49 protein-coding genes and 3 pseudogenes (1 of these 52 only partly in view) are annotated in these 57,369 nt (G+C 63.9%); 26 read left to right on the top strand and 26 right to left on the bottom strand.

Annotated features, from left to right (window positions below):
* Positions 1-212, top strand: partial view of a TIGR02444 family protein gene (locus NTD88_RS00255; protein ID WP_262153630.1) — the end only. Its footprint begins 271 nt before the window's first position; only the last 212 of its 483 coding nucleotides appear in the window; its start codon lies beyond the left edge, outside the window; the stop codon is at positions 210-212.
* On the opposite strand, the gene NTD88_RS00250 is transcribed toward NTD88_RS00255, so the two are convergent.
* Complete coding sequence (locus NTD88_RS00250) at positions 188-1,258, bottom strand: AlgP family protein (protein ID WP_262153629.1); 1,071 nt, start codon at positions 1,256-1,258, stop codon at positions 188-190. The genes NTD88_RS00255 and NTD88_RS00250 overlap by 25 nt on opposite strands.
* A 241-nt stretch (positions 1,259-1,499) precedes the next feature.
* On the opposite strand from NTD88_RS00250, the gene NTD88_RS00245 reads away from it, so the two are divergent.
* A complete protein-coding gene (locus NTD88_RS00245; RefSeq protein ID WP_262153628.1) occupies positions 1,500-2,165 on the top strand; it encodes an FKBP-type peptidyl-prolyl cis-trans isomerase in 666 nt (221 codons plus the stop codon).
* Positions 2,166-2,192: 27 nt separating this feature from the next.
* Here the strand turns inward: NTD88_RS00245 and rsd are convergent, their stop codons facing one another.
* The 8 genes and pseudogenes from rsd to NTD88_RS00205 form a co-directional block, all read right to left on the bottom strand.
* Positions 2,193-2,663: a sigma D regulator gene (gene rsd / locus NTD88_RS00240; protein ID WP_095156461.1), complete on the bottom strand. Its 471-nt coding sequence runs from the start codon at positions 2,661-2,663 to the stop codon at positions 2,193-2,195.
* 229 nt (positions 2,664-2,892) lie between these two features.
* Complete coding sequence (locus NTD88_RS00235; RefSeq protein WP_095156462.1) at positions 2,893-3,414, bottom strand: disulfide bond formation protein B; 522 nt, start codon at positions 3,412-3,414, stop codon at positions 2,893-2,895.
* A 196-nt stretch (positions 3,415-3,610) separates the two neighbouring features.
* Positions 3,611-4,849 (bottom strand): heme biosynthesis protein HemY, encoded by a 1,239-nt coding sequence (locus NTD88_RS00230; RefSeq protein WP_095156463.1) that lies wholly within the window; start codon positions 4,847-4,849, stop codon positions 3,611-3,613.
* Positions 4,846-5,979 (bottom strand): uroporphyrinogen-III C-methyltransferase, encoded by a 1,134-nt coding sequence (locus NTD88_RS00225; protein WP_095156464.1) that lies wholly within the window; start codon positions 5,977-5,979, stop codon positions 4,846-4,848. Before NTD88_RS00225 ends, NTD88_RS00230 begins: the two co-directional genes overlap by 4 nt.
* A 44-nt stretch (positions 5,980-6,023) precedes the next feature.
* Positions 6,024-6,791: a uroporphyrinogen-III synthase gene (locus NTD88_RS00220; protein ID WP_262153627.1), complete on the bottom strand. Its 768-nt coding sequence runs from the start codon at positions 6,789-6,791 to the stop codon at positions 6,024-6,026.
* Positions 6,788-7,729, bottom strand: a complete 942-nt coding sequence (hemC, locus tag NTD88_RS00215) for a hydroxymethylbilane synthase (RefSeq protein ID WP_262153626.1) — start codon at positions 7,727-7,729, stop codon at positions 6,788-6,790. The genes NTD88_RS00220 and hemC overlap by 4 nt, the downstream gene beginning before the upstream one ends.
* A gap of 116 nt (positions 7,730-7,845) precedes the next feature.
* Positions 7,846-8,592, bottom strand: a complete 747-nt coding sequence (locus NTD88_RS00210) for a LytR/AlgR family response regulator transcription factor (protein ID WP_095156467.1) — start codon at positions 8,590-8,592, stop codon at positions 7,846-7,848.
* Positions 8,589-8,696: pseudogene (locus tag NTD88_RS00205) on the bottom strand (sensor histidine kinase); the annotation flags it as partial. The gene NTD88_RS00210 and the pseudogene NTD88_RS00205, both read right to left, overlap by 4 nt.
* Before the next feature lie 199 nt (positions 8,697-8,895).
* On the opposite strand from NTD88_RS00205, the gene argH reads away from it, so the two are divergent.
* A complete protein-coding gene (gene argH / locus NTD88_RS00200; RefSeq protein WP_175652589.1) occupies positions 8,896-10,290 on the top strand; it encodes an argininosuccinate lyase in 1,395 nt (464 codons plus the stop codon).
* 47 nt (positions 10,291-10,337) lie between these two features.
* On the opposite strand, the gene NTD88_RS00195 is transcribed toward argH, so the two are convergent.
* Positions 10,338-11,003 carry a glutathione S-transferase family protein gene (locus NTD88_RS00195; RefSeq protein ID WP_175652588.1) on the bottom strand — a complete coding sequence of 222 codons (666 nt, stop codon included), beginning with the start codon at positions 11,001-11,003 and terminating at the stop codon, positions 10,338-10,340.
* Between the two features lie 146 nt (positions 11,004-11,149).
* Between NTD88_RS00195 and NTD88_RS00190 the strand changes: the two genes are divergently transcribed.
* The 3 genes from NTD88_RS00190 to NTD88_RS00180 all read left to right on the top strand — a co-directional run bounded on the left by NTD88_RS00190 (position 11,150) and on the right by NTD88_RS00180 (position 14,795).
* Positions 11,150-11,434 (top strand): hypothetical protein, encoded by a 285-nt coding sequence (locus NTD88_RS00190; protein ID WP_095156470.1) that lies wholly within the window; start codon positions 11,150-11,152, stop codon positions 11,432-11,434.
* Between the two features lie 86 nt (positions 11,435-11,520).
* The gene (locus tag NTD88_RS00185; RefSeq protein WP_095156471.1) at positions 11,521-11,766 is read left to right on the top strand and encodes a TIGR02647 family protein; all 246 of its coding nucleotides are present in this window, start codon (positions 11,521-11,523) and stop codon (positions 11,764-11,766) included.
* A 173-nt stretch (positions 11,767-11,939) separates the two neighbouring features.
* On the top strand, positions 11,940-14,795 hold the full coding sequence (locus NTD88_RS00180) for a class I adenylate cyclase (protein WP_262130990.1): 2,856 nt from the start codon (positions 11,940-11,942) through the stop codon (positions 14,793-14,795).
* Here NTD88_RS00180 and rnk read toward each other — a convergent pair whose 3' ends face one another.
* The 3 genes from rnk to cyaY form a co-directional block, all read right to left on the bottom strand.
* Complete coding sequence (gene rnk / locus NTD88_RS00175; protein ID WP_095156473.1) at positions 14,796-15,206, bottom strand: nucleoside diphosphate kinase regulator; 411 nt, start codon at positions 15,204-15,206, stop codon at positions 14,796-14,798.
* Between the two features lie 217 nt (positions 15,207-15,423).
* On the bottom strand, positions 15,424-15,642 hold the full coding sequence (locus NTD88_RS00170) for a DUF1289 domain-containing protein (RefSeq protein WP_095156474.1): 219 nt from the start codon (positions 15,640-15,642) through the stop codon (positions 15,424-15,426).
* A 1-nt stretch (position 15,643) separates the two neighbouring features.
* A complete protein-coding gene (gene cyaY / locus NTD88_RS00165) occupies positions 15,644-15,976 on the bottom strand; it encodes an iron donor protein CyaY (protein WP_095156475.1) in 333 nt (110 codons plus the stop codon).
* A gap of 184 nt (positions 15,977-16,160) precedes the next feature.
* Between cyaY and lptM the strand changes: the two are divergent.
* The 6 genes and pseudogenes from lptM to NTD88_RS00135 form a co-directional block, all read left to right on the top strand.
* Positions 16,161-16,295, top strand: a pseudogene (gene lptM, locus NTD88_RS00160) (LPS translocon maturation chaperone LptM); the annotation flags it as partial.
* A gap of 12 nt (positions 16,296-16,307) precedes the next feature.
* The gene (gene lysA, locus NTD88_RS00155) at positions 16,308-17,555 is read left to right on the top strand and encodes a diaminopimelate decarboxylase (protein ID WP_175652583.1); all 1,248 of its coding nucleotides are present in this window, start codon (positions 16,308-16,310) and stop codon (positions 17,553-17,555) included.
* Positions 17,556-17,559: 4 nt separating this feature from the next.
* On the top strand, positions 17,560-18,390 hold the full coding sequence (gene dapF / locus NTD88_RS00150; protein WP_095156478.1) for a diaminopimelate epimerase: 831 nt from the start codon (positions 17,560-17,562) through the stop codon (positions 18,388-18,390).
* A 13-nt stretch (positions 18,391-18,403) separates the two neighbouring features.
* Entirely contained in the window at positions 18,404-19,138 is a 735-nt protein-coding gene (locus NTD88_RS00145; protein WP_262153625.1) for a DUF484 family protein, read from the top strand.
* Complete coding sequence (gene xerC / locus NTD88_RS00140) at positions 19,138-20,037, top strand: tyrosine recombinase XerC (protein WP_095156480.1); 900 nt, start codon at positions 19,138-19,140, stop codon at positions 20,035-20,037. The genes NTD88_RS00145 and xerC overlap by 1 nt, the downstream gene beginning before the upstream one ends.
* Entirely contained in the window at positions 20,034-20,729 is a 696-nt protein-coding gene (locus NTD88_RS00135; RefSeq protein WP_095156481.1) for an HAD family hydrolase, read from the top strand. The genes xerC and NTD88_RS00135 overlap by 4 nt, the downstream gene beginning before the upstream one ends.
* Before the next feature lie 54 nt (positions 20,730-20,783).
* On the opposite strand, the gene sutA is transcribed toward NTD88_RS00135, so the two are convergent.
* From sutA to glnK, 3 genes are all read right to left on the bottom strand, one after another.
* Positions 20,784-21,107 carry a transcriptional regulator SutA gene (gene sutA, locus NTD88_RS00130; protein WP_095156482.1) on the bottom strand — a complete coding sequence of 108 codons (324 nt, stop codon included), beginning with the start codon at positions 21,105-21,107 and terminating at the stop codon, positions 20,784-20,786.
* 477 nt (positions 21,108-21,584) lie between these two features.
* Complete coding sequence (locus NTD88_RS00125; RefSeq protein ID WP_262153624.1) at positions 21,585-22,922, bottom strand: ammonium transporter; 1,338 nt, start codon at positions 22,920-22,922, stop codon at positions 21,585-21,587.
* 40 nt (positions 22,923-22,962) lie between these two features.
* Positions 22,963-23,301: a P-II family nitrogen regulator gene (glnK, locus tag NTD88_RS00120; RefSeq protein WP_002555808.1), complete on the bottom strand. Its 339-nt coding sequence runs from the start codon at positions 23,299-23,301 to the stop codon at positions 22,963-22,965.
* 409 nt (positions 23,302-23,710) lie between these two features.
* Here glnK and NTD88_RS00115 point away from each other — a divergent pair, with 409 nt between their 5' ends.
* The 7 genes from NTD88_RS00115 (at position 23,711) to NTD88_RS00085 (ending at position 30,729) form a co-directional block, all read left to right on the top strand.
* The gene (locus NTD88_RS00115; protein ID WP_095156484.1) at positions 23,711-23,974 is read left to right on the top strand and encodes an accessory factor UbiK family protein; all 264 of its coding nucleotides are present in this window, start codon (positions 23,711-23,713) and stop codon (positions 23,972-23,974) included.
* 226 nt (positions 23,975-24,200) lie between these two features.
* A complete protein-coding gene (locus NTD88_RS00110; protein WP_262153623.1) occupies positions 24,201-25,874 on the top strand; it encodes an OmpA family protein in 1,674 nt (557 codons plus the stop codon).
* A gap of 15 nt (positions 25,875-25,889) precedes the next feature.
* Positions 25,890-27,575, top strand: coding sequence for a PXPV repeat protein (locus NTD88_RS00105; RefSeq protein WP_095156485.1), 1,686 nt, complete (start codon positions 25,890-25,892; stop codon positions 27,573-27,575).
* Positions 27,576-28,406, top strand: a complete 831-nt coding sequence (locus tag NTD88_RS00100) for a hypothetical protein (protein ID WP_262153622.1) — start codon at positions 27,576-27,578, stop codon at positions 28,404-28,406.
* A gap of 159 nt (positions 28,407-28,565) precedes the next feature.
* Positions 28,566-30,062 carry a YifB family Mg chelatase-like AAA ATPase gene (locus NTD88_RS00095; RefSeq protein WP_262153621.1) on the top strand — a complete coding sequence of 499 codons (1,497 nt, stop codon included), beginning with the start codon at positions 28,566-28,568 and terminating at the stop codon, positions 30,060-30,062.
* Between the two features lie 108 nt (positions 30,063-30,170).
* On the top strand, positions 30,171-30,440 hold the full coding sequence (locus NTD88_RS00090; RefSeq protein WP_095159874.1) for a type II toxin-antitoxin system Phd/YefM family antitoxin: 270 nt from the start codon (positions 30,171-30,173) through the stop codon (positions 30,438-30,440).
* Entirely contained in the window at positions 30,421-30,729 is a 309-nt protein-coding gene (locus NTD88_RS00085) for a Txe/YoeB family addiction module toxin (RefSeq protein WP_262153620.1), read from the top strand. Before NTD88_RS00090 ends, NTD88_RS00085 begins: the two co-directional genes overlap by 20 nt.
* On the opposite strand, the gene NTD88_RS00080 is transcribed toward NTD88_RS00085, so the two are convergent.
* The gene (locus NTD88_RS00080) at positions 30,698-31,015 is read right to left on the bottom strand and encodes a DUF6124 family protein (RefSeq protein ID WP_095159872.1); all 318 of its coding nucleotides are present in this window, start codon (positions 31,013-31,015) and stop codon (positions 30,698-30,700) included. The two genes, NTD88_RS00085 and NTD88_RS00080, sit on opposite strands and share 32 nt — an antisense overlap.
* 383 nt (positions 31,016-31,398) lie before the next feature.
* On the opposite strand from NTD88_RS00080, the gene NTD88_RS00075 reads away from it, so the two are divergent.
* Positions 31,399-32,829, top strand: a complete 1,431-nt coding sequence (locus tag NTD88_RS00075; protein ID WP_262153618.1) for a mechanosensitive ion channel family protein — start codon at positions 31,399-31,401, stop codon at positions 32,827-32,829.
* Here the strand turns inward: NTD88_RS00075 and NTD88_RS00070 are convergent.
* Together NTD88_RS00070 and NTD88_RS00065 are read right to left on the bottom strand one after the other, a co-directional pair.
* Positions 32,826-34,112, bottom strand: a complete 1,287-nt coding sequence (locus NTD88_RS00070; RefSeq protein WP_262153617.1) for an NAD(P)/FAD-dependent oxidoreductase — start codon at positions 34,110-34,112, stop codon at positions 32,826-32,828. The genes NTD88_RS00075 and NTD88_RS00070 overlap by 4 nt on opposite strands.
* A 101-nt stretch (positions 34,113-34,213) precedes the next feature.
* Positions 34,214-35,704, bottom strand: a complete 1,491-nt coding sequence (locus NTD88_RS00065) for an aldehyde dehydrogenase family protein (RefSeq protein ID WP_315975138.1) — start codon at positions 35,702-35,704, stop codon at positions 34,214-34,216.
* Between the two features lie 138 nt (positions 35,705-35,842).
* Here NTD88_RS00065 and NTD88_RS00060 point away from each other — a divergent pair, with 138 nt between their 5' ends.
* Together NTD88_RS00060 and NTD88_RS00055 are read left to right on the top strand one after the other, a co-directional pair.
* Positions 35,843-36,742 carry a LysR family transcriptional regulator gene (locus NTD88_RS00060; protein WP_262153616.1) on the top strand — a complete coding sequence of 300 codons (900 nt, stop codon included), beginning with the start codon at positions 35,843-35,845 and terminating at the stop codon, positions 36,740-36,742.
* A 98-nt stretch (positions 36,743-36,840) separates the two neighbouring features.
* A complete protein-coding gene (locus NTD88_RS00055) occupies positions 36,841-38,223 on the top strand; it encodes a VOC family protein (protein ID WP_262153615.1) in 1,383 nt (460 codons plus the stop codon).
* A gap of 109 nt (positions 38,224-38,332) precedes the next feature.
* Here the strand turns inward: NTD88_RS00055 and NTD88_RS29025 are convergent, their stop codons facing one another.
* The 3 genes and pseudogenes from NTD88_RS29025 to NTD88_RS00045 form a co-directional block, all read right to left on the bottom strand.
* Positions 38,333-39,064: a methyl-accepting chemotaxis protein gene (locus tag NTD88_RS29025; RefSeq protein WP_410017240.1), complete on the bottom strand. Its 732-nt coding sequence runs from the start codon at positions 39,062-39,064 to the stop codon at positions 38,333-38,335.
* Between the two features lie 135 nt (positions 39,065-39,199).
* Positions 39,200-40,312, bottom strand: a pseudogene (locus NTD88_RS29020) (Cache 3/Cache 2 fusion domain-containing protein); the annotation flags it as partial.
* A gap of 149 nt (positions 40,313-40,461) precedes the next feature.
* Positions 40,462-41,406, bottom strand: coding sequence for a LysR substrate-binding domain-containing protein (locus NTD88_RS00045; protein WP_262153612.1), 945 nt, complete (start codon positions 41,404-41,406; stop codon positions 40,462-40,464).
* 131 nt (positions 41,407-41,537) lie between these two features.
* On the opposite strand from NTD88_RS00045, the gene NTD88_RS00040 reads away from it, so the two are divergent.
* Positions 41,538-42,920, top strand: a complete 1,383-nt coding sequence (locus NTD88_RS00040; protein WP_262153611.1) for a NorM family multidrug efflux MATE transporter — start codon at positions 41,538-41,540, stop codon at positions 42,918-42,920.
* Between the two features lie 387 nt (positions 42,921-43,307).
* Here the strand turns inward: NTD88_RS00040 and NTD88_RS00035 are convergent, their stop codons facing one another.
* Positions 43,308-44,972, bottom strand: a complete 1,665-nt coding sequence (locus tag NTD88_RS00035) for a putative bifunctional diguanylate cyclase/phosphodiesterase (RefSeq protein WP_262130973.1) — start codon at positions 44,970-44,972, stop codon at positions 43,308-43,310.
* Positions 44,973-45,238: 266 nt separating this feature from the next.
* On the opposite strand from NTD88_RS00035, the gene rep reads away from it, so the two are divergent.
* Positions 45,239-47,248, top strand: a complete 2,010-nt coding sequence (gene rep, locus NTD88_RS00030) for a DNA helicase Rep (protein WP_095159862.1) — start codon at positions 45,239-45,241, stop codon at positions 47,246-47,248.
* A gap of 66 nt (positions 47,249-47,314) precedes the next feature.
* Positions 47,315-47,884 (top strand): xanthine phosphoribosyltransferase, encoded by a 570-nt coding sequence (gene xpt, locus NTD88_RS00025; protein ID WP_095159861.1) that lies wholly within the window; start codon positions 47,315-47,317, stop codon positions 47,882-47,884.
* 86 nt (positions 47,885-47,970) lie between these two features.
* Here xpt and NTD88_RS00020 read toward each other — a convergent pair whose 3' ends face one another.
* The 3 genes from NTD88_RS00020 to NTD88_RS00010 are packed head-to-tail and all read right to left on the bottom strand — an operon-like array spanning position 47,971 to position 52,874.
* Positions 47,971-49,344: an HlyD family type I secretion periplasmic adaptor subunit gene (locus tag NTD88_RS00020; protein WP_095159860.1), complete on the bottom strand. Its 1,374-nt coding sequence runs from the start codon at positions 49,342-49,344 to the stop codon at positions 47,971-47,973.
* Entirely contained in the window at positions 49,334-51,487 is a 2,154-nt protein-coding gene (locus NTD88_RS00015; RefSeq protein WP_095159859.1) for a type I secretion system permease/ATPase, read from the bottom strand. Before NTD88_RS00015 ends, NTD88_RS00020 begins: the two co-directional genes overlap by 11 nt.
* Positions 51,488-51,521: 34 nt before the next feature.
* A complete protein-coding gene (locus NTD88_RS00010) occupies positions 51,522-52,874 on the bottom strand; it encodes a TolC family outer membrane protein (protein WP_262153610.1) in 1,353 nt (450 codons plus the stop codon).
* Between the two features lie 346 nt (positions 52,875-53,220).
* On the opposite strand from NTD88_RS00010, the gene NTD88_RS00005 reads away from it, so the two are divergent.
* On the top strand, positions 53,221-57,369 hold a 4,149-nt coding region (locus NTD88_RS00005; RefSeq protein WP_262191699.1), incomplete at its 3' end, for a retention module-containing protein.

Here is a 57,369-nt window from a genome sequence, read left to right as displayed (position 1 = left end):
TGCGCGAGCGAATCAAGGGGCTGGAACTGGATGCGGAGCGCCTGCAACTGGAACGTTTACAGGGTATTTGTGCCGGCTGGCCGGACGGGGACAAAGCCCGGCCGGATAGCTGGCTGGCACGGCTGGCGCCGGCCATCTCTCGCCACCACGACGCGCTGCAAGTGCTGCGCGCCGCAGTGGTGACGACTCAGGAAGCCGTCGACGGAGATTGAGTGGTTGCTGCTGGAGCGCTGGCTGGAGCGGGCGCCGCAGGAGCCGGCGACGCTGCCGCTGCTGGTGTAGCGGCAGGGGTAGCGGGCTTGGCGGCAGGTTTCGCTGCTGCTGGCTTGGCAGGAGCCTTGGCGGCGGCGGGTTTGGCTGGCGCTTTGGCAGCAGCCGGTTTGGCTGGCGCCTTGGTGGCCGCTGGCTTGGCTGGAGCCTTCGCGGCTACCGGTTTGGCCGGTGCCTTGGCGGCGACGGGTTTGGCTGCTGGCTTGGCCGGGGCTTTGGCGGCGGCAGGCTTGGCAGGTGCTTTGGCTGCGGCGGGTTTGGCCGCCGGTTTGGCTGGGGCTTTGGCAGCTACCGGCTTGGCAGCAGGTTTGGCCGGCGCCTTGGCAGCAGCGGCTTTCGCGGCTGGCTTGGCTGGGGCTTTGGCCGCTACCGGTTTGGCGGCTGGCTTGGCCGGCGCCTTGGCGGCAGCAGCTTTTGCGGCTGGCTTGGCAGCGGCTTTGGCAGCTACCGGCTTGGCGGCAGGTTTGGCGGCAGGCTTGGCAGCAGCAGGCTTGGCGGCGGGTTTGGCCGGCGCCTTGGCAGCAGCGGCTTTTGCGGCTGGCTTGGCAGCGGTCTTGGCGGCTGGTTTCGCGGCAGGCTTGGCCGGTGCGCGAGTGGACAGTGTCTTGGACACGGCATCACGAACTTTGCCAACACCCTGGGCCAGCTTCAAGCTTTCCTGGACATCACGCTTGAGGCCAGAAATATAAGTGCGGGTTTGCGCTTGACGCTCTTGCAACGAATCGAGCAGTCCTTCCAACTCACTTACTACAGTTTTTGCCTTGTCCTGTGCCTTGGCTTTACCGGCGTTAGCGGCATCCTGAAGTTTGAGGCGAGACTTGTGCAGTTTTTCCTGAGCCTTGCCACGTTGTTTTTCCAACTTGGACAGGAGTTTTTCCGCATCAGCCAGCGCTTGCGAGCAGGCGTTCTCCAAATGCTCGAGCAGGCTGCCCGAGAGTTGTTGTAGCAGGTGCAAAGGCGTATTGACTGGCTTCTTGTTGGCCGACATGGCTTACCTCCTGGCTGACGAAATTGCGGCTCATACTAGACCTGTGCTGCTATCGCCGCTAGGGCATGTTGACCGCAAGGGAGACGCCGCGTTGCATGCCTGGGCAAAGTTGTTATCGCTGCAGCTCGAAAACAAGTGTAGATGCTGTATTTCCGACTGCCGATAATTAACTAATTGCTCCATGCCGACGGCATAATCAACACCGCTCGAAACTCTTCTTCGGTCTTTTCGGAGCCTGCCCGTGCCGCGCTATTTGTTGCTGTCATTAGTCCTCATGCTGCCGCCGGCTTTCGCGGAACAGACCACCCCCGCCACATCGGATCACGACCTCGCCTACAGCCTTGGCGCCAGCCTGGGTGAACGCCTGCGCCAGGAGGTTCCGGGGCTGCAACTCCAGGCGCTGATCGAGGGCCTGCAACAGGCTTATCAGAACAAGCCGCTGGCGCTGAGCCAGGCGCGTATCGATGCCGTCCTCGCCAGGCACGACGAGCAGGCCACTGCCGCCGCCGCGCAATCGCAGGTCGAGCAGGCGCTGGCAGCGGAAAAGCGTTTCATGGCCACCGAGCGCGGCCGCGCCGGTGTGCGTGAACTCAGTGACGGCGTGCTGATGACCGAGCTGCAGGCAGGCAACGGCGCCAAGCCGAAAGCGGGTGGCAGGGTGCAGGTTCGTTATGTAGGGAAATTGCCGGATGGCACAGTGTTCGATCAGAACAACCAACCGCAGTGGTTCAAACTGGGCAGTGTGATCGAAGGCTGGCAAACGGCGTTGCCGGAGATGGCGGCGGGTTCGAAATACCGCTTGGTGATCCCTTCGGCGCAAGCCTACGGAGCGGAGGGTGCGGGCGATTTGATCGCGCCGTACACGCCGCTGGTATTCGAGATTGAATTGCTCAACGTTGCCGACTGACAGGCCGGCAACGTCATCGCAGAAGGATCAGGCCTGAGTGGCGACCTCTTCCTTGTGCGCGGTGTGCAGCACCTCGATCAGGCAGTCTTCCAGTTCGAAGCGCTCGCGCAACTGACCACCGAGCTTGCTCAGCTCTTCGGCGAAACGCTCGGCGTCCTTGCATTCACCTTTGTGGCAATTGTCGTTGAAGGTCAACGCGAGCTGAGTGCTGTCGTTGATGCGCGGGTTGATCTGTTCGGCCAGTTTCAGCCCACCGTCATCGCCAAACGCCTTGGCTTCGCTGACCAGCTGTTCGCAGATTTCGAAGTGCCAGGCGGAAACATAATCCACGAGAATCTCGCAGAAGCGACCATTGGCTTTCTTGTCGGCAAATGCCTGCTTGGCATCGCGCAACTCGCGGAACGCAGTTACCAACTCTCCGCGCTCGTTCAGCCAGCGGTCAATGAGCTTGTGAACCCCACCCCAGCGTTCCTGAGCATTCTGACAACTATCTAACATGGCGGTCTCATCCCTAGTGGGTCGTGCCCCTGCGCCCCGTATCTCAAGGCTGAGATACAAAAAGGAATAACGGCAGAACGGCATTGAGCAGCAGTGTTTTCGGTATGCGTGCAGGGGAGATTATTCCCGCACGCCCTTGGCTTCAAGGTACGCAGGTGACTAGTTTCATACAAGTGTTTAAGCCTGCGACGCATCGCCACCGGTGATTCAAACGACCGGCGGCCCCCTTTCATGACCGCGCCGGGTTGGGCGGGTTCACCTCACGCCAAGGTAACAATCTCGACACCACCATCACGCCGAGCCCGAGAAACGCCAGCAGGCTCAACTCCGGCACACTCAGGTCCATGAAACTCCAGGTGATCGGCACGCATTCGGCCGCCCCCACCAGCATGCCTTGCAACCACTCGATGAGGCTTCCCTGCTCGACCAGATAGTCCATGGACTGCAGGCAAGGCGTGTCGTCGGTAGGAAAAAGCCCTTGCAGCCAAACATGCCGGGTTGCGAGCAGAGCACCCGCAATGGCCAGCGCCAGGCACAGCCAGAGATACCTGCGAGCGACCCGGCGGGACGGGCGATGAATCAGCCCACACAGGCAGACCAGCGAAAACGCCGCCAGCAACAGCCGCTGCCCCTGACACAGCGGACAGGCAATCTGCCCCAGGCCGAACTCGAGGTAGAACGCGCCGCAAAGCACCAGAAAGGAAGCCAGGAAAGCCGGGAGGAAGATTGAACGCAGACAGGCCAGCGGCATGGCAGAACCAAGGCAGGAAAGAGATTGCGCAACGGTAGAGGAAACGCCCCCGTTGTTTCAAGAAGCAACGAAGTAGACAAATCTCTGATTTTGTTAGAACTTTCGCCGAACAGGATAGGAAAAATCCTCAAACCTGCGCAGGAAACTCACACCGTCACCACCGCGGACCAAACCTGCCGTTCAGTCCGCGGCGTCATCACGCCCGCACCGGATCCGGCAGCGGCAACGCCAGGAGGCGTTCGTCGAGCAGGCCCAAGCCTTCCTGGAACAGCGCGTTGCTGCGCTCGTTGTCGCCCAGGCCGGCCAACAGGCGCGCCAGCTCGGCGCAGGTTTCCGGGTTGCGTTGCAGGCGCAGGCTGTCTTCCAGATAGTCGCGGGCTTTGCCCCACAGACGGTTCTGCAAGCTCAGACGGCCCAGGGTCAGCAACAGGCTCGGGTCGTCGGCGTGCGTCTTGAGCCAGCCTTCGGCGGTTTGCAGTTGCCGCGCCGGATCACTGCCACGCACCAGGCCGTAGAGGCGCGCCAGATGGCTTTCGTACTCACGCTTGAGCGCGGTGCGCAACACTTCCTCCGCCGTGCCCTCGGCGCCCAGTTGGCGCAGTTGCTCGGCGTAGGCCAGCACCAGTTGCGGCTCCTGGCGCTGGGCGTTGCTCAGTTGTTGCCAGGCACGCTCCAACGATTGCCGGGCCGCCTGACCATCGTCCTCGCGCTGCACCGCCAGGCTCAGGTTCTCGCCCCAGGCACGACGCTCGAGGTCCGCCAGTTCCTTCGCTGACAACACCTTGTCCTTGCGCAACTCCGGCATCAGCCGAATCAGCGCCGACCAGTCGCCACGCTGTTGATACAGACGCTGTAACTGACGCAGTACCTGCGCGTTGTGCGGATGACGCTCATGCATGGCCTGCAGGGTGACCAACGCAGCCTCGGTATCGCCGCGATCGACCTGTAGCTGTGCGTGTGTCAGAGCAATGGCCAGTTCCGCCTGAGGCTGACGCTCCAGCGCCCGCTCCAGCAGGTTGTCACTGTCTTCGGTACGGCCCAGCTCGTTGGCCGCGCGGGCCGCGCCGAGGTAGTACAGCAGTGGTTGGCGCTCGGCCTCGGCGGCTCGGTGCAGGTGTTTCTGTGCACTGGCCCAGCGACCTTCGGCGAGGTCCATCTGGCCTTGCTCGATAGCGATCCGGGTACGGCGGCTGCGGTTATGCCGCGACCATGGATTGACCAGCCCGGTAGAGGTGAACACCAGACCGATCACCACGCGCAGCAACCACAACGCCAGGATCACAGCCGCCACCAACGCGAGGGTCGCCCACAGGCTCGATTCGTAGCGGAAGGTGTCGTACGCGATCAGGACATAGCCGCTGTGCCGGGCCACGGCGATACCCAACAGGGTGGCGACGACGATCGCCACCACCACCAGCAGGTAGGCGCGCTTCATGGCTTGGCCTCCTGGGTTTTATCTTCGGCGGGCTGGCGCAGTGCCGCTTCCTCGGCCGGCATATGACGCCGCTCGAGGTACGCCTGCACGGCGCTGAGGCTTTCGGCCAGGTCCGGCGTCACCACCGTCACCGGCGCCTTCACCAGAGCGTTGAGCTGGTCGAGCATCAAGCGACCCTGCTCGTTGTCCCGATTGAAGTTGGCCAGCAGCACACCACGGGCCTCATCCAGCGCCTGGGTGTAGACCTTCGCCTCGCCATTGAGCGCGGCCCACTGCGCCTGCTCCAGCGCCAGGCTGAGGGCCAGGCGCACCTGGCTCAGCGCCTGCCCGGCGAGCAGTGGCTTGATGTTCTGATCGGCATTGAAGTCGATGCGGAAGTAGCGGGAGATCTGCTCCCACCATTGCGACCAGCGACTGGCACCATCGCCATCGGCGGTCAGGCCGGACGAGGATTCACCGTCAGCCTTGAACTCCGGCGCCTGCACATTGAGCTGCACCACCTGCTCACGCAGTGCGGCCAGCTTCAGGAACAAGCCGGTGCGGTCCGGCTGCTCCACACTGTTCAGCGCGGCCAGGCTGCGGGCCAGTTGCTCGCGGGCGGCGAACGAAGCGGGATCGCTCTGTTCGCGCAGAATCTGGTCCGCGCCCTCGACCAGCGCGCGGGCGCTGGCGATGTCCTGCAAGGCGGACAGGCGCAAGCTGGCCAGACGCAGCAGGTGCTCCGCCTCGGCCAGGCGCCAGTCCTTGCGGCTGGCGCCGAGCACGGTTTCGAGGCGCTGGCTCAGGCGTTGCTGGTCACCCTGCAGTTGCGCCACCAGACGGCGGCGGTCTTCCAGCTCGCTGGCCGGCGGCAGGCTGCTCAATTGCGCCGTGAGTTGCTGCTCGCGGGCCTGCAGGGCTTCGGTCTGTTCGTTCAGTTGGCGGACCTGGTCAACCTGGACCTGGCTCGACTGCTGCAAGTGACGAACCTGCCACAACCCCCAGCCACCGGCAGCCACACCGGCGGCGCCGAGCAGCAGGGCGAGAATCGCCAGACCATTGCCAGAGCGCCCGGATGACTCGGGCGCGGGTTTCGTCGAAGCCTCGGACGTCGTTTGCAGATCATCGTTGGGCAAGGCTGTTTCGCTCACGTATCCATCCTTTGCATTGGGGCGCGTCGCATCAGCTTAGCGCCTTAGAAAGCGGGTGCAGGGGTTTCCCGCAGCGCCGCCAGCAAAGCCGCGGCACTGGCGCCGCGACAATCCACCACGTTCTGCGCACCGGCCTGGCGGGCGATTTCAGCCACCCGCGGGCTCGGTACGAACAAGGGCAACCGCGCCAGACGCGGCCAATCCTGCGCAGCCAGCGCCCGCAGGTGTTCAAAACCCTGTCCACTGCTGACCACCAGGCCATTCAGGCGTTCCGCCGAAACCCGCTGCGCCAGCGTATTGGCAGGGTAGTTCGGCAAGCCACGGCGGTACAGCGGCAGATAGTCGACATGCGCACCGAGCGCGGTCAACTGCGAGGCCAACAGTTCACGACCGTCTTCGCCGCGCAGGATCAACACGCGCGGCGCCGGACCGGCCAGCGCCGCCTGCAATTGCGGCAAGCGCAACAGGGCTTCGCTGTCATCACCGTTGTCGGGGAAGTGCGCCGTCAGGCCATGGCTTTCGAGCACGCCGGCAGTGCCGGCACCGACACTGAACCAGGCCAGCTCAGGTAACTGCGGCCACTGCCTGGCAAGCAACTCGAGGCCAAGCCGGGCTGCCGGTTTGCTGACCACGATAACCGCGCAGTAGCGATCGAGGTTGTGTATCAGCGCCTGATACTGGTCCGGGACCGTCAGCGGCTCGATTTCCAGCAGGGGCATGCAACTGCCGTATGCACCCGCCTCGGCGAGGGTGGCGGCCAGCGCCGCGCAGTCCTCGGCGGGCCGGGTCAGCAGCAGCCGCCAGCGGGTCACGGGTGACCGGCCTCGCCGTACACCGCCTTGAGGATGTCGCCAGCGCCTTGCGCCAGCAGCGCCTCGGCGACCTGCACGCCCAGCGCCTCGGCCTGCGCACGCGGGGCGCGGGCATCGGCACTGAGCAGCGCGCCGCCACTGGGCTCGCCCACCAGGCCGCGCAGCCACAGTTGCTCGCCTTCAAGCACGGCGTAGCAGGCGATTGGCACCTGGCAGCCACCGTTGAGGTGTTTGTTCAGCGCACGTTCGGCGCTGACGCGGTCGGCGGTGTCAGCGTGATGCAGCGGCGCCAGCAGGGCGTGGATTTCGTGATCGGCACTGCGGCACTCGATGCCCACCGCGCCCTGGCCGCCCGCCGGGAGGCTGTCGTCGATGCTGATGGAGGCGGTGATACGGTCTTCGAAACCAAGGCGGATCAGGCCAGCGGCGGCGAGGATGATCGCGTCGTACTCGCCAGCATCCAGCTTGGCCAGGCGGGTATTGACGTTGCCGCGCAGGAAGCGGATTTCCAGATCAGCCCGGCGCGCCAGCAACTGGGCCTGACGGCGCAGGCTGGAGGTGCCGACGATGCTGCCGGCCGGCAGCACGTCGAGGCTGGAGAAGGTGTTGGAAACGAAGGCGTCGCGTGGGTCTTCGCGCTCGCAGATGCAGAACAGGCCCAGGCCCTCGGGGAAGTCCATCGGCACATCTTTCATCGAATGCACGGCGATGTCGGCTTCCTGCTCGAGCAGCGCGGTTTCCAGCTCCTTGACGAACAGGCCCTTGCCGCCAATTTTCGACAGCGGCGAATCGAGCAGCTTGTCGCCACGGCTGACCATCGGCACCAGGGTCACGATCAGTCCCGGATGGGCCTGTTCCAGACGGGCTTTGACATATTCGGCCTGCCACAGGGCAAGGGCACTTTTGCGAGTGGCAATGCGGATTTCGCGAGTGGACATGGAACGATCCGTAGCAGAAAGATTCGCCGGATAATAACAGCTCCGCCAAAGCCTCTTGCAGATCTATGTCATCTGAAAAGTGACCATCCCTGGCCGCCGAGCCTTCCTGCCCCGCCCTAAAGCTGCTGCATCATTTTGCGCACACCCGCCACATGACGCCGACTGACAATCAACGCATCACCGTTGAGCCCCTTGAGGAACAACTGGAAGTGCCCGAGCGGCGTTCGCTGCAGGCGCTCGATGCGGTCGCGGGCCACCAGCGCGTTGCGGTGGATGCGCACGAAACGATCGCCGAACTCGTCTTCCAGCGCCTTGAGTGGCTCGTCGAGCAAGACCTCACCGCCTTCGTGGCGCAAGGTCACGTATTTGTGGTCGGCGATGAAATAGATCACCTGATCGAGGGGGACCAGTTCGATGCCCTTGCGGGTCCGCGCGCTGATATGGCTGCGCGGGCCGCTGCCGCTTTCGGCGGCAGGGCGGGTGAGGGCCGCCAGTTGCGCGCGGTTAGGCCGGTCGGCCTTGCGCAAGGCGTTGTGCAGGTCTTCGCCCTGCACCGGCTTGAGCACGTAGCCCACGGCGCTGTCCTTGAGCGCCTGCACGGCGAATTCGTCGTCCGTGGTGCAAAACACCACGGCCGGCGGGGATTCGCGCTCGCAAAGACGGGCAGCGACCTGCAGGCCGTCAACACCCGGCATGCGCACGTCGAGCAGGACCACGTCGGGCTTCAGACTGTCGATCAACGCCAGAGCCTCGTCACCATTGGTGGCGCTGGGCTCCAGCACGGTATAGCCCTCCAGGTCGCCGAGCAGCCGGCTCAGGCGTTCGCGGGCTTGGGGTTCGTCATCAACGATCAGGACATTCATATTGCGCTGGATTCCTGCGTGAGTCTCGCACAAGGGTAACGTAGACAGGTGAGGTGACGACCGTCACGGCGATCCACGCTCAGACTCGCACGATGGCTAAAGATTCACTGGTTCGACAGCAAACATGCCGATCCTTTGTCCAACTGTAGACGGTTGCCGGAACACTGCCGTTCAATCGATAAATATCCCGTGCAGCTGCGACACCAACCCGCATTCGTGCCGACTTCCGGGCCTCGTAGCAGCCGGCAACCCTGTTATCATCTGCGGCACTTTTTCCCGTTCACGCCTTCAACGAGCGAATCCATGAGCACTGACAAGACCAACCAGTCCTGGGGCGGCCGCTTCAGTGAGCCCGTCGACGCCTTCGTCGCCCGCTTCACCGCCTCCGTCACCTTCGACCAGCGCCTGTACCGCCACGACATCATGGGTTCGATCGCCCACGCCACGATGCTGGCGAAGGTCGGCGTGCTCACCGACGCCGAACGCGACACCATCATCGACGGCCTGCAGACCATCCAGGGCGAGATCGAGGCCGGTAACTTCGACTGGCGCATCGACCTTGAAGACGTGCACATGAACATCGAAGCGCGTCTGACCGACCGCATCGGCATCACCGGCAAGAAGCTGCACACCGGGCGCAGCCGCAACGACCAGGTGGCCACCGACATCCGCCTGTGGCTGCGTGACGAAATCGACCTGATTCTCGCCGAAATCACCCGCTTGCAGCAGGGTCTGCTGGAGCAGGCCGAGCGCGAAGCGGAAACCGTGATGCCCGGCTTCACCCACCTGCAAACCGCGCAGCCCGTGACCTTCGGCCACCACCTGCTGGCCTGGTTCGAAATGCTCAGCCGCGACTACGAGCGCCTGGTCGACTGCCGCAAGCGCACCAACCGCATGCCGCTGGGCAGCGCCGCGCTGGCCGGCACCACCTACCCGATCGACCGCGAGCTGACCTGCCAGTTGCTGGGCTTCGAAGCCGTTGCCGGCAACTCGCTGGACGGCGTGTCCGACCGCGACTTCGCCATCGAATTCTGCGCCGCCGCCAGCGTGGCGATGATGCACCTGTCGCGTTTCTCGGAAGAGCTGGTGCTGTGGACCAGCGCCCAGTTCCAGTTCATCGATCTGCCGGATCGTTTCTGCACCGGCAGTTCGATCATGCCGCAAAAGAAAAACCCGGACGTTCCAGAGCTGGTTCGCGGCAAGACCGGCCGCGTGTTCGGCGCCCTGACCGGCCTGCTGACCCTGATGAAAGGCCAGCCGCTGGCCTACAACAAGGACAACCAGGAAGACAAGGAACCGCTGTTCGACGCCGCCGACACCTTGCGTGACTCGCTGCGTGCCTTCGCCGACATGATCCCGGCGATCAAGCCGCGTCACGCGGTAATGCGCGAAGCAGCCCTGCGCGGCTTCTCCACGGCGACCGACCTGGCGGACTATCTGGTACGCCGCGGCCTGCCGTTCCGTGATTGCCACGAAATCGTCGGCCATGCAGTTAAATACGGTGTGGAGACCGGCAAGGACCTGGCCGAGATGAGCCTGGACGAACTGCGTCAGTTCAGCGACCAGATCGAGCAGGACGTGTTCGCAGTGCTGACCCTGGAAGGTTCGGTCAACGCTCGTAACCACATTGGTGGTACCGCGCCGGCGCAGGTTCGCGCTGCCGTGGCCCGCGGCCAGGCCTTGCTGGCCAGCCGCTGAGTCAAAGTGGGAGCGAGCTTGCTCGCTCCCACACTGCCCCGCCTTTACTACTGGCTACGCGCCTTGACCACCTGCTCCAGGAAGGTCGGGAACTGCGCCGCTTTGGCTTCATTGATCGCCACCACATGCGGGTTCTGCGCGAACTGCTCCAGCAGTGCGCTGGCCTGCGGGAAGTCTTCCAGCAAGTCCACGCCATGGGCTTTCTTGCCCACCGCACGCGCCAGATCGACGCTGAAGCAGAAGAAGATATCCGCCACCGTCAGGCTCTCACCCGCGACGTAAGGGGTGAACACCCCGTTGCGCTTGAGGGTTGCGATGCCGTTCTGCAATTCGGTCCAGGCCTTTTCCCTGATCGCCTCGGGCACTTCGGCGCCGAAGAAGGTCTGCGGGTAGAAGGCGCGCGCCGGCAGCTCTATATACAGCTCCATCTCCTTGACCAGTTCCCACACCTTGGCGCGGGCGAACGGTTCGCTCGGCAGCAACGCCTTGCCCGGCTGGGTCTGCTCGATGTAATCGAGGATCAGGTCGGTTTCGCTGAGGAAACCGTGCTCGGTCTCCAGCACCGGCACCTTGCCCCTCGGGCTGATTTTCAGCGAGCTCGGCACCTGTCCACCGAAAAACAGCACCTCCTCGAACGGCAGGCCTTTTTCCAGCAGTGCCAGCTTGACCATGTTGTAGTAGTTGCTGACTGCGAATCCATGAAGCTTGAGCATGAAAACAGCCTCCAGGCCGTAAGGGGTTGGCCGGGGTGTTATAGACCCAATGCCCGGTACTGACCAGCATCATCCAAGTAGCAGATACCCCGGCATTGCCGCCAAGGCCGTGGCAAACTGGCTGCCTCATCCCGAGGAGCGCGCCCATGAGCGACCACGATATCGACAACGACGATGAAGAAGCCTTCGCCGAATCGACCCTGACCCAAGCTATCGAAAACCAGATTGAAAGCGGCGAGCCGCCGGCAGCCAAGGCAGCGTTCAACAAGCTGACCCTGGTGGGCTACGAGCGTGAAGACATCCTCAACCTGATGGCCCATGTCCTGGCCATCGAGATCGATGCCATGCTTGAAGATGACCGCGCCTTCAACACCGAATGGTATGAAACCGCGCTGCGCGCCCTGCCCGAACTGCCGCCAGAGAAAGACTGACGCAAAGCCAGGCGAGGCTGACTACACTGCAAAACCAGGCATCCGCAGAGGTGCCGCCCTCCTTTTTCTTGAAGTCCGGAGTATCTATGTCGTTTACCCCCGATTTGGTTGCCGAACTGGAAATCCTCGCGCTGTTCAATCTCGACAGCACCCAGGAAGGACTTAAAGTCCACAACACCGCCGCCCCTCATATCATCGCGGCGGCCAAGCGCCTCTACGAGAAGAGGCTGATCGACCAGCCCGATGGCGGCTACCTCACTCAACTGGGCCACGATGCCGCGGAAGCAGCCCAGCAATTGCTGACCATTCTGAACGTTGCCGAACCGGCCTGACCGCCGCCCTCCCCCGACAAGCCCGCGCTACCGCGGGCTTGCCACGACAGATTCGGCGGCGCCGACAAACGGCGCTGGAAATCTGACGTCAAAAATCAAATAGCGCTTATTCCTACAACGCGACAACGGCTAAACTCGCCCATGCCTTCATGACGGCCGGTTTAAAGCTCGCGATGAATCACCCCCAGGAAATTCGCCCGAACCTCGATCAGGGCATCGATCGAAAAGTCCTCAGCCAGCTGCGCAAGCGCTTCCTGGATCTCAACCAAGGGCGTCTGGCCCGGGCCATGGAAGGACTTTCCAGCCGCCAGCAACAGGTCCTGACCCTGCTGCCGCTGTTCTTCCACGTCAACCATCCGCTGCTGCCCGGCTATGTGTCCGGCACGACGCCTGCCGGCGTGTCCGCCTATGAGCCGACGCCCCTGGCCCTGGCCGATGCCCAGCGCCTGACGCGCTCGTTTTCCTACAAAGCCAAACGCGGCGAACAATGGCTGCCGATCCACGGCCTGTTCCTGATGGGTAGCCTGGGCACGCTGGCCCAGGCCGAACAAAGCGATATGGACATCTGGGTCTGCCACGCCCCGGACCTGGGCGAGGCCGCGGTGGCCGAGCTGCGCAAGAAATGCCAGTTGCTGGAAATCTGGGCCGCCAGCCAGGGCGCCGAAGCGCACCTGTTCATGATCGAACCGCGGCAGTTCATCACCGGCGAGCGCGAAAGCCGCCTCAGTTCCGACGACTGTGGCACCACCCAGCATTACCTGTTGCTGGACGAGTTCTACCGCACCGCCATCTGGCTGGCCGGCCGCACGCCGCTGTGGTGGCTGGTGCCGGTCTACGAAGAAGCCAACTACGCCCGCTACACCGAAACCCTGCTGTCCAAGCGCTTCGTGCCCAGCGACGAAGTGCTCGACCTCGGCAACCTGTCGCACATACCGCCCGGCGAATTCGTCGGCGCCGGCTTGTGGCAGTTGTTCAAGGGCATCGAATCGCCGTACAAATCCGTGCTCAAGCTGCTGCTGACCGAGGTCTACGCCAGCGAGCACCCGGACGTGCGCTGCCTGAGCCTGCACTTCAAGCAGGCGGTGTTCGCCAACGTGCTGGACCTGGACGAACTGGACCCGTACATGATGGTGTACCGGCGCATCGAGCAATACCTGCAACGCCGCGGCGAACACCAGCGCCTGGAACTGGTGCGGCGCAGCCTGTACCTGAAGGTGAACCGCAAGATCAGCCAGCTGGCGCGGCAGCGTTCCAACTGGCAATCCGCGCTGCTGGAGCGCCTGACCCACGAATGGGGCTGGGACGAACGACAACTGGCCCTGCTGGACAGCCGCAGCCAGTGGAAGGTGCGTCAGGTCGCGGCCGAGCGGCGGGTGCTAGTGGCCGAGCTGAACCACAGCTACCGCTTCCTCGATCAGTTCGCCCGCAACCTGGGCGCCACCGCCAGCATCAACCAGCGCGACCTGAACATCCTCGGTCGGCGCCTGTATGCCGCCTTCGAGCGACGTGCCGGCAAGGTCGAGTTCGTCAACCCGGGCGTCGCCCCGGACCTGGCCGAAGACACCCTGACCGTGGTCCAGTCGCCCGACCGCAAGGAGCCCGGGCAAACCCATTGGGGGCTGTACAACGGCAACCTGACCGCCCATGAGTGGGAGCACTTCACGCCGATCAAGCGCAGCCGCGACCTGCTCGACCTGCTGGCCTGGGCCCACCGCAACGGCGTCATCGATAGCTCCACGCGGCTGGCCCTGCACCCGGGCAGCAGTGATTTGAGCGAGTACGAGCTGTTCAACCTGATCGGCAGCCTGCAGCAGAGCGTGGTGCTGCCGCTGAGCACCGTCAGCGATGCGCGCCTGCTGCAACCGAGCGTGGCGGACAACGTGCTGTTGCTGGTGAATGTCGGCGTCGATCCGCTGCGTCATCACCGCGACCTGAACATCCTGATGACCACCGAGCGCACCGACTCGCTGAGCTACGCAGGCGTGCGGGAAAACCTGGTGCTGACCCTCGACCAGATCACCCTCAATAGCTGGAACGAAGTGCAGGTACTGCGCTACGACGGCGAGCATGCATTGCTGCGCTGCCTGCGCGACTACCTCAACAGCCTCGACGATACCCCCGCGCAAGCACGGCACCGGCCGGGCCTGCGGGTGCGCAGCTTCTGCCACAACCGCGCGCTGGCGATTGCCCAACGGGTGGAGGAAGTGTTCACCACCGCTCAGTCGCTCCACGACCAGCACCTCGACTATCGCTACCTGATTCAGGTCCAGCAGCACACCCATGTGCTGGAGCTGTTCGCCAGCGGCGTGAACCTGGTGTCGCTGAACAGTCAGGCGAGTCTGTTCACCTACCTCGGGCAGGAGCAAAACAGCTATAGCCCGCTGGCGCTGGACGGCAACGTGCTGGAAGACCACGACCTGGCGCTGGTCCTGCCGCTGGGGCAGCCGCAGTGCATTCAGGTTTTCTACCGGGTGCAGGACGCTGTGGCAGATGTCTACGTGCTGGATGAGTACAACGTGCTGTGGCAGCAACGCCTGCCGTTTCACGACGACAGCAGCCTGCTGCTGCCGCTGCAGCGCTTCTTGCAGTCGGTGGTGTTCCGGCGCAATGCGCGGTTGCCGATGGACGAGCAACAGGCCCATCCACTGGACATCCTCTATTACCGGTTACTGCCTTCAGGCACAGGCCGCGCCCGCCAGGTCGAACCGTGGCAGGCCCCGGAACTGACGCTGGATCAGCCTTACTACGAGGTTCAGGCGATCATCCAGGCAGCCGCCGACGATGCGCTGCACGTCACGCTGTACTGCAATCAGAAAGAGTTTTCCGAACTGGATCACGGCGACCAGCTCTACACCGTGGTCGCCCGGGAAATCATCGAGCAGCGCCGGGATGCCCAGCGCTATCGTTGCTACATCACCGACCTGGACCTGTCGGACCTGCTCGCCGATGGCCAGGGTTCGAGCATTCTCTACCTGCGCTACAAGCAAGAGCTTGAGCGGTTACTGAACCAGGCACTGGCGGCGGCCTGATCAGAGGTCGAAATCGCCCGCGGCTTCAGGCTGGTATTCGACTTCCAGCAGCTTGAGCTTGAGGGTCTTGCCGCCCGGCGCCGGCCAGTCGATCTGCTCGCCCACCGACAGGCCCAGCAGCGCGCAGCCGATCGGCGCGAGGATCGACACGTTGCCTTCCTTGCCGGCGTCCTTCGGGTAGACCAGCGTCAGGTGGTAGTCCTTGCCGGTCGCTTCCTCGCGGCAGTGCACGCGGGAATTCATGGTCACCACGCCGGCCGGGATTTCCTCGTGACCGACCACCTGCTCGGCACGGTCCAGCTCGCCCTGCAGGGCCAGCACACCCGGAACATCTTCATCGAGACTGTCGATCAGACGCTCGAGACGCTGCACGTCCAATCGGGTGAGGGTGAGGGAGGGCTTGGTGCTCATGATCCGGTAAGACTCCTTTTTGCAGATCGAATAAAGCAAAACCCCGCCCAAGGGCGGGGTTTTGACGGTTCGGCTTCGGCCGATGAGGACTGACACTACCACAGCGGGACAAATTCACAAGAGGCGGCCCTTCGCGAGCAAGCTCGCTCCTACCGGGGGACGGGCACACCTCTGGGAGCTGGCTCGCCAGCGATGAGGCCACCCAAAACACCCCGGTTCAGGCGCTCGCCATCAACCGCCGCTCACCCGCCTGCGCACAAATCTCGCGCCGCCGCTGGTCATCTGCCGAGCGCCACTCGCGAATGTCCTCGACATGCCGGAAACAGCCAATGCACACCCGCGCCTCGTCGAGACGGCAGGTGCTGATGCAGGGTGACGGGACGGCCGGGCTGACATTGCTGTACAGCGGCTTGGCCGGTCTGACGGCGGTGGTCATCTCAGATCTCTTCGAAATCGAGTTTTTCGCCGGCGCGCTCCCAGACGATGCGCTCCAGCATCTCGCCCAGCAGTTCCTCGGTCTTCTCGCACGTCCACTTGCCGCTTTCTTCGTCGAAGTCGAAGTGGAAACCGCCGGAACGGTCCGCCAGCCACAGTTGGCGCAGGGGCTCCTGGCGGCTGAAGATCAACTGGCTGCCGTTGTCGAACTTGACGGTCAGCACGCCGGCCGAATTTTCCATGTCCAGGTCCATGCCGCTTTCATCGAACAGGTCTTCCAGTGCCTGTTGGGTGGCGTCTACCAGATCGTGAAAACGCGCTTCGCTCAAACTCATTGCAAGAACCTCGAAAATGTCTGCTCAACACGCAAGCCGGGCAAGATACGAGCGCAGCGCTTCGAATGCAAAGACAAACGCGCCGCGCCCGCTGCACCGCCCGACGGCGGACCGGCCACATAGGCAAGGCGTCGGGCGCTCGGTATACTCCGGCGCAATACTGCTTAAATTAAAGGATTTCGCCATGAAGCGCCTGATTTCCTCCCTCGCGGCGCTCGTCGCGGTTGCCTGCCTCGTCTCCGCCTGTGGTCAAAAAGGCCCCCTGTACCTGCCGGAAGACGGCAAGGACGGCAAGAAGTCGCAATCGCACCAGCACCAGTAAGGGGCACCGATGGACGCTTTCAACTACCGCGACGGCGCGCTGTTCGCGGAAGGCGTAGCGCTGTCGGCGATTGCCGAGCGCTTCGGCACCCCGACCTACGTCTACTCCCGGGCCCATATCGAAGCCCAGTACCGCAGCTACGCCGATGCCCTGCAGGGCATGTCGCACCTGGTCTGCTTCGCTGTAAAAGCCAACTCCAACCTCGGCGTGCTGAACGTCCTGGCGCGCCTCGGCGCAGGCTTCGACATCGTTTCCGGCGGTGAGCTGGAGCGGGTTCTGGCTGCGGGCGGACGGGCCGACCGCGTGGTCTTCTCCGGTGTCGGCAAGACCCGTGAAGACATGCGCCGCGCCCTCGAAGTCGGCGTGCACTGCTTCAACGTCGAGTCGACCGAGGAGCTGGAGCGCCTGCAGGTGGTCGCCGCCGAGATGGGCCTGCGCGCCCCTGTCTCGCTGCGCGTCAACCCGGACGTCGATGCCGGCACCCACCCGTACATCTCCACCGGCCTGAAAGAAAACAAGTTCGGCATCGCCATCGCCGATGCCGAAGATGTCTACATTCGCGCCGCGCAGTTGCCCAACCTGGAAGTGGTCGGTGTCGATTGCCATATCGGTTCGCAACTCACCTCCCTCGATCCTTTCCTCGATGCGCTCGACCGCCTGCTGGCGCTGGTCGACCGCCTCGGCGAGTGCGGCATTCTGCTGCGCCACCTGGATCTGGGCGGCGGTCTTGGCGTGCGTTACCGCGATGAGGCGCCGCCACTGGCCGGCGACTACATCAAAGCCGTGCGCGAACGCCTCGGCGACCGCGACCTGGCACTGGTCTTCGAGCCGGGCCGGCATATCGTCGCCAACGCCGGCGTGCTGCTGACCAAGGTCGAGTACCTCAAGCACACCGAACACAAGGACTTCGCCATCGTCGATGCGGCGATGAACGACCTGATCCGCCCGGCGCTGTACCAGGCCTGGATGGACGTCAGCGCCGTACAGCCGCGCCAGGGCGAGCCGCGCACCTACGATGTGGTCGGGCCGATCTGCGAGACCGGCGACTTCCTCGCCAAGGACCGCTCCCTGAACCTGGCCGAAGGCGATCTGCTGGCCGTTCGTTCGGCGGGCGCCTATGGTTTCGTCATGAGCTCCAACTACAACACCCGTGGCCGCAGCGCCGAAGTGCTGGTCGATGGCGACCAGGCATTCGAAGTGCGCCGCCGCGAGACCGTAGCCGAGCTGTTCGCCGGCGAAAGCCTGCTGCCGGAGTGACCCGATGCTTTTGCGTTTTACCAAGATGCACGGCCTGGGCAATGACTTCATGGTCCTCGACCTGGTCAGCCAGCACGCGCACATCCTGCCCAAGCACGCCAAACAGTGGGGCGACCGCCATACCGGGATCGGCTTCGACCAGTTACTGATCGTCGAGGCGCCGAGCAACCCGGAGGTGGACTTCCGTTACCGGATCTTCAACGCCGACGGTTCCGAGGTCGAGCAGTGCGGCAACGGTGCGCGCTGCTTCGCCCGCTTCGTGCTGGACAAGCGCCTGACCGCGAAGAAGACCATCCGCGTCGAAACCAAGAGCGGCATCATCGAGCTGGACGTGCGTAACGACGGCCAGATCTGCGTCGACATGGGCCCGCCTCGGCTGGTCCCGGCGGACATCCCGTTCCAGGCACCGAGCCAGGCGCTGAGCTACCCGCTGGAAGTTGGCGGGCAGACGGTCGAACTGGCCGCCGTATCGATGGGCAACCCCCACGCCGTACTGCGGGTCGATGACATCAACGCGGCGCCGGTCCACGACCTGGGCCCGCAGATCGAAAACCACCCACGCTTCCCGCAGCGGGTGAACGTCGGTTTCCTCCAGGTCATCGACCGCCATCGCGCGCAACTGCGCGTCTGGGAACGTGGCGCCGGGGAAACCCAGGCCTGCGGCACCGGCGCCTGCGCCGCCGCGGTGGCGGCCATCAGCCAGGGCTGGATGGATTCGCCGCTGCTGATCGACCTGCCCGGCGGACGCTTGTCCATCGAGTGGAACGGTCCCGGCCAGTCGGTCATGATGACCGGCCCGGCAGTTCGGGTGTATGAAGGACAGGTTCGTCTATGAGTGAGTGCCAGCCATGACCGATCAGCCCCAGGCGCCAGCCGAAGAGCCCAGCGACAACCTCGCGGAGGGCTCAACGCCCACCGTCGGGGCCGAGGACGTGGCAGCCTTCCTGCGCGCCAATCCGACCTTCTTTGTCGAGCACGATGACTTGCTGCTCGACATGCAGATCCCCCACCAGCGCGGCGACAGCGTGTCGCTGGTGGAGCGCCAGCTCAAGCTGCTGCGCGATCGCAACATCGAAATGCGCCACCGCCTTTCCCACCTGATGGATGTCGCCCGCGACAACGACCGACTGTTCGAAAAGACCCGCCGGCTGATCCTCGACCTGCTCGATGCCGATAGCCTGGAAGCCGTGGTCATGGCGGTCGAAGACCGTCTGCGCCAGGACTTCCAGGTGCCCTTCGTCAGCCTCATTCTGTTCGGTGAAAACGCCACGCCCGTGGGCCGCTGGGTCAGCACCAGCGAAGCGCAGCAAGCCATTGGCGGGCTGCTCTGCGGCGGCAAGACGGTCAGCGGCAGCCTGCGTGACCACGAGCTGGACTTCCTGTTTGGCGAGTCGCGCAAGGACGTCGGCTCCAGCGCCGTGGCCGCGGTGGAAAACCAGGGCCTGCACGGTGTACTGGCGATCGGCAGCCGCGACCCGCATCACTACAAGAGCACCGTCGGCACGCTGTTCCTCGGCTATATCGCCGAAGTGCTCGGTCGGGTCATCCCCCAAGTTACCCAGACCCTGCGCCCGGTGCGCTAATGGAACGCCAGTTGGAGGCGTTCCATGCGCACTTGCGCAATGAACGCCAGATGTCCGAGCACACCCAACTGGCCTACCGCCGCGACCTGGACAGCGTCCTGGCGTGGTGCGCCACCGCCGGCATCAGCGACTGGAAAGCCCTGCAGATCCAGCAACTGCGCCAGTTCATCGCCCGCCGCCATCACCAAGGCCAGTCGTCCCGCAGCCTCGCCCGCCTGCTCTCGGCAGTACGCGGCTTCTACCGTTATTTGAACCGCGAAGGCCTGTGCGACCACGACCCGGCCAACGGCCTGGCGGCGCCCAAGGGCGAGCGGCGTCTGCCGCGCACCCTGGACACCGACCGCGCGCTGCAACTGCTCGAAGGCGGCGTCGAGGACGATTTTCTCGCCCGCCGCGATCAGGCGATTCTCGAACTGTTCTATTCCTCCGGCCTGCGCCTTTCCGAGCTGACCAGCCTGAACCTGGAGCAACTGGACCTGCCCGCAGGGCTGGTGCAAGTGCACGGCAAAGGCAGCAAGACCCGCGTCCTGCCGGTCGGGCGCAAGGCGCGCGAGGCGCTCGAACACTGGCTGGCGCTGCGCACGATGAGCAACCCGGCGGACGGCGCCGTCTTCGTCAGCCAGCAAGGCCGCCGCCTCGGCCCGCGCGCCATTCAGTTGCGGGTGCGTGCCGCTGGCGAGCGCGAGTTGGGACAGAACCTGCACCCGCACATGCTCCGCCATTCCTTCGCCAGCCATTTGCTGGAGTCGTCCCAGGACCTGCGCGCGGTACAGGAGATGCTCGGCCACGCCGATATCGCCACCACGCAGATCTACACTCACCTTGATTTCCAGCACCTGGCGGCCGTCTACGACAGCGCCCACCCTCGTGCCAAACGCAGCAAAGGCAGCGACTCATGAGTATCGAGCTGATCACCTTCGACCTTGACGACACCCTGTGGGACACCGCGCCGGTGATCGTCAGCGCCGAGGCCGTCCTGCGCGACTGGCTGGCGGCCAATGCGCCGAGCCTGGGCGGCGTGCCGGTCGAGCACCTGTACGCCATTCGCGAACGCCTGGTGCAGGCCGAGCCCGGCCTCAAGCACCGCATCAGCGCCTTGCGCCGGCGCGTGCTGTTCCATGCCCTGGAAGATGTCGGCTACAGCGAAGCGCACGCCCGCGAGCTGGCCAACGAAGGGTTCGAGGTGTTCCTCCACGCCCGTCACCAGATCGATATCTTCCCCGAGGTGCAGCCGGTGCTGGAAATCCTGCGCCACCATTACACCCTCGGGGTGGTCACCAACGGCAACGCCGATGTGCGCCGCCTGGGCCTGGCCGACTATTTCAAATTCGCGCTCTGCGCCGAAGACCTGGGGATCGGCAAGCCGGACCCGGCGCCCTTCCTTGAAGCCTTGCGCCAGGGCGGCGTCGAGGCCGGTGCCGCGGTGCATATCGGCGATCATCCCGGCGATGACATCGCCGGGGCGCAACAGGCCGGCCTGCGCGCGGTGTGGTTCAACCCCCAGGGCAAAGCCTGGCAAGCCGACGGCCGCCCGGACGCGGAAATCCAGCGCCTGTCGCAATTGCCGGAAGTGCTCGCCCGCTGGCGCTGAACCCCAAACGCAAAAAAGCCCGCTGCAATGGCGGGCTTTTTTGTTACAGCGGCCTCAGATGGGACGGCTACCGTATTTGTTGTCAGGCTTCTTGGGCGGGTCGGCAACCACGTTGGCTTCGACTTCCTGCACTTTGCCACCGCGAGACAGGAACTCTTCCATCGCACGGGCGATAGCGTCGCGTTCCTTCTGCTTGGCTTCCATGCTCGGCATTTCGTCGACCGCTGCCGCAGCCTTGGACTTGCCCTTGGCAGCCGGCGCCGGGCTGTCATCGCCCGCGTCGTCCGCCACATCGTCGGCTGCCGCTTCGAGGCCTTCATCACCTTCGTCTTCGTCGCCTACTTCGAGGTCATCGTTTTCCAGATCGTCGTCGCTCATGTTCTACCTCATGACTTGCGAAAAGCAGATTAGTTATAGACCAGCAGCCGTGGAGGTTTACGACCGCTGGAGAAAAAACAGACCTCGGGTAACCCGTGATCGACAGCACCCGCCGTGTCGCCTGACGAGCGCCGTGCAGGCTACTTTGAGCCTGACCAAATAAAGAGCTGCCGGTTCAACCACACCGGACTTTACCCCGCCGACAGGGCCTGCTCATCGACAAGCCTAGCAAAGGGCCATGAAGTGTGTGAACAGGCCATCATCACTCCACGGCGCGCATTCTAGCGTGCCCGTTGAAAAAGCAAAGTGCCTAAATCTCCCGGACGCCTGTAAGTTTTCCGCTGACAAACCAGGCGCCGTCGCGCAATGCATTCCCGCAGCGATGAACCTGAGGCGAAAAACCGTTTGCGTCGCCAACAAGGGCAAAATCCAGACGAAAAAATGCCCGGCGAACCGGGCAAGTTTTTTCGAGGGCAGTTACAGGTTGTAGCCGCGCTCGTTGTGTTGTGCCAGGTCGAGACCGACCGACTCTTCTTCTTCGTTCACACGCAAGCCCATGACCAGGTCCAGCACCTTGAGGATCACGTAGGTGACGATCGCGGTGTAGATCACGGTGAAGCCGACACCCTTGGCCTGAATCCAGACTTGAGCGCCGATATCGGTAACGGTGCCGAAGCCGCCCAGGGCCGGTGCTGCGAACACACCGGTGAGGATCGCACCGACGATACCGCCGATACCGTGGACGCCGAAGGCATCGAGCGAGTCGTCATAGCCCAGTTTGCGTTTCAGGCTGGTGGCGCAGAAGAAGCAGATCACGCCAGCGACCAGGCCGATCACCAGGGCGCCCATCGGGCCGACGGTGCCGGCAGCCGGGGTGATGGCGACGAGGCCGGCAACCACACCCGAGGCGATGCCCAGTGCGCTTGGTTTACCGTGGGTGATCCACTCGGCGAACATCCAGCCCAGCGCGGCGGCGGCGGTGGCGACCTGGGTCACCAGCATCGCCATGCCGGCGGTGCCGTTGGCGGCGGCGGCGGAGCCGGCGTTGAAGCCGAACCAGCCAACCCACAGCATGGCGGCGCCGATCAGGGTGTAACCGAGGTTGTGCGGGGCCATCGGGGTGGTCGGGAAGCCTTTACGCTTGCCCAGCACCAGGCAGGCCACCAGGCCGGCAACACCGGCGTTGATGTGCACCACGGTGCCGCCCGCAAAGTCCAGTACGCCCCAGTCCCACATCAGGCCGCCGTTGCCGGACCAGACCATGTGCGCGATCGGTGCATAGACCAGGGTGAACCAGATACCCATGAACAGCAGCATCGCGGAGAACTTCATGCGCTCGGCGAAGGCACCGACGATCAGGGCCGGGGTAATGATGGCGAAGGTCATCTGGAAGACGACGAACACCGCTTCCGGGAAGGCCGCAGTCAGGCTTTCCGGCGTCACGCCGGCGAGGAATGCCTTGGACAGGCCGCCGACGAAGGAATTGAAGTTGGTGACGCCCTGCTCCATACCGGTGGTATCGAACGCCATGCTGTAGCCGTAGACGACCCAGAGCACGCTGATCAGGCCGGTAATGGCGAAACACTGCATCATCACCGAGAGGACGTTCTTCGAACGCACCATGCCGCCGTAGAACAGCGCCAGGCCAGGAATGGTCATGAACAGGACGAGGGCAGTTGCGGTAAGCATCCAGGCGGTGTCGCCGGAATTGAGCGCCGGGGCTGCTGCCGCCGCCGCGGTTTCCTCGGCAAATGCCAGGCCAGGCATTGTGAGGGACAAAAGGGCTCCTAGCCCTGCGAACTTACGCAGAGTCATGTTGTTATCTCCTGGGGCGTTGGGTTTGGGGCGGCTTGTTTTAGATCGCGTCGGTATCGGTTTCGCCGGTACGGATGCGGATAGCCTGTTCCAGATTCACCACGAAAATCTTGCCGTCACCGATCTTGCCGGTGTTGGCGGCCTTGGTGATGGCTTCAATGACCCGGTCCAGATCCTTGTCGTCGATGGCTACATCGATCTTGACCTTGGGCAGGAAGTCGACCACGTATTCCGCGCCGCGATACAGCTCGGTGTGACCCTTTTGACGACCGAAACCTTTGACTTCAGTGACGGTGATGCCCTGCACGCCGATCTCGGACAGCGACTCGCGCACATCGTCCAATTTGAACGGCTTGATGATGGCAGTGACTAGCTTCATGAAACTTTCTCCCGAATTGGTGGACTTGCCCCAGGAAAACAAACCCGACTCAAGTCTAAGCGCAGTGCCTGGCTTTGTAACGCTTCGTCGGCTTTATATGCCCGGTCCGACACCAGTACCGCTCCTGACAAAACACATGTATTCGCGCTGCCTGAGCACTGCCTCGTCACGGGGACTGCATCAGTGCATGGGTCACGATGGTCTTAGCAGAAACCTTGCCATGTCTGACAAAAGCCCGGATTACAACGACTTGGGAGCGATTCACGATATTGGCCAGTCGCTAGCAGGCGAGGGACGCACAATAAAGGTGCGTGACCATTCCCGGGCATGCTCAAAAAGCGTGCAGCAAAAGGCCGCTATTGCCCCGTGCTACACTGCCGCCCCTCTTTGCCTGACAGGACAGCCGATCATGCTCGCGCCCAAAGCCTTTCTCGATGCCCTGAGCGACCAGGCCTCGCGCCTGTTCAGTGGCGACGCCTCGCAGCCACGCAACGAACTCGAAAGCCAGTTCAAGGCCCTGCTGCAAAGCGGCTTCAGCAAACTCGACCTGGTCAGCCGGGAAGAATTCGACAGCCAGATGGTCGTGCTCGCCCGCACCCGCGCTCGCCTTGAAGCGCTGGAATCCAAGGTCGAAGAACTCGAAGCCCGCCTCAACCCCATCACCAGCGAGTGAGCGACACGCTCTCGCACCCCCGCGAATGTTGGCCAGTGCCGAACGCTGGCCACATCAAGTAATGATTTTTTCTTGACGCCATTGAAGCGCCATCACCCGCTGTGATGAAATGCGCGTTCGCGCGAAGCCAACAAGGCTTCGCCTTGCCTGCTTCAGGGATGACCATCTTCACTACGCCCCTTCGCGAGCGCCCTGAGGTTCTGTCGTGAGCACCAGGAGCGCACCATTGATCCCCTCTCAAAATCCGATCGGCTCACGGACTTTCCGTGCAACGGCCCTGGCCCTTTCCATCACCCTCGTCACCAGTGGCTGCGCCACCGTGCACGACTTCGCCGCCAGCCACAGTGAAAGCGTCAACTGCATTACCGGCGGCGCCATCGGTGCCGTCGCGGGTGCTGCGGCCGGCGCCATGGTCAAGAAGAACAAGAAGGAAAAGGGCAACGGCTCGATCATCGGCGGCGCACTCATCGGCGCCACCGCCGGTTGCGGCATCGCACTGGTGTACAAGAACCGCATCGACAAGCTCGAGAAGGTCGCCAAGGAAGAGAACCTGCGCCTGCAGACCGAAACCCTGAAGACCGCAGAACCCGGTGCCGCACCGGAAGACGCCGGTTTCGTCGCCCAGGTCGAAGACCAGGGCATGTTCCCGCTGGGCAGCGCGGCCCTGACCGCCGACGGCCAGCGCCAGGTGCGCAAGCTCGCCAGCGCCTTCGCCAGCAAGCCGGGTGAGAAAGACACCACGGCCATCCTGGTGGTCGGCCACACCGACGCCACCGGCAGCGCCGCCACCAACCAGAAGCTTTCGGAACAACGCGCCCGCGCCGTCGCCAGCATTCTGGCCGAGCAGGGCATCAGCGCCGACCGCATGTACTTCCAGGGCGCGGGCGCTTCGCGTCCGGTGGCCGACAACACCGACGTCACCGAGCGGGCGAAAAACCGCCGCGTGGAAATCGTCGAAGTGAATGACGTGCAGACCCTGGTCAAGCGCATCAACGCCGAGCAGAACAACCCGAAATACCTGGCCCACGGTACGTCCACTACCGCGCCGGCCGCCCCGGCTCAAGGCAAAGCGACCGCCAGCAGCGGCAAAACCGCGTCGGGCAAGAACACCAGCGTGGCCAAGTCCGGCAGCGACAAGTCCGCCACCACGGTCGCCAAGACCGGGACGGACAAGACCAGCACCACCGTCGCGAAAACCGACACCAGCAAAGACACCAGCAGCGAGTCCACGGCGCAGTCGCCGGTCGTGACCAGCACGCAAGGCAAGTCCAGCGAAGTCGCCTCGGCCAAAGCGCCGACCAGCTCCGCCAGCCCGTTCAAAGGCACAGCGGTGGACTTCGGTGGCAAGCCGGCCAGCACCAACCAATGGACCCTGGGCCAGGCCATCACGCCCAAGAGCGGTGGTTTCGCCCTGATCTCCAGCGCGCAGGCGTCGCAGATCCCCATGAGCAGTTGCGAAGCCGACCAGCCGCGCGAAAGCGGCAAGGTGTTCAACCTGGCCAGCGGCAAAGCCGTGGAAAACCGTGCCACCACCGATTACCTGCCCGGCTACAACAACCGGGTCTGGGCTGAAACGGTCAACGGCCACCTGGTGACCATTTCGCCGGTGTCCATCCTGCGCGAATCCGCTGCGGTGGACCGCCAGCCGTTCATCCAGGTCGTGGAAAACTACGACAAGGGCAACCGCAAGGCGCTGAGCAAGGTCAACGCCGTGGCCAACACCTACGAAGGCCAGGACCGCGTGCTCTACCGCGTCTTCATCCAGAACCCCAAGGCACCGCTGTCCTGCATGGACGTGGTGTTCAGCAAAGGCAACTCACAGGCCACTGACGGGGTGCTGTTCTACCCGAAAAGCTCCGGTGAAACCTACTCCGCCCGCTACGTGCCCACCCGCACCTGATACAAGGAACGAACAATGGAAGACTTGAGCTTCAAAGCGCTCATGGCCCTCGCGGGGGCTAACAAGCTGATCACCGGGGCGGTGGTTACAACCTTGCTCTCGGTCATCCTGATCAAGGTCTACTGGGAACAGGTCAGCTACTTCGCCATGCGCGTGTGGCACGGTTTCCCGCTGATCGGCACCGTCGCACGGCTGTCCCGTGACGGCATGATCATCGACAACAAGAACTGGCTCCAGAACGAGACAGCGCTGTGTAACAACTACTACGACTACTACAAGGAAATCGGCGAGAAGAACGCCGACTACTACAACAAGTCCGAAGCCTATCTCGACGCCATCGGCGAAGGTGGTCGTCGCGAGCGTCCGACCTGGGTGCTGGTGCTGATCTTCCTGCTGATCATGTTCGAGGCCGTGGGTTTCGCCTACGTGCTGGTGCCGTTCATCAACCAGAACGCCTCCTCGAATGACCAGACCTACCTGGCCTGGATCGCCGCCTTCCTGCTCTCGGTGCTCTCGGCGGGCCTGGCTGAAGCCGCCGGTCGCGCCATCCACCACAACTCGCTGGTGAAGAAAGCCCGCCACTGGTGGGAAATCGACCCGGACAAAGGCAACACCCCGCTCAAGCAGATCCAGCCGGGCCACCGCATCAAGGACACCCACGACGACAAGGGCGCCAAGGACTACAACCGTATCCTGGCCCGTCTGACCACCAACCAGACCGTCACCCCGCGCAACGGCATGATCATCGGCTGCGCCGTGGTCGTGCTGATCATGGCCTGCGCCGCGTTCGGCATCCGCGCCTACCAGCTCAAGAGCATCGAGACCGAAATGGTCGGCAACCCGAATGTGTTCGCCGAGCAGAGCTACGAAGGCAGCGCCAGCCCGTTCGAGCTGCCGTCCGAATCGGCTTCGGTCAACCAGGAAGCCAGCGACAAGACCCTGGACGACCGGATGGACGCCATCCGTAGCGCTTCGTTGATCACCTTCGTGGTGCTCTCGGTGATCTACATCTCGATCCAGGCGGTCAGCGTCTGGCTGGCGTCGATCTTCGGCTTCGCCGGGGCCGAGTCGAAAAAGGCCTGGGAGTACACCCACAAGTTCAACAACGCCGCCGAACTGGAGCGTTGGATGGACAATCAACGCACCCGCATCGCCGCCCACGCCGACCACAAGCTGCGCATGCTGCAGTTGAAGTTGTCGCAGCGCCCGACCACCGACCGCAAAGTGCAGGAAGCCATCAGCGGCGCCCACGGTCGCGACTTCAACGTCTACGCCTCGCGCATGCATGAAGAAGCGCTTATCCGTGACGCCACGCTCGCCGCAGCCGCCGCCGGCCAACCCGCCGTGGCCGTGCCTGTTGCCCAACCTGTAGCTCAGCCGGCACCGGTTGCCGTGGCGCCGCAGCCAGCGGTGGTTGCCGAGCCTGTGGTTGCACCGCAGCCGGTCGCAGCACCCGCTCCGGTCGTTGCTCCACAGCCTGTTGCAGCGCCAGCGCCGGTCGCCGCCGTGCAGCCAGCAGCGGTCGAGCAGGCAGCACCCGCCGCGCAAGCCGGTGGCCTGGACGCGATGCGCGCCATGGACCTGACCCGCTTCAGCGAAGACGACCTGCGCAAAGTCAGCGAGAAGAAGGGCCTGGACGCGGAAGCGGTACTGAAGATCCGCGCCGATCAAATCCTGCTCAAAGAATTCGAAGGGATCTGAATGAAGCTCAAGCCCTTTTTCGCCCTGCTGCTGTGCCTGCCTGCGTTCGCGCAGGCGGCCGAGCGCAATGAAATTCCCGACTGCTACAGCTACGCCAAGGTCAGCGACTTCCGCCAGCCGGCGTCGGGCCGTGAACTGACGGTGATCGTCGACCAGACCATTCCGATGCCCGAAAGCATCCAGAAAGCCACCTGGGCCCAGATCAACCGCTTCGTCGCCCCCGGCGACCGGGTGCGTCTGTACAGCTTCTCGGCGTTCCTGCCCAACCAGTTCATGCAACTGCGTTTCGCCGGCGAGCTGAACACCCCGCTGGAAGGCAAGGTCCGCGACAGCGTTGGCATGTCGTCGCTGCGCACGTTCGACAAATGCGTCGCGCAGCAGCGGGACTTCTTCCAGAAGAAGTTCGGCGGCGCCTTCGTCAGCACCCTGCGCGAAGCGTCCGAAGACATTCCGCGCAGCGAGATCTTCCATTCGCTGCGTGACATCGGCAACGACCTGGCCACCCAGCCAGCGCAAGAGCGGGTCATCCTGCTGATTTCCGACATGCTGGAAAACAGCGACTTCGGCAGCTTCTACGTGAACAACCGGATCCGCGACCTGCAAGCCCAGGCCGAACTCAAGCGCGTCGAAGAGAAACAGCTCTACGCCGACCTGCAAGGCGCCCGCGTCTATGTAGCCGGTGCCGGGCTGGTGACCAAGGACGTGAAACAGGCCTACCGTTCCGGCAAGACCATGGAACTGCTGGAAGGCTTCTGGAAAGGCTACTTCAGCGGCTCCAACGCCAGCCTCGTAGCGTTCGGCGCCCCCAGCCTGAACGTCGACCTGAAGTAACCCCCTCACCCGCCGCCTACAGGCGGCGGGTGTTTTTTTCGGGAACGACCTGATCGCCCTCGGCAACACCCGGATTCACTCTCCCGCCTGCACCCCGTGAACCCGCCACTATCCTTGCAAAGCCGCACGACGCGGCCCCGCAATGATCATGGAGCGTTCATGTCCCTCGCCCTTGTCCACAGCCGCGCCCAGGTGGGCGTGCTGGCCCCGCCTGTCATCATCGAAGCCCACCTCGCCAACGGTTTGCCGACCCTGACGCTGGTCGGCCTGCCTGAAGCCACGGTCAAGGAAAGCAAGGACCGGGTGCGCAGCGCGATCCTCAATTCGAAGCTGGAATTTCCGGCGCGGCGGATCACCCTCAACCTGGCGCCGGCAGATTTGCCCAAGGATGGCGGCCGCTTCGATCTGGCGATTGCCCTGGGGCTACTCGCCGCCAATGGGCAATTTCCACTGGCGGCGCTGGACAAGGTGGAGTGCCTGGGTGAGTTGGCGTTGTCCGGCGCGGTGCGCCCGGTGCAGGGCGTGCTGCCAGCCGCTCTTGCCGCACGCGAAGCCGGCCGCGCGCTGGTGGTGCCGAAGGAAAATGCCGAAGAAGCGTGCATGGCCTCGGGCTTGGTGGTGTATGCAGCGGAGCACCTGCTGGAACTGGTCGGACATTTCAGCGGGCAGCAACCGATGGAACCCTACAAGGCCAACGGCTTGCTGATGCAGTCCCGGCCCTACCCGGACCTGAGCGAAGTGCAAGGCCAACTCGCCGCCAAGCGCGCGCTACTGGTCGCGGCGGCGGGGGCTCACAATCTGCTTTTCACAGGCCCGCCCGGCACCGGCAAGACGCTGCTCGCCAGTCGCCTGCCCGGCCTGTTGCCGCCACTGGATGAACGCGAGGCATTGGAAGTCGCGGCGATTCAGTCAGTGGCCAGCTCAAAGCCGCTGGACTGCTGGCCGCAACGCCCCTTTCGCCACCCGCACCACTCGGCTTCCGGGCCGGCGTTGGTCGGGGGTGGTTCGCGCCCGACCCCGGGCGAAATCACCCTCGCCCATCACGGCGTCCTGTTTCTCGATGAACTCCCCGAGTTCGAGCGCCGCGTGCTGGAGGTGCTTCGCGAGCCTCTGGAATCAGGCGAGATCGTGGTGGCGCGGGCGCGGGACCGGGTACGCTTTCCGGCACGCTTTCAACTGGTCGCGGCGATGAACCCTTGCCCCTGTGGATATCTCGGCGACCCCACTGGCCGCTGCCGCTGCAGCACTGAAATGGTCCAGCGCTATCGCAACAAACTTTCCGGCCCGCTGCTCGACCGCATCGACCTGCACCTCACCGTCGCCCGCGAAGCCACCGCCCTCTCACCCACCACCGACAACGGCCCCGACAGTGCCACCCTCGCCCATCAGGTCGCCATCACCCGCGAACGCCAGCAGCGACGACAGGGCTGTGCCAACGCCTTCCTCGATCTGCCCGGCCTGCGCCGGCACTGCGGGTTATCCACAGAGGACGAGCGCTGGCTGGAGAATGCGTGCGAGCGGCTGACCCTTTCACTGCGCGCCGCGCATCGCTTGCTCAAGGTGGCGAGGACGTTGGCGGATCTGGAAGAAGCCAGGGATATTCGCCGGGAGCATCTGGCGGAGGCGTTGCAGTATCGGCCGGCGGGGCAGCAGTAAGAACTGAGCATGGGTAACTTCAGACGAATCGACCTTGCTGCGTACAATGCTCTGTACCATGATTCGCTCTCAGTTCATCCCCGCCTGCGCTCATACGGAAACCACATCATGCAGATTCTTACTTTCAGCGAGGCACGTGCCAATTTGAAACAGACCATGGATGACGTTTGCCGGGATCACGAGCCGGCGGTGATTACCCGCCAACGCGGTGAACCTGTAGTGGTCATGTCCCTTGAGGATTACAACTCGATGGCGGAAACCGTCTACCTGCTTGGTAACGAGAAGAATGCGGCCTGGCTGCGCGAGTCCATTGCGCAACATAAAGCTGGAAAGGTCTTCACGCAGGAGATGTCATTGAATGTCCCAACAGAAGACTAAACAGCGCAATAAACAAGAAGCCCGCCACAACGTTTCAGTCTCTTTCACCCCCAATGGCTGGAAGGACTACCAGCATTGGAAGGCCAGTGACGAGGCAATATCCGCAGTGATAGATCGACTGATTCTGGAGTGCTTGCGAACGCCTTTTTCCGGCTCGGGCAAGCCTGAAGCACTCAAGGGCGACCTGAGCGGCTATCACTCCCGCCGAATCACCATAGAGCATCGCCTGATCTATCTCTATGAAGCGGGAACGCTGACTATCCTGGCCTGCCGCTACCACTACGAGTGACGCCCGCCAGCACCGCATCCACCAGCGCTTTCGCCATCTCCGCCTGCTGGGCGATCCCCAGTGCCATCGCCTGGTCGTTCAAGCACAGGTATTCGGCGCTGTCGTGGGCGAAGGCCTGGACACTGTTGAGTATCTGGCTGACATGGACCAGCGCGTCTTCGGCACAGATGCCTTCGCGGGCGATGAACATCGGATTGCCATGGAAATCGGTCGGGCCGAACGGGACCGGGCAGGTCAACACGCGGGTGAGTTCGAGGGTCGGGGGATCGGGGACGGGCTTTTTCATCTTGCAACTCCTATGCAATGGAGCTGCCGCCATGGCGCTGCGAAACGGATGGGGTGGCAGCTGTACGCGGGTTCGCAGACCGGGCATAGGAACCGGCGCACCCGGAGGTGCCCCGCGCACAACCGCCATAACAGGGACACACGGACCAAAGGCGACCCGCGATCTGAAATGAGGTTCTGGCTATGCTCTGGGCTGCGACACCCGATCACTGAAAATCAGCGACGCTCGGAGCCTAAGCAGCCACCCAGGCGGGCGCAACAGAGCAACAGGCCGCGGAGTATGATTCAGAAGAGCCCTACAGAAAACGGCTACGAGGCATTGTGAAATCTATTGTTTCGAATAACAGTTGAAACCGTCAGCGCCCCACCACGCCAGAGAACTCCATGCCCGCACTCCTCCAGGACTACCCTCTTCTGCTCGGCATTTTCCTGCTCGGGCTCGATCTGCTGCTGTGGCGGGCGATTCCCATCGAGAAGCGCAACTGGCGCATCGCCGCGCGGGTGGTGGCGTTCCTGCTGTTTACCGGGGTGCTGCTGAGCGCCGGGATCAGCCCGTTGCAACCGCCACCCTGGCCCGAGGATGTCGCGCGCAATCTGCTGGCGACGGTGCTGGAAATTGTCTGGTGGCTGTTCGCCGCGCGGACGTTGACGGTGGTGATCGGCCTGTTGCTGATTGCCCGCAGCGGGCACACCGGACGGCTGTTGCAGGATGTGGTGGGCGCGGTGATTTTCCTGGTGGCGATCGTCGCCGCCGCGGCCTATGTGATGCAGTTACCGGTCAAGGGCCTGCTGGCGACATCCGGGGTGATGGCGATCGTCATCGGCCTGGCGCTGCAAAGCACGCTGAGCGATGTGTTCTCCGGCATCGTGCTGAACACCACCCGGCCCTATCAGATCGATGACTGGATCAGCATCGACGGCACCGAAGGCCGGGTGATCGATATCGACTGGCGCGCCACCCGCCTGCTCACCGGCAACGGCAGCATGGCGGTGATCCCCAACTCGGTGGCGGCCAAGGCCAAGCTGCTCAATTTCAGCCGGCCCAACGATGTTCACGGCGTGTCCATCACGGTGGTGGTGCCGGCAAGCGTGCGGCCGCGCAAGGTGCTGGATGCGCTGGAAAAGACCCTGCAAGGCAGCAGCGCGCTGCTGACCACGCCCAAGCCGAAGGCGACGATCAAGGCTTCGACCCTGGAATCGGTGGAGTACGAGGCCAGCGGCTTCGTCAGTTCAATGGACCAGAAGAACCCGGTGCGCAACCAGATGTTCGACCTCGCCCACCGTCACCTCGAAGCGGCCGGCGTCATCTGGAATGGCGACAGCCAGGTCCGCCCGTGGAGCCGCCAGCGCAGTCTGCTGGAGGATGTGCGGATCTTCCGTGCCCTGAGCAGCGAGGAAAAAGACAGCCTGAGCCAGCGCATGATCGCCATCGAATACCCGGCCGATCAAGTGATCCTCGGCCTCGATCAGGCTTCCGAGCATGTATTGGTGATTGGCACCGGCGTGGTGTCGGCGGCGGTCCACGACGGTGAGCGGTTGCTGGAAGCCGGGCGCATGGGCCCGGGCGAAGTGCTGGGCGTCGAAGGGCTGTTGGACGGCGACGCCTCCAACGCCGAATTCCGCACGCTGACCAGTTGCCTGCTCTATCGCATCGACAAGGCCGAGGTCCGCGACTGCCTGGAAAAACGCGACGAGGTGAAGGCTGCACTGAGCAAGCTGCAGCACGTGCGCGAGCAGAACAGCCAGTCGTTGGTTTTGCAGAAACCCGCCGAAATCAAAAAAGGCGGTTTCCTCAACTGGCTCAAGAAGGCCTAAAGCACCACGCGAAGGCACTGCCCGGCGTGATACAGCGAGAACCCGGTTTCATAGAAACCGGTCCGCAGCGCCGGCACTGCCACCGGTTTCATCGGTGAGAACGGGATCGGCAGCGCGTCCGGGTCATCCTGCAGCAGGAACTGCGCGAAGGCTTTGCCGATCACCGTGCCGGTGGTGTTGCCGCGACCGTTGTAGCCGGTCACGGCGACGATGCCCGGCGCTGGCTCGAACAGGCGCATCAGGTGGTCGGGGGTGAAGTCGATGCAGCCGGTCCAGTGCATTTCCCACTCGACCTTGCCCAGTTGCGGGAAGTAGTGGCTCTGGATGCGGTCGGCCCAACTGCGCACGAACCACGCCGGTTTGTTGTCGACCCGGCCGAGGCTGCCCAGCAGCAGGCGGCCCTGGTCGTCGCGGCGGATGCTGCTTAGCACGGTGCGGGTGTCCCAGGAGCCTTGGCCGTGTTTGAGCACATTGTCGGCGGCCGCGCCGTGCAGCGGCGCCGAGGCGACCTGGTAGTAATAGCCACGGAAAAAGTGGCGCTGCAGGTCAGTCCAGTCGCCTTCGGTGTAGGCGCCGGTGGAGATCACCACTTTCTCGGCGCTGACGGCGCCTTTGGCGGTTTTCACCTGCCAGCCGCTGCCGTTGCGCACCAGCCCTTGCACCGGGGACTGTGGATAAATCTTGCCACCGAGGCGGGTGACCGCTTCGGCCAGGCCACGGGTGTAGGCCATGGGGTTGATGGTGCCGGCGCGGCGGTCGAGCAGCGCGGCGGAAATCTTGTCGGTGCCGCAGTAGTCCTCGCAGCGGGCGCCGGTGAGCAGTTCGACGTCGGCGCCGCGGCGGGTCCATTGTTCGTGACGGGCTTGCAGGTCGGCCACGCCGGTGGCGTTGTGGGCCATGTGCAAGGTGCCTTCATTGCGCGCCTGGCAGTCGATGCCGAGGCGCTCGATCAAGGCGAAGACTTGCGCCGGGGCCTCGCCCAACAGTTTGTTCAGACGACTGCCCTGTTGCTGGCCGAGGGTGGTCTCGACGTCGTCGGGGCGAATCCAGGTGCCGGCGTTGACCAGCCCGACATTGCGCCCGGAACCGCCGTGGCCGATGACGCTGGCTTCCAGCACCACCACCGACTTGCCCTGTTCGAGCAAGTGCAGCGCCGCCGAGAGACCGGTGATGCCGCCACCGATCACACAGACATCGGCCTTGGCCTCGGCCGCCAATGCCGCAGCGGGCGCCGCGGGCGAGGTGACGTATTCCCACAAGCATTGTTGACGCAGTTCGGGCATGGCCTGGCTCCGGCGGTGGTCATGTCATTTTTAGGGCCTTCTCGCGCGTGAGCTCGCGCCTACAGTTGTTGTAGGAGCGAGCTTGCTCGCGATGACGTCAGTCAGTCGAACACGATCCCCTGCGCCAACGGCAGCTCCCGGGAATAGTTCACGGTGTTGGTCTGCCGGCGCATGTAAGCCTTCCAGCTATCCGACCCCGACTCACGACCACCGCCAGTTTCCTTCTCACCACCAAACGCCCCGCCAATCTCCGCACCGCTGGTGCCGATGTTGACGTTGGCAATCCCGCAGTCGCTGCCCGCGGCACTCTGGAAACGCTCGGCCTCGCGCAAATCAGTGGTGAAGATGCAGGACGAAAGCCCCTGTGGCACTTCGTTGTTCAGGCGCAGCGCTTCGTCGAAGTCATCGTAGGTCAGCACATAGAGAATCGGCGCGAAGGTTTCATGGCGCACCACCTCGGTCTGCCCCGGCATTTCGACAATCGCCGGCGCCACGTAATAGGCATTCGGATACTGCTCGGCCAGTTGACGCTCGCCGCCGAACACCTGGCCGCCTTCATCACGGGCGCAGGCCAGGGCGTCCTGCATGGACTGGAACGACGCCTTGTCGATCAGCGGGCCAATCAGGTTGCCTTCGCGCGGATCACCGATACGCACTTTGCCGTAGGCGGACTTGACCCGCGCCACCACTTCATCCTTGACCGAGCGGTGCACGATCACCCGGCGCAGGGTGGTGCAGCGCTGGCCGGCGGTGCCGACGGCGCTGAACAGCACGGCGCGCACGGCGAGGTCGAGGTCGGCGCTGGGGGCGAGGATCATCGCGTTGTTGCCGCCCAGTTCGAGGATGCTGCGACCAAAACGCGCCGCCACTCGCGGCCCGACTTCGCGGCCCATACGGGTGCTGCCGGTGGCGCTGACCAGCGGCACGCGCGGGTCGTCCACCAGCGCCTGGCCGGCGTCGCGGTCACCGATGATGACCTGGCTCAGGCCTTGCGGCGCATCGCCGAAGGCGGCCAGGGCTTTTTCGAACAGCGCCTGGCAGGCCAACGCGGTCAGCGGGGTTTTCTCGGAAGGCTTCCAGACCACGGCGTTGCCGCAAACCAGCGCCAGGGTGGTGTTCCAGGCCCAGACCGCGACCGGGAAGTTGAAGGCGCTGATCACGCCAACCACGCCCAGCGGATGCCAGCTTTCACGCATGTGGTGGCCGGGACGCTCGGAGGCGATGGTCAGGCCGTAGAGCTGGCGCGACAGGCCGACGGCGAAGTCGCAGATGTCGATCATTTCCTGCACTTCGCCCAGGCCTTCCTGGGTGATCTTGCCGGCTTCCACCGACACCAGTTCGCCCAGTTGCGCCTTGTGCTCGCGGAGGATTTCGCCAAACAGGCGGACCAGCTCACCGCGGCGCGGCGCCGGCACATTGCGCCAGGCCAGGAAGGCCTGCTGGGCCTGGTCGATCTTTGCGCTGACCGCGGCGGCCGGCTCCAGGTGCACCGAGGCGATCACGCTGCCGTCGATGGGGGTGTGAACCGGATGGTTGCCGTGGGTGTAGGCGCTGGGCGGGACACCCAGGCGGTCAAGCAATCCATCAACCATGTTGTTCTCCTGCAAGGCGGTGAGAGGTTGTAATCGTTGTGGGGATCAGTATTAATCCGATCACTCTGGCGCAACAAACGACCTTTATTCCGTACATCATTCCGCCAGGTAATGACCTTTCGGCCAGGAGCCGCTGCCATGTCCAAACGTCTGGTGCCATCGATGGCCGCCTTGCAGTGCTTCGAAGCCGCCGCCCGGCACCTGAGCTTCACCCGCGCCGCCGAGGAGCTGCACCTGACCCAGAGCGCGGTGAGCAAGCAGGTGGCGCAACTGGAAGAAATGCTCCGCCATCATCTGTTCCTGCGTATCCGCCGGCGCCTGCAACTGACGCCGGCCGGCGCGTTGTACCTGGCGGAGGTGAACAAGATCCTCACCCAGGTGGACATGTCCAGCCGCTACATCCTGTCGTACGGCGAGCAGACCGAGGTGCTCAAGGTCGCCACCCAGCCCAGCTTCGGCGTGCGCTGGCTGATCCCGCACCTGAAGGGCTTCGGCAAGCGCCACCCGAACATCCACCTGGATATCCGCAATGAAATGGAGCCCTTCGCCCTGCTCCAGGCCAAGGCCGACGTGGTGTTCTTCTATGGCCAGGGCACCTGGCCGGGGGCGACCTGCATCGAGCTGTTCGGCGAAGACGTGCTGCCGGTGTGCGCGCCGGAGCTGTTGCAGGGCCGCACGCTGAATGACGCCAGCGAGCTGGGCGACCTGGTGCTGCTGCAAAGCACCACCCGCCCGGAAGCCTGGCACGAATGGTTTCTCGAACAGGGCCTGCACTCGGCCAACAGCTATCACGGCCCGCGCTTCGACACCTTTCATATGTGCCTGAGCGCCGCCCAGGCCGGCTGCGGCGTGGCGCTGGTGCCGAGTTACCTGGCGCAGGCCGAACTGGCCGAGGGCAAACTGGTGGTGGCGTGGCCGCATCGCATGCGCAGCAACGGCGCGCACTTCCTGGCGTTTTCCGAGCATGCCGCCGAGGTGCCGAAGGTGCGCTGCTTGGTGGACTGGATCAATCAGCAAGTCGCGAACGATAGGTCCTGAATTGATGGAATGACTGCTCGACTTTTTTTCGCTTGAAGTCGAACAGCATTCCTCGCTTTCATGTATCAGCGCCCCGATCACTCACCAGGAAGCTTGCGATGCCCGCTCAAGATTTCGTCAGCCCGGACCACATCCGCGCACGGTTCTCCACCGCCATGTCGCTTATGTACAAGCAGGAAGTCCCGCTCTACGGCACGCTGCTGACGCTGGTGAGCGAGGTCAATCGACAGGTGATGGCCAGCCGGCCGGAAGTCGCCGAGGCCCTGCGCTGGACCGGCGAAATCGAACGCCTCGACCAGGAGCGCCACGGCGCCATCCGCGTCGGCACGGCGGAAGAGTTGGCCACCATCGGTCGCCTGTTCGCGGTCATGGGCATGCAGCCCGTGGGTTATTACGACCTCAGCCCGGCGGGCGTGCCGGTGCACTCCACGGCATTCCGCCCGGTGCATGAACAGTCGCTGCATATCAGCCCGTTCCGGGTCTTCACCTCGCTGCTGCGCCTGGAACTGATCGACGATCCGGCCCTGCGCGAGCTGGCCCGCTCGATCCTTGAACAGCGGCAGATCTTCACCCCCCGCGCGCTGCAACTGATAGAGCAAAGCGAACGTGATGGCGGCCTGAATGACGAAGATGCCAGCGCGTTCGTCAACGAAGCCCTGCACACCTTCCGCTGGCACCATGAGGCGACGGTGACCGCCGAGCAGTACACGCAACTGCACGACCAGCACCGTTTGATCGCCGATGTGGTGGCGTTCAAAGGCCCGCATATCAATCACCTGACCCCGCGCACCCTGGATATCGACGCGATCCAGCTCGGCATGCCGGCCGCGGGAATTCCGCCCAAGGCGGTGATCGAAGGCCCGCCCACCCGGCGCCACCCGATCCTGCTGCGGCAGACCAGCTTCAAGGCCCTGCAGGAGAAGATCGCCTTCAGCGACGCCGAAGGCAGCCACACCGCCCGCTTCGGTGAAATCGAACAACGCGGTGCGGCGCTGACGCCCAAAGGCCGCCAGCTCTACGACCAACTGCTCGACGCCACCCGCAACGCCTTGGGCGGCGCGCCGGCCGAAAGCAATGCCAACCGCTACATGAGCCTGCTGGCCGAGCAGTTCCGCGCGTTCCCGGACGACCTGCGGCAGATGCGCGAGCAGGGCCTGGCGTATTTCCGTTATTTCCCGACGGAAAAGGGCCTCGCCGCGCGGGATTCAGCGCAGCGGCCGACCGGCCTGGAGGCGCTGATCGAGGCCGGGCATATCCACTATGAGGCGCTGGTGTACGAGGACTTTCTGCCGGTCAGCGCGGCGGGGATCTTCCAGTCCAACCTTGGGGATGACGGTCAGGCGGAATATGGCAGCAATGCCAACCGCGACGCGTTCGAGGACGCACTGGGGCGGCGGGTGCAGGACGAACTGGCGTTGTATGCGGAGAGTGAGCAGCGCTCGCTTGCGGCTTGCGCTGAGGCGTTGATGTTGCATGTCTGAAGTGCTTCGCGAGCAAGCTCGCTCCTACAGGTCACCGGCGCACACCGGTTCAAAACCCTGTAGGAGCGAGCTTGCTCGCGAAGGGGCACGAAGTGGCCCCAATCTCTAGTCAACGCCCGACCCGAAACCGCCCCACTTCCTCCCGCAACTGCCCCGCCAAACCCTCCAGCTCGCGCGCCGTCGCCGCAAGGTTGCTCGCCACTTCCCGCTGTTCGCTGTTGGCCAGGGCGATGCTCTGCAGGTTGCTGCTGAGCAACGTGGCCGTGGCGCTCTGTTCCTGGGTTGCGGTGGTGATGGCGGCGAATTGCTCGCCGGCACTGCGGCTCTGCTCGTCGATCCGCGCCAACGCCTCGGCCACCTGGGTATTACGCTGCAAACCTTCCTGCATCAGGCGATTGCCCTGCTCCATGGTGTTGATGGCGTTGCCGGTCTGCTGTTGCACGCTGTCGATCATCACCGAGATTTCATCGGTGGCCTTGCGGGTGCGCGCCGCGAGGCTGCGCACTTCGTCGGCAACCACGGCAAAGCCGCGGCCCTGCTCGCCAGCCCGCGCGGCTTCGATGGCGGCATTGAGCGCCAACAGGTTGGTCTGTTCGGCAATCGAGGTGATCACCCCGACAATGCCGCCGATTTCCTGGGAGCGGGCACCAAGCACGTCGATCACCTTGGCGGTGTCGCCGAGCGCGCCGGCAATCTGTTGCAGGGACGACGAAGCTTCCTCCATCGATGAACGACCGATGCGGGTCTGCTGGGCGTTGTCCTGAGCCATGCGCTCAGTGCTGCCCATGCTGTCGGCGATGTTCATCGAGGTGGCGCTGAACTCTTCCACCGCGCCGGCCATGCTGTTGATCTCGCCGGACTGCTGCTCCATGCCGTCGCAGGCGCCGGACGACAAATCGGCCAGGGCGTGGGCACGGTTGCCGACCTGCTGCGCGGCCTCGCGAATCCGCAGAACCATGCTCGCCAGCGCTTCGCCCATCTGGTTGAAGCTCTGCGCGAGCTGGCCGATTTCATCCTGGCTAGTCACCTTCAAACGCACATTCAGGTCACCGGCACCGAGGGCCTCGGCCTGATGCACTAGATCGCTCAATGGGCGCAACTTGCGCCGCAGCAACCAGAGCGTGGCACCCACCGCCAACAGCATCGACAGCAGACTGCCAATGGCCAGACGTATGCCGACGCTCCAGGTCACCGCGCGAATTTCCGCCTCGGGCATGCTCGCCAGCACGGTCCATGGGCCATCGGCGAACGGCGCGGCAACGCTGTACAACGCCTCGCTGCCGTCATTCCAGAAATGCCCCTCGCCGGGGTGCGCGAGTACATCATCCAGCGCCTTGGGCTCGGCGGAGGTGGAGCCGGCCGGCGTCACCAGCCAGCGTTTTTGTTCGTCGAGCAGCGCCAGCGAACCGGTCTGGCCGATGCGGAAGCGCTTGAGGTTGGCGAACTGGGCGTTCTGCGCGTCGGTGTAGTCGAAGCCGACAAACAGCACGGCGATCACTTGCCCGGCACTGTCGCGCACCGGGGTGTACTGGGTCATGTACGAGCGCTCGAACAGCAGCGCGCGGCCGACGTAGGCTTGCCCGGCCATGAGGCGGGCGTAGGCCGGGTGCTGGCGATCCAGCAGGGTGCCGATGGCGCGGCTGCCGTCCTGCTTGGTCAGCGAGGTGCTGATGCGCACGAAGTCGTCGCCGCTGCGCACGAACACGGTGGCGGCGCCGGCGGTCAGGTTGCGGAATTCGTCCACTTCGCTGAAGTCGTTGTTCAGCGCCTGACCGTCGAGGAACAGGCCCGGCGTCGCCACCCCGGCCACCGGAATAGAGGTGCCGGCCTGCACGCTGAGGCCGCTTTTGAAGCGCTGTTCGAACAGGCCGGCGAGGCGCTGGGTGCTTTCACGCAGGGTGCTGTGGAAGGTGTTGAGCTGGTCGGCCAACAACCGCGCTTCGCTGGCCAAGTGTTCCTGACGGGTGATCAGGTTGGCGTGGTCGAGGGAGCGCAGGGCGAACAGGGTGCTGCCGGTAATCACCACGGCCAGCACGGCGGCAAGGGCGATACCGAGCTGCGAAGCAATTCGGGCGCGAGGTCGAGACATGAAAACTCCTGGCAATCCGGCAGGGATCATCGTGATCGCTGCACCGTCGGCATAAAAAGACCGGGCCTTTCTCCTGAGGCCCTCGCCCTTTAGATTCGGCTTTTTAGCGGATTACTTGAGCGTCCCACCCGGATATTCAGCGCAAACGATCATTCGCTGCCGTTGAGCTCATTTGCCTGCAGCATTTCCACTTCTGGCAACTGCATGGCCCGGGCTTCGCCCTGCAGGAAATCACTCAGGCGGCGCAGGCGCTCGCCGCCGGGGCGGGTGCGCGGCCAGACCAGAAAGTAATCCAGGCCGCTGGCCACCGCCGACGGCCACGGCAGGCTGAGCCGGCCCTGGGCGACGTCCTCGGCGACCATCAGCAGATCGCCCATCGACACGCCGTAGCCCCGTGCCGCGGCGATCATGCCCAGCTCCAGGGTGTCGAACACCTGGCCGCCCTTGAGCGAAATCTGCTCGGTCAGGCCCATGCGCGCCAGCCAGGTGCGCCAGTCGCGCTTGTCCGGGGTCGGGTGCAACAACTCGCAGGCGGCCAGGCGCTCCACGGTCCACGGGCCTTCCTTGAGCAATTCGGGCGCGCCCACCGGCACCAGCAGTTCGGAGAACAGCCGGCTGACTTCCCAGTCCGGCGGAAAGTGCCCGTCGCCCAGCAGCACCGCGCAGTCGAACGGCTCCTGGTTGAAGTCCACATGGTCGACATCCATCCAGGCGCTGGTCAGTTGCACCTCGTTACCGGGCTGCAAATGGCGGAAGCGACTCAGCCGCGCCAGCAGCCAGCGCATGGTCAGGGTCGAGGGCGCCTTCATGCGCAATACGCCGTCTTCGCTGCGCAGGGTGCTGCAAGCGCGCTCCAGCGCGGCGAAGCCTTCGCGCACCCCGGGCAGCAACAGCCGCGCCGCCTCGCTGAGTTGCAGGCTGCGGCCGTTGCGGACGAACAGGCGACAGGCGAAGTGTTCTTCAAGGGTGCGGATATGCCGGCTCACCGCGCTCTGGGTGATGTTCAACTCATCCGCCGCGCGGGTGAACGAGCTGTGCCGCGCGGCGGCCTCGAAGGCGCGCAGGGCGTACAGCGGGGGAAGACGGTGGGACATGGGCGAACCTCCTGGCGCGCATCTTCGCATGAGTTTTAATCATGCCAGTGATCGTTTTTATCCTTTTGTGCGCCGCGCTGCAAAGGCCGAAAATTGCTGGCTTCTCTCTTCTTCAGGCAAGGACACCGATCATGCAGGCCGCGTCGACTCATGAACTCAAGGCACTGCTGCGGCTCGCGGGGCCGCTGATTGCCTCGCAGTTGGCGCACATGCTGATGCTGCTCACCGACACCTTCATGATGGCCAGGATCAGCCCCGAAGCCCTGGCCGGCGGCGGGCTGGGCGCGGCGAGCTATTCGTTCGTGTCGATTTTCTGCCTGGGCGTGATTGCCGCGGTGGGCACGCTGGTCGCGATCCGCCATGGCGCCGGCGACACCGACGGCGCCACCCGCCTGACCCAGGCCGGGCTGTGGCTGGGCTGGGTGATGGCGGTAGTGGCGGCGCTGGTGCTGTGGAACCTGTCGCCGGTGCTTCTGCTGCTGGGCCAGACGCCCGGTAACGTTGAGCATGCCAGCCAGTTCCTGCTGTTGCTGCCGTTCGCCCTGCCCGGCTACCTGACGTTCATGGCCCTGCGCGGTTTCACCAGCGCGCTGGGGCGCTCGTCGCCGGTGATGGTCATCAGCGTGGTGGGGACGGTGCTCAACTTCCTGCTCAACTATGCGTTGATCGAAGGCATGTTCGGTTTGCCCAGACTTGGCCTGATGGGCATCGGCCTGGTCACCGCGATCGTCGCCAACTGCATGGCGGTGGCCCTGGCGCTGTATATCCGCAAGCACCCGGCCTACGCGCCCTACCCGATCCGCAAACAGCTTTCGCGGCCGTCGCTGCCGGCCCTGCGCGAGTTGTGGCGGCTGGGCCTGCCGATTGGCGGCACCTACACCGTGGAAGTCGGGCTGTTCGCCTTCGCGGCGCTGTGCATGGGCACCATGGGCAGCACCGAACTGGCGGCGCACCAGATTGCGCTGCAGATCGTCTCGACCGCGTTCATGGTGCCGGCGGGGTTGTCGTATGCGGTGACCATGCGCGTCGGCTTGCATTACGGCGCTGATCGCCTGCTGGCGGCGCGGCATGCCGGGCGGATCGGCATCGGTTTTGGCGCGGCGCTGATGCTGGGCTTCTCGGTGTTGTTCTGGCTGGTGCCGGAGCCGCTGGTGAACCTGTTCCTCGACCGCGACAACCCGGCCTTCACCGGCGTGATTCAGCTTGCGGTGAGCCTGTTGATGGTGGCGGCGTGGTTCGAGCTGTTCGACGGCATCCAGACCATCGCCATGGGCTCGATCCGCGGCCTCAAGGACGCCAAGACCACCTTCCTGGTGGGCCTGGGCTGCTACTGGCTGATTGGTGCGCCAGCGGCGTGGATCATGGCGTTCCCGTTGGGCATGGGCGCGGTCGGGGTCTGGTGGGGTCTGGCGCTGGGGCTGGCGTGCGCGGCGATTTGCCTGACGTGGGCGTTTGAGTGGCGGATGAAGCGGATGATGGGCGGGGCGGGTGTGGGAATGCCTGTTCGGACTTGATATCGCTGCTGGGGTACCTACATCCTCGCAGGTTCACCAGGTGCTAGCCGATAGTTCTTCGGCGCTCTCAAGATCGAGCGCCGCGCGGGCGGCGCATCGCGAGCAAGCTCGCTCCTACATTTGTTGCAACGTGCCTATGTCTGTCAGGCCATGGTTGACCGCCTTGTTTGCACGACGCGGTATCGAGTCGACCTCAACAGCCTTCCCGCGATCCATCGTCAAACGCCAAGGGCTGGCAACCCAACTCTTACAGGCCATGGCACGTTGCAACCAATGTAGGAGCGAGCTTGCTCGCGATTCGATCTTGAGAGCGCTGAAAAACTGTCGGCTAGCGCCTGATCGCCATTCTCAGGTCTGCTGACTGGCGCCTTTTGGCCTCCGCGTTGATTACAACGCCACCGGCCGCTGCGCCGCATTCGCCAGCAAAAACTCCACCAGCGGCTCGATCGCCAGCGGCTTGCTGATCAGGTAGCCCTGCACCTGATCGCAGCCGAAACTGCGCAACAGCTCCAGTTGCTCGGTGGTTTCCACACCTTCGGCCACCACTTCGAGGTGAAGGTTGTGCGCCAGGTTGATCATGGCGTGGACCAGCTTGCGGTTTTCTTCACGTTGTTCCATGCCGGCGACAAAGCTGCGATCGACCTTGAGCAGGGCAATCGGCAGGCTGTTGAGGTGCACGAACGACGAGAAGCCGGTGCCGAAGTCGTCCAGCGAGAAACGCACGCCCAGCCGCCCGAGGGCGTCCATGGTCTGTTTGACCAGGTCGTTGCGGCGCATGACCGCGGTTTCGGTGAGTTCGAATTCCAGCCAGCGCGCATCGACGCCGTGCTGCACGATCAGTCGGCTCAGGGTCGCCAGCAACTGGCTGTCCTGGAACTGGCGGAATGACAGGTTCACTGCCATGTGCAGCGGCGCCAGACCCCGCTCGCGCAGCACCTGGACATCGCGTAAGGCGCGGGAAATCACCCAATAGCCCAGCGGCACGATCAGCCCGCTCTGCTCGGCCAGCGGGACGAACTCGCTCGGCGGCAGCAGGCCGCGCTCGGCATGGCGCCAGCGAACCAGGGCTTCGAGGCCGACGATGCGGCCTTCGCTCAGGTCAAGGCGCGGCTGGTAGTGCAGTTCCAGTTCGTCGCGGCGCAGGGCGCGGCGCAGTTCGCTTTCCAGGTCGGCCATGCTGCGGGCGTTCTGGTTGATGCGTTCGTCGAAGATGTGGAAGGTGCAGCCGTGGGTGCTCTTGGCCTGCTGCATGGCGATGTGTGCGTGCCACATCAGCGGGTCGGCACCGGCCAGCGCGCGGGCATGGGCGACGCCCAGGCTGCAGCCGACCAGCAGGCTTTCGCCGTCGATCCAGTAGGGTTCGGCGAGGGCTTCGACGATGCGTTCAGCCATCCACTCGGCGCGTTGCGGTTCGCGGCGGGTGTCGATCAGCAGGGCGAATTCATCGCTGCCCAGGCGGGCAAGGCGGTCACCGGCTTCCAGTTGGCTCTTGAGCCGGCCCACCACCTGCAGGATCAGGCGGTCGCCGCCCTGGTGGCCGAGGGCGTCGTTGGCATGGCGGAAGTTGTCGAGGTCGAGGTGGCCAAGGGCAACGCCACGGCCTTCGTTCTCGGCCAGCCGTGCCGCCAGCAGGGTCTGGAAGCCCTGGCGGTTGGCGATGCCGGTCAGCGGGTCTTGTTCGGCGAGGCGTTGCAGCGTGGCTTCCAGCACGCCGCGCTCACGCACATGGCGCAAGCAGCGGCGCACGGTGTCGCTGCCCAATTGTCCGCGCACCAGCCAGTCGCTGACGCCGGGCGGCGCACTGGCCGGTTCGGCGTCCAGCAGCAGCACCATCGGCAGGTCGCAGCGGCCCGGCGCCGGCTGGCGACCCGGCGTGGCCAGGACGACGGCGTTGCGGTCGCGGGCGAACAGGCTGTCCACCGACTCCCAGCTCGGCGCCGTCAGCAATACCGCGGCGCCCGCCAACGGCAACAGCGATTCACCGAGGGCGACGGCCCATTCGGGCTCTTCGGCCAGCAGCAGCAAACGCAACGGTTCGGCAGGCGTAGACAAGCTCTCTCCTTAGTTAGCACGCGGACGCAGTCATTGACGCTGAATGATAGGAAAACGACACCACGCACTAATGTAAATGATTTTCACTTGGAGCACGGCGTCGCCGTTTCTGGAAAACCGTTCAATCCGGGCACGCATCCTGATGGAAAGTAGCAAAGCCGGCAAATCTGGATATTGTGCTGCGTCACACTGTCAGACGGTCGCGCCATGGCGACGATCCCCTGTTAAACTGCGCGGCTATTTTTCAACCACCCCCGGTTTACGTCATGTCCCGACTCAATCCCCGGCAGCAAGAAGCCGTGAACTACGTCGGCGGCCCGCTTCTGGTACTTGCCGGCGCGGGCTCCGGCAAGACCAGCGTGATCACCCGCAAGATCGCCTACCTGATCCAGCAGTGCGGGATTCGCGCCCAGTACATCGTGGCCATGACCTTCACCAACAAGGCCGCGCGGGAGATGAAAGAGCGGGTCGGCACCCTGCTGCGCAAGGGCGAGGGCCGCGGCCTGACGGTGTCGACCTTCCACAACCTCGGCCTGAACATCATCCGCAAGGAACACCAGCGGCTGGGCTACAAGCCCGGTTTCTCGATCTTCGACGAAACCGACGTGAAAGCCCTGATGACCGACATCATGCAGAAGGAATACTCCGGGGACGACGGCGTCGACGAGATCAAGAACATGATCGGCGCCTGGAAAAACGACCTGATTCTGCCGCCCGAAGCCCTGGAAAAAGCCCGCAACCCCAAGGAACAGACCGCCGCCATTGTCTACGCCCACTACCAGCGCACGCTGAAGGCGTTCAACGCGGTGGACTTCGACGACCTGATCCTGCTGCCGGTGAAACTCTTCGAAGAGCACGCCGACATCCTCGAAAAGTGGCAGAACCGGGTGCGTTATCTGCTGGTGGACGAATACCAGGACACCAACGCCAGCCAGTACCTGCTGGTGAAAATGCTGATCGGCACGCGCAACCAGTTCACCGTGGTGGGCGACGACGACCAGTCGATCTACGCCTGGCGCGGCGCGCGGCCGGAAAACCTGATGCTGCTCAAGGACGACTACCCGTCGCTCAAAGTGGTCATGCTGGAGCAGAACTACCGCTCCACCAGCCGCATCCTGCGCTGCGCCAACGTGCTGATCGCCAACAACCCGCACGCGTTCGAGAAGCAGTTGTGGAGCGAGATGGGCCACGGTGACGAAATCCGCGTGATCCGCTGCAAGAACGAGGAAGCCGAGGCCGAGCGGGTGGCCATGGAAATCCTCAGCCTGCACCTGCGCACCGACCGCCCGTACAGCGATTTCGCCATCCTCTACCGCGGCAACTACCAGGCCAAGCTGATCGAGCTGAAGTTGCAGCACCATCAGGTGCCGTACCGCCTGTCCGGCGGCAACAGCTTCTTCGGCCGCCAGGAAGTGAAGGACCTGATGGCCTACTTCCGCCTGCTGGTGAACCCGGACGACGACAACGCCTACCTGCGGGTAATCAACGTGCCGCGCCGGGAAATCGGCTCGACCACCCTGGAAAAGCTCGGCAACTACGCCACCGAGCGCAAGATTTCGATGTACGCCGCCAGCGAAGAGCTGGGCCTGCGCGAGCACCTCGACACCCGTTTCACCGATCGCCTGCACCGCTTCAAGACCTGGATGGACAAGGTCCGCGAGCAGGTGGCGCTGGAAGATCCGATCGCCGCGCTGCGCAGCATGGTGATGGACATCGATTACGAAAACTGGATTCGCACCAACAGTTCCAGCGACAAGGCCGCGGACTTCCGCATGGGCAACGTCTGGTTCCTGATCGACGCGCTGAAAAGCACGCTGGAAAAGGACGAAGACGGCGACATGACCATCGAGGACGCCATCGGCAAGCTGGTGCTGCGCGACATGCTGGAGCGCCAGCAGGAAGAAGAGGACGGCGCCGAGGGCGTGCAGATGATGACGTTGCACGCGTCCAAGGGCCTGGAATTTCCCTACGTGTTCATCATGGGCATGGAGGAGGAGATTCTTCCGCACCGCTCCAGCATCGAAGCCGACACCATCGAGGAAGAGCGCCGCCTGGCGTATGTCGGCATTACCCGGGCTCGCCAGACCCTGGCCTTCACCTTCGCCGCCAAGCGCAAGCAGTACGGCGAGATCATCGATTGTTCGCCGAGCCGCTTCCTGGATGAGCTGCCGGCCGACGATCTGGCCTGGGAAGGCCTGGACGACGCACCCACCGAGGTCAAGGCAGCGCGAGGCAATACGGCATTGGCCGATATCCGTGCCATGCTCAAACGGTAGATAATCACCCCTTTAATCGCCCTGGCTCATTGCCGGGGCCTTTTGCTTACATCCGAGGAAACACCAGTGGAAGCACTGCACCAGAAGATTCGCGAAGAAGGCATCGTGCTTTCCGACCAGGTACTGAAAGTCGATGCGTTTCTCAACCATCAGATCGACCCTGCGCTGATGCAACTGATCGGTGACGAATTCGCCCGTCTGTTCGCCGACTCCGGCGTGACCAAGATCGTCACCATCGAAGCCTCCGGCATCGCCCCGGCGGTGATGACCGGCCTGAAGCTCGGCGTGCCGGTGCTGTTCGCGCGCAAGCACCAGTCCCTGACCCTGACTGAAAACCTGCTGACCGCCTCGGTGTATTCCTTCACCAAGCAGACCGAGAACACCGTGGCCATCTCGCCGCGTCACCTCAACAGCAGCGACCGCGTACTGGTCATCGACGACTTCCTGGCCAACGGCAAGGCGTCCCAGGCGCTGATCTCGATCATCAAGCAGGCGGGCGCGACCGTTGCCGGCCTGGGCATCGTCATCGAGAAGTCGTTCCAGGGCGGCCGCGCCGAGCTGGACAGCCAGGGTTACCGCGTTGAATCGCTGGCCCGGGTCAAATCGCTGGAAGGCGGCCAGGTCACCTTCCTCTGACCGAGCCCCTCGGCCCGGATGTAAAAAGCCCGCCGCCACAGTGATGTGGCGGCGGGCTTTTTCATGGCTGGGACGTTAAACCTTGATCACCGCTCCCGAAGAGCCTCCGCCCGCGCCCGGATAATCGGCTTGAGCAGGTAACTCAGCACGCTCTTCTTGCCGGTGATGATATCCACCGAAGCCACCATGCCTGGGATGATCAGCAGCGGCTTCTCATCCGTGCCCAGGTGGCTGCGGTCGGTACGCAGCTTGATCAGGTAGAAGGTGTTGCCCTCTTCATCGGTGATGGTGTCGGCACCGATCTGCTCCAGCTTGGCCTTCAGGCCGCCATAGATCGTGAAGTCATACGCCGTGAACTTGACCATGGCTTCCTGGCCCGGGTGCAGGAAGGCGATGTCCTGCGGACGGATCCGTGCTTCCACCAGCAAGGTGTCGTCCAGCGGCACGATCTCCACCAGGTCGCTGCCCGGCTGGATCACGCCGCCGATGGTGTTGACCAGCACCTGCTTGACGATGCCCCGCACCGGCGAGGTGACCAGCGTGCGGCTGACCCGGTCTTCCAGCGCCTTGCCGGTGGCCTGGGTCTTGTTCAGGTCGGTGCGCGCCTCGTTGAGCTGGGTGAGCGCGTCACTGCGGAACTTGCCACGGGTTTCGTCGATCTTGCGCTCGACTTCCTTGATCGCCGACTCGGCCCGCGGGATCGCCAGGGACGTCGCATCGAGCTGGCCACGGTTTTCCACTTCGGCGCGCTTGAGCCGCAGCACTTCCACGGGAGACACCGCGCCCTGCGCTACCAGCGGCTCGGACATGCCGATCTCCTGGCGCAGCAGTTGCAGGCTGTTGCGGTATTGCGCCTGCTTGGAGGAGAACTCGCGCAGTTCCTGCTGACGCTGCACCAATTGCTCCTGCAGGCCGCCGACTTCGTCCTGCAATTGCTGGCGCCGGCTCTGGTACAGGGATTCTTCGCTGGACGCCTGGCTCGGCGCGGCTTTGCGCAGCTCGGCGTCGATGTTCAGCGGCCGGTCCTCGGCCTCGGCGCTCAGGCGCTCGACCCGCAGGGACAGGCCCACGCGGTCGGCCTCGGTCTCGCCGACGTTGGAGACGAAGCGGGTGTCGTCCAGGCGCAGCAACGGCGCCCCGGACTCGACCACCTGGCCTTCATGGACGTAAATCTGCGCGACGATACCGCCTTCCAGGTTCTGGATTTTTTGCAGTTTCGAGGACGGGATGGCCTTGCCGTCACCACGGGTGACTTCGTCCAGCACGGCGAAGTTGGCCCACAGCACCAGGAACAGGAAGAAAGCGATGATGCCCCAGATGGTCAGCCGGACGATGCGCGGCGCATCTTCCACCAGCGCCTTGTTGACCTCCGGCAGCGGCTCGCCGCCGAACGATTGCGAACCCTTGAAATAGCCGCGCAAGACATCCTTGAACCGCCCAACTCCTGACTTAAGCAACACTGATCTGCCCCTTCTTGAGCGCATCCATGACGGCGGCTTTCGGGCCGTCGGCGACGATCTGCCCGCGGTCGATGACGATCAACCGGTCCACCAGCGACAGCAACGAGGCGCGGTGTGTCACCAGCACCACCGTCTTGTGTTCGATAACCGCTTGCAGGCGCTGCTTGAGGCGCTCTTCACCGGTGTTGTCCATGGCCGCGGTAGGTTCGTCGAGCAACAGGATCTGCGGATTGAGCAGCAGCGCGCGGGCCAGGGCCACGTTCTGCCGCTGACCACCGGAAAGGTTCTGGCCGCGTTCGCCGACCTGCAATTCATAGCCCTGCGGGTGAAGCCGGGCGAACTCGTGCACGCCGGCCAGCTCAGCGGCCTGCAAGACCATCTCGTCTTCGACGTAGCGCGCCCCGCTGACCAGGTTGTCACGCAGGGTGCCGGCCAGCAGTTGAATGTCCTGTGGCACATAGCCGAGGTTGTGGCGCAGTTCGCTGACGTCGATCTGGCGAATGTCCACGCCGTCCACCAGCAGCGAGCCGGCGTCAGCCTCGTAGAGGCCCACCACCAGCTTGGCCAGCGAGCTTTTGCCCGAGCCGCTGCGGCCGATGATGCCGACCTTCTCGCCCGGACGGATGGCCATGCTGATGTTCTTCAGCGCGGGGTTCTGCTGGTTCGGGTAGGTGAAGTCGACACCACGGAATTCCAGGGCACCCTGCAGGACCTGACGGCTCAGCGGGCGCTCTTCGAAATTGCGCTCCTGCGGCAGCTCCATCATCTGGTCGGTGGACACCATGGTCACCTTGGCCTGCTGGTAGCGGGTCAGCAGGCCGGCCAGTTGGCCCAGCGGGCCGAGGGCCCGGCCGCTGAGCATGTAGCAGGCGATCAGGCCGCCCATGCTGAGGTTGCCGGCCATGATCTGGTAGACACCGAAGCAGATCATCGCGACCCCGGCCAGTTGCTGGATCAGCAAGGTGATGTTCATCGCCAGGCCCGACAGCACTTTCACCCGCAGTTCAAGGCGGCTGAGGGTGCCGATGGTCTGTTCCCACATGTACTGGCGTTCGCTTTCGGCGTTGTTGACCTTGACCGCATCCAGACCGGCGAGGGTTTCGATCAGGCTCGACTGGCGCTCGGAGGCCAGGGCCATGGTCCGCTCCAGCGTCGCCGTCAGCGGCCTCTGCAAGGCATAGCCGATGCCGAGGGCCAACGGGAAGGCGACGATCGGAACCCACACCAGATGGCCGCCGATAATGCCGATCACCATCAGAATCAGCAGGGTGAACGGCAGGTCGATCAGGCTGGCCAGGGTCAAGGAGGCGAGGAAGTCGCGCAGCCCCTGAAACTCGTGGATGTTCTGCGCAAAGCTGCCGACCCGCGCCGGGCGGTATTTCATCGACATGCCGACGATGCGCTCGAACAGCGTGGCCGAAATGATCAGGTCGGTCTTTTTCCCGGCGAGATCGAGGCAAAGGCTGCGCAAGCCCTTGAGGATAAGGTCGAAGACATACGCACCGGCGATGCCGATCGTCAGCACCCACAGGGTCGAGGTGGCCTGGTTCGGTACCACGCGATCGTAGACGTTCATCACGAACAGCGGCGCGGCCATGGCGATGATGTTGATGATCAGGCTGGCGGCTATGGCGTCGGCGTAGAGCCAGCGCGAGCGCTTGAGGGTGTCGCGGAACCAGGAGCGGGCCCGGGGGATCAGGTTGCCGTGGTTCACATCGAACTTGTGCTGCGGCTGAGCGAAGAACACCCGGCCTGCGTAGTCCGCTTCCAGTGCCTCGCGGCTGACATGCACCTCGCCGCCGTCGCTCTCACTGAGCAGCAGGCGCGCGGTGTTTTCATTCTCCCAGCCGAGCAGGACGGTGCTGCGCCCATCTTTGAGCAGCAGCATGGTCGGCATGGCGATGCTCGGGATGTGCTCCAGCTTGCGCTGCAACAGGCGCCCTTGCAGCCCGGCCCGGGCCGCCGCTCGCGAGAGCAGCTCGGGACTCAGGCGCTGCGCCGGCAGCGGCAGGCCGGTGGTGAGCATGGCGCGGCTGGCGGGCTTCTGGTGCAACACGCAGAGCGACAGCAGGCTGTCCAGCAGCGGATCGTCGTGCAGGCTTCGCGGGTCATGGGTGAGGTTTCTGCTGACAGATGAATCCACGCGGACTTCCTTGCTGGCTAGGGGGGGCCGTTAATCAGTTGAGCCCGGGCAAGTTTACTCTGGGCTTGATGTCGTTCTGTACGACGGTTGCCATCGGTGCCACGACGCCCTGGCTCCTGAGTAACTGACCAATGGTCGCTTTGATCCGGTACTGAGTAAACAGTTGAACGGTTTTGACTTCCGCCAGACGGCGCTGGGCACTGAACAATTCGTTCTCGCTGTCGAGCAGGTCGAGCAGTGTGCGCTCACCGAGGCCAAACTGGCTCTGGTAGGCAGTCCGCACGTTGCTGCTGTGCTGGACATATTGCTGAGCGATCGGCACCTGCGCATCGGCGTTCTGCTTAGCATTCCACGCCAAGCCTAACTCCTCATTGAGCTGACGCAAGGCATTGTTGCGAATATCCAGCGCCTGGCTCGCCATGTAGGACTTGGATTCCAGGTCCGCCTTGTCGCTACCGCCGTCGTACAGGTTGAAGCTCATCCGCACCATGGCCTGCCACTCGTTGTTGTGTCCGCTCACGCCGTCGACGTTGTTGTTCGCGCTGCGGCCCAGTTCGGCGTCGAAGCGCGGGTAGAACCGTGATTTGGCAGTTTCGTATTGCTTGTCGGCGGCAGCGATGTCCGATTCCGCCGAGCGCAGGGCCGGGTTGCTTTCGACCATTTGATGGCGGGCTTCATCGAGGGTCGCTGGCAGCAGGTCGATGAACGGCGGGGGCGGGCTCAGTTCATCGGGCAGTTGACCAACGACACTCAGGTAATTGGTTTGTGCATCGGCCAGGTTGGTTTGTTCCGTCAGCAGGTTGTTTTTTGCCGAGGCCAGGCGCGCTTCGGCCTGGTCCATGTCAGCCTGGCGTCCTACACCGCGAGAGGTGCGCAGGCGGATCTGATCGTAAATGCGTTCGTGGCTGCGCAGGTTGTCCTCGGACAGACGCACCATGTCGCGGCGCATCAGCACATCGAGGTAGACCCGGGACACGGCCAGGCCGGTGCGCTCGGAGGAATCCAGCAGCGCATAGGCGCGGGAGTTGGCGGTGGCCTGCTGGCGACCCACTTCGTTGGAGGTGGCGAAGCCGTCGAACACCATCTGCCGCAGACGGACGCTGGACTCGCCGCGATTCAGGGTTTCCCAGTGGTCGCTACCGCCAGCGGCACGGGTGGTGGTGCTGTCAGTGCTTTCGCGGCCGTAGCCGGCCAGCACATCGACCTTGGGCAGGTAGCCGCCCTGGGCAACGCGAACCTGTTTGTCGGCCGCGAGTCTACCGTTCACTCCAGCCTGGATTTCCGGGTGCGTTTCGAGGGCTTGTTGCATGGCTTGGGGCAGGGTCTGTGCGGAACAAAAATTGGCGCCAAAAAACAGTGCTGCGGCAGTCAGGACGGGCAAACGCATTTCGTATTTTCCCCAGGGACCTTTTTGTCCCAAATCAGCGCAAAACATGGCATCTCGCCAGAAAATGGCTATAAAAAGAAACCGCGTGTCGGAAATTTCCTAATGAGAACCACATCACAGATCAACAGGGCTTCACCGGTTGAAATATCAATGTGACATTAGTAAACCGATTGTTTAGGATGGCGACCATCGGGTCAATAGTTTGACTCAAAAGAATTAAAAAGAACTCGGCGCCATAAGTTTGACAGTAAGTCAGAACGTCTTGCGAAACATTCCAAGCAGATAGCGGCAACAACAGCCCAATGCGTATGGAAGCCACATTAGAACGGTTAGTTCGGAGAGTGTCATGAGCAGTGTTGTCGCCATCGTCCAACGTGTTATTGGCCAGGTAATGGCTGTATCCCCTGAAGGTGTTCAACGTGTACTGGTAGAAGGCGACCGCCTGTTTGCCGGCGACCAGGTTTTGACGGGCCTCTCCGGCGCCATCACCCTGGAGTTGACCGACGGACGCACCATCGACCTGGGTCGTGATACGCAGTGGAGCGCTGACTCTCCGGACAGCACCACCAACATCGAGGAGATCGCCGCTCAGGCCGCGCCTTCGGTCGAGGAGCTGCAGCAGGCCATCGCCGCCGGTGCTGACCCGACGCAAGACCTCGAAGCGACCGCAGCGGGTCCACAGTCCCAGGGCGGTGGTGCTGCGGGTGGTGGTCACAGTGTGGTGATGCTGGATGCCACCGCCGGTTCCGTGGCGCCGGTTATTGGTTATGAAACCGAAGGCCTGAACTTTGCCGCCACGTTGAATGAAGACTTCACGGGCGCGCCTGACACCACCACCCAGGCCCTCGACGCCACCGCCACCACCCAGGAAAGCAGCCTGACGCTGAGCGCCACGCCAAACGTTTCCGAGGCCGGCGGCGCGATCGTCTACACCGCGACCCTGACCCAGGCGCCGACCTCCGATCTGCGCGTGACCCTGTCCAACGGCCAGGTCATCGTCATTTCCGCTGGCCAGCTGACCGGCAATGTCACCGTGGTGATTCCGTCCAGCGACAACGCCTACCTGGATGACCGCCAGATCTCCACCACCATCACCGGCACCACCGGTGGCGACGGCCTGACCCTCACCCCGAATACCACCCCGGCGGTCACCCAGATCGTCGACACCCTCGACACCACCACGCTCAATCTGACCGCGGGCGGCAGCGTCACCGAAGGCGGCGTGATCACCTACACCGCCAGCCTGACCAATCCGGCGCAAACGCCGGTGACCGTCACCCTGTCCAACGGCGCAGTGATCACCATCGCGGCCGGCGAAGTGACCGGCACCGTGCAAGTGCCGACCCCGGCCAATGACGTGTACGCCAACGGCAGCACCGTCAGCGTGACCATCACCGGCGCGTCGGGGGGCAACTTCGAGAACCTGGAGCCGAGCACGACGCCTGCCGTCACCACCATCACCGACTCCATCGACACCACTACCGTCAACCTGGGCGCCAGCGCCAGCGTTGCCGAAAACGGCGTGATCACCTACACCGCCAGCGTCACCGCGCCGGTGACCGGTTCGCCTGTGGTCATCACCCTGTCCAACGGCCAGACCATCACCATTCCGGTCGGCAGCAGCAGCGGCAGCGTGGAATTCACCGCGCCGAACGACGTCTACAACGGCGCCACGCCGATCAGCACCACCATCACCGGTGTGACCGGCGGTAACTACGAAAGCCTGGTGCCGAGCACCACCCCGGCCGTCACCACCGTTACCGACAGCGTGGACACCACCACCGTCACCCTCGACGCCAATCCGAGCGTTGCCGAAAACGGTGTGATCACCTACACCGCCAGCGTCACCGCGCCGGTGACCGGCGCCCCGGTGATCGTCACCCTATCCACCGGCCAGACCATCACCATCCCGGTCGGCAGCACCAGCGGCACGGTGCAGTTCACCGCACCGAATGACGTCTACAACGGCGCCGCGCCGATCAGCACCACCATCACCGGCGTGACCGGTGGCAACTTCGAAAGCTTGGTGCCGAACCCGGCGCCGGCCGTGACCACCGTTACCGACAGCGTGGACACCACCACCGTCACCCTCGGCGCCAACCCGAGCGTTGCCGAAAACGGCGTGATCACTTACACCGCCAGCGTCACCTCGCCGGTGACCGGCGCACCGGTGGTCGTCACATTGTCCAACGGCCAGACCATCACCATTCCGGTTGGCAGCAGCAGCGGCAGCGTTGAATTCACCGCACCGAACGACGTCTACAACGGCGCCACGCCGATCAGCACCACCATCACCGGCGTAACCGGCGGCAACTTCGAAAGCCTGTTACCGAACCCGGCACCAGCCGTCACCACCGTCACCGACAGCGTGGACACCACCACCGTCACCCTCGGCGCCAACCCGAGCGTTGCCGAAAACGGCGTGATCACCTACACCGCCAGCGTCACCTCGCCGGTGACCGGCGCCCCGGTGATCGTCACCCTGTCCACCGGTCAGACCATCACCATCCCGGTCGGCAGCACCAGCGGCACCGTGCAGTTCACCGCACCAAACGACGTCTACAACGGCGCCGCGCCGATCAGCACCACCATCACCGGCGTGACCGGCGGCAACTTCGAAAGCCTAGTGCCAAACCCGGCGCCGGCCGTGACCACCGTTACCGACTCGACCGACACCACCACCGTCAGCCTGGGCGCCAGCCCGAGCGTGGCCGAAAACGGCGTGATCACCTACACCGCCAGCGTCACCTCGCCGGTGACCGGCGCACCGGTGGTTGTGACCCTGTCCAACGGACTGTCGATCACCATCCCGGTCGGCAGCAGCAGCGGCACCGCACAGTTCACTGCGCCAAATGACGTCTACAAGGGCGAGACGCCGATCAGCACCACCATCACCGGTGTGAGCGGCGGCGACTTCGAAAGTCTGGTGCCGAATACTGCCCCGGCGGTGACCACCGTCACCGAAAGCACCGACACCACCGGCCTGAGCATCAGCGCCACCGGTACCGTCGCCGAAGGCGGCCAGATCATCTACACCGCCACCCTGACCAACCCGGCCGGCACCGCGACCACCGTCACCCTGTCCAACGGCGCGATCATCGTCATCGCCGCCGGCCAGACCACTAACAGCGTGGCGTTCGCCGCCCCGGCGGACGACGTTTACAAAAGCGCGGGGACCATCAGTGTCACCGTCGACAAAGTCGATGGCGGCAACTTCGAGAACCTGGCGGTCAGTGGTACGCCTGCCGTCACCAGCGTGACCGACACATTCGACACCAGCACCGTCGCCCTCACCGCCACCCCGAGCGTGACCGAAGGCGGCGTGGTGACCTACACCGCGTCCGTGACTGCGCCGGTTACCGGCACCCCGGTCACCGTCACCCTCGCCAACGGCCAGACCATCGTTATTCCGGTCGGCCAGAGCTCGGCCTCGGTTGACTTCACTGCACCGAACAACGTCACCGTCACCAACCCGGCGCTGACCAACAGCATCACCGGCGTGAGCGGTGGCAACTACGAAAACCTCGTTGCAGGCACCGGCACGACCACCACCACGGTCACCGATGATCCGGCTCGCCTCGACACCACTGGCCTGACCTTGTCCGCGACCGGTTCCGTCCAGGAAGGCGGCAGCATCGTTTACACCGCCACGCTGACCAATCCGGCTGGCACCGAGATGAAGATCACCTTGAGCAACGGTGAGGTCATCACCATTGCCAAGGATGCGACTGAAGGTAGCGTCACCTTCGCCGCACCGAAAGACACCGTTTACGTCGATGCGGGCAGCGTCAGCGTGACCGTCACTGGCACCACCGGTGGCGATTTCGAACATCTGGAAGTTAGCCCGACTGCTGCCGTGACCGCGGTCACCGACAGCATCGACACCAGCACCGTGACCCTCACCGCCACCGCTAGCGCGGTTGAAGGCGGCGTGGTCACTTACACCGCTTCGGTCACTGCTCCGGTCACCGGCGCTCCGCTGGTCATCACTCTGGCTAACGGCCAAAGCATCACCATTCCGGTCAACGCTTCGAGCGGCTCGGTGGACTTCATCGCACCGAACAACGTGTTGAATACCAACACGCCGCTGACCAACAGCATCACTGGCGTCACCGGCGGCAACTACGAGCACCTGGAAACCGCCGGTACTCCGACCACCGTCGTGACCGATGATCCAGCTCGTCTGGACACCACCGGCCTGACCTTGTCCGCGACCGGCACCGTCCAGGAAGGCGGCAGCATCGTCTACACCGCCAAGCTGACCAACCCAGCCGGCACTGAGATGAAGATCACCTTGAGCAACGGTGAAACCATCACCATCGCCAAGGATGCGACCGAAGGCAGCGTGACCTTCGCAGCACCAAAAGACACCGTTTACGTCGACGCCGGCAGCGTCAGCGTGACCATCACTGGCACCACTGGTGGCGACTTCGAACACCTCGAAGTCAGCCCAACCGCAGCAGTTACTGCTGTAACGGATTCGATTGATACTTCA

Origin of the sequence: Pseudomonas sp. 20P_3.2_Bac5 (genome assembly GCF_025466035.1) — a bacterium.
GTDB lineage: Bacteria > Pseudomonadota > Gammaproteobacteria > Pseudomonadales > Pseudomonadaceae > Aquipseudomonas.
Note: the sequence above shows the minus strand (reverse complement) of the source record. Positions and strands in the feature narration are given on the sequence as shown.

What these genes read in the sequence shown, in the direction of transcription:
- NTD88_RS00185 (WP_095156471.1), top strand. Translation starts at nt 11,521, where the DNA reads ATGTCGTTTACCCCCGATTTGGTTGCCGAACTGGAAATCCTCGCGCTG.
- NTD88_RS00065 (WP_315975138.1), bottom strand. Translation starts at nt 35,704, where the DNA reads ATGGTTGATGGATTGCTTGACCGCCTGGGTGTCCCGCCCAGCGCCTAC.
- NTD88_RS00145 (WP_262153625.1), top strand. Translation starts at nt 18,404, where the DNA reads ATGACCGATCAGCCCCAGGCGCCAGCCGAAGAGCCCAGCGACAACCTC.
- glnK (WP_002555808.1), bottom strand. Translation starts at nt 23,301, where the DNA reads ATGAAGCTAGTCACTGCCATCATCAAGCCGTTCAAATTGGACGATGTG.
- NTD88_RS00195 (WP_175652588.1), bottom strand. Translation starts at nt 11,003, where the DNA reads ATGCTCAAGCTTCATGGATTCGCAGTCAGCAACTACTACAACATGGTC.
- NTD88_RS00125 (WP_262153624.1), bottom strand. Translation starts at nt 22,922, where the DNA reads ATGACTCTGCGTAAGTTCGCAGGGCTAGGAGCCCTTTTGTCCCTCACA.
- rep (WP_095159862.1), top strand. Translation starts at nt 45,239, where the DNA reads ATGTCCCGACTCAATCCCCGGCAGCAAGAAGCCGTGAACTACGTCGGC.
- rsd (WP_095156461.1), bottom strand. Translation starts at nt 2,663, where the DNA reads ATGTTAGATAGTTGTCAGAATGCTCAGGAACGCTGGGGTGGGGTTCAC.
- dapF (WP_095156478.1), top strand. Translation starts at nt 17,560, where the DNA reads ATGCTTTTGCGTTTTACCAAGATGCACGGCCTGGGCAATGACTTCATG.
- hemC (WP_262153626.1), bottom strand. Translation starts at nt 7,729, where the DNA reads ATGTCCACTCGCGAAATCCGCATTGCCACTCGCAAAAGTGCCCTTGCC.
- NTD88_RS00055 (WP_262153615.1), top strand. Translation starts at nt 36,841, where the DNA reads ATGCCCGCTCAAGATTTCGTCAGCCCGGACCACATCCGCGCACGGTTC.
- NTD88_RS00080 (WP_095159872.1), bottom strand. Translation starts at nt 31,015, where the DNA reads ATGAAAAAGCCCGTCCCCGATCCCCCGACCCTCGAACTCACCCGCGTG.
- NTD88_RS00060 (WP_262153616.1), top strand. Translation starts at nt 35,843, where the DNA reads ATGTCCAAACGTCTGGTGCCATCGATGGCCGCCTTGCAGTGCTTCGAA.
- NTD88_RS00045 (WP_262153612.1), bottom strand. Translation starts at nt 41,406, where the DNA reads ATGTCCCACCGTCTTCCCCCGCTGTACGCCCTGCGCGCCTTCGAGGCC.
- NTD88_RS00010 (WP_262153610.1), bottom strand. Translation starts at nt 52,874, where the DNA reads ATGCGTTTGCCCGTCCTGACTGCCGCAGCACTGTTTTTTGGCGCCAAT.
- NTD88_RS00135 (WP_095156481.1), top strand. Translation starts at nt 20,034, where the DNA reads ATGAGTATCGAGCTGATCACCTTCGACCTTGACGACACCCTGTGGGAC.
- NTD88_RS00105 (WP_095156485.1), top strand. Translation starts at nt 25,890, where the DNA reads ATGGAAGACTTGAGCTTCAAAGCGCTCATGGCCCTCGCGGGGGCTAAC.
- NTD88_RS00210 (WP_095156467.1), bottom strand. Translation starts at nt 8,592, where the DNA reads ATGAATGTCCTGATCGTTGATGACGAACCCCAAGCCCGCGAACGCCTG.
- NTD88_RS00190 (WP_095156470.1), top strand. Translation starts at nt 11,150, where the DNA reads ATGAGCGACCACGATATCGACAACGACGATGAAGAAGCCTTCGCCGAA.
- cyaY (WP_095156475.1), bottom strand. Translation starts at nt 15,976, where the DNA reads ATGAGTTTGAGCGAAGCGCGTTTTCACGATCTGGTAGACGCCACCCAA.
- NTD88_RS00040 (WP_262153611.1), top strand. Translation starts at nt 41,538, where the DNA reads ATGCAGGCCGCGTCGACTCATGAACTCAAGGCACTGCTGCGGCTCGCG.
- xerC (WP_095156480.1), top strand. Translation starts at nt 19,138, where the DNA reads ATGGAACGCCAGTTGGAGGCGTTCCATGCGCACTTGCGCAATGAACGC.
- lysA (WP_175652583.1), top strand. Translation starts at nt 16,308, where the DNA reads ATGGACGCTTTCAACTACCGCGACGGCGCGCTGTTCGCGGAAGGCGTA.
- NTD88_RS00095 (WP_262153621.1), top strand. Translation starts at nt 28,566, where the DNA reads ATGTCCCTCGCCCTTGTCCACAGCCGCGCCCAGGTGGGCGTGCTGGCC.
- NTD88_RS00230 (WP_095156463.1), bottom strand. Translation starts at nt 4,849, where the DNA reads ATGAAGCGCGCCTACCTGCTGGTGGTGGTGGCGATCGTCGTCGCCACC.
- rnk (WP_095156473.1), bottom strand. Translation starts at nt 15,206, where the DNA reads ATGAGCACCAAGCCCTCCCTCACCCTCACCCGATTGGACGTGCAGCGT.
- NTD88_RS00090 (WP_095159874.1), top strand. Translation starts at nt 30,171, where the DNA reads ATGCAGATTCTTACTTTCAGCGAGGCACGTGCCAATTTGAAACAGACC.
- NTD88_RS00250 (WP_262153629.1), bottom strand. Translation starts at nt 1,258, where the DNA reads ATGTCGGCCAACAAGAAGCCAGTCAATACGCCTTTGCACCTGCTACAA.
- NTD88_RS00115 (WP_095156484.1), top strand. Translation starts at nt 23,711, where the DNA reads ATGCTCGCGCCCAAAGCCTTTCTCGATGCCCTGAGCGACCAGGCCTCG.
- NTD88_RS00070 (WP_262153617.1), bottom strand. Translation starts at nt 34,112, where the DNA reads ATGCCCGAACTGCGTCAACAATGCTTGTGGGAATACGTCACCTCGCCC.
- NTD88_RS29025 (WP_410017240.1), bottom strand. Translation starts at nt 39,064, where the DNA reads ATGGCCGGCGCGGTGGAAGAGTTCAGCGCCACCTCGATGAACATCGCC.
- NTD88_RS00100 (WP_262153622.1), top strand. Translation starts at nt 27,576, where the DNA reads ATGAAGCTCAAGCCCTTTTTCGCCCTGCTGCTGTGCCTGCCTGCGTTC.
- NTD88_RS00075 (WP_262153618.1), top strand. Translation starts at nt 31,399, where the DNA reads ATGCCCGCACTCCTCCAGGACTACCCTCTTCTGCTCGGCATTTTCCTG.
- NTD88_RS00180 (WP_262130990.1), top strand. Translation starts at nt 11,940, where the DNA reads ATGAATCACCCCCAGGAAATTCGCCCGAACCTCGATCAGGGCATCGAT.
- NTD88_RS00085 (WP_262153620.1), top strand. Translation starts at nt 30,421, where the DNA reads ATGTCCCAACAGAAGACTAAACAGCGCAATAAACAAGAAGCCCGCCAC.
- sutA (WP_095156482.1), bottom strand. Translation starts at nt 21,107, where the DNA reads ATGAGCGACGACGATCTGGAAAACGATGACCTCGAAGTAGGCGACGAA.
- NTD88_RS00235 (WP_095156462.1), bottom strand. Translation starts at nt 3,414, where the DNA reads ATGCCGCTGGCCTGTCTGCGTTCAATCTTCCTCCCGGCTTTCCTGGCT.
- NTD88_RS00170 (WP_095156474.1), bottom strand. Translation starts at nt 15,642, where the DNA reads ATGACCACCGCCGTCAGACCGGCCAAGCCGCTGTACAGCAATGTCAGC.
- argH (WP_175652589.1), top strand. Translation starts at nt 8,896, where the DNA reads ATGAGCACTGACAAGACCAACCAGTCCTGGGGCGGCCGCTTCAGTGAG.